Origin of the sequence: Corynebacterium sp. HMSC070E08 (assembly GCF_001808895.1) — a bacterium.
GTDB classification, from domain to species: Bacteria; Actinomycetota; Actinomycetes; order Mycobacteriales; family Mycobacteriaceae; genus Corynebacterium; species Corynebacterium hiratae.
In genome coordinates this window covers 521-54,341 of the sequence record NZ_KV794745.1, presented here as the reverse complement: position 1 = coordinate 54,341, position 53,821 = coordinate 521, and the positions used below count along the sequence as shown (strand labels likewise).

Genomic DNA, 53,821 nt, shown 5'->3' with positions numbered 1-53,821 from the left:
ACCTCATCGGAGAACATGTTGCCGCGCAGGCGTGCTAGGTAGAGGCCCAGCAGGTAGGTCGCGGTGATCTGTGCCAGGAAGGCCTTGGTGGAGGCCACGGCGATCTCCGGGCCGGCGTGGGTGTAGAGGGCGGCGTCGGACTCGCGCGGAATGGAGGAACCCTGGGTGTTGCAAATAGCAATCACCTTGGCGCCCTGCTGGCGGGCGTGGCGCACTGCCATGAGGGTATCCATGGTCTCGCCCGACTGTGACAGGGCCACGACCAGGGTCTTCTCGTTGACAATGGGATCGCGGTAGCGGAACTCGTGGGCCAGCTCCACCTCACACGGGATGCGGCACCAGTGCTCGATGGCGTAGCGCGCGACGTGGCCGGCATAAGCGGCGGTGCCGCAGGCGATGACGATGATCTTGTCGATGGACTTGAGCACCGACTCCTCAATGCGGATCTCATCGAGGACCAGGTTGCCGGTCTCGTCGAGGCGGCCGAGCAGCGTATCGCGCACTGCTGCTGGCTGGTCGTGGATTTCCTTCTCCATGAAGGAGTTGAAGCCGCCCTTTTCGGCAGCGGCGGCATCCCACTTGATCTCGAAAGGCTTGCCCTGGGCGGGGTTGCCGTCGTAGTCGGTGATCTCGATGTCATCCGCGGTGATGGTGACGACCTGGTCGTTGTCCATCTCCACGGCGGACTTGGTGTAGTCGATGAAGCCGGAGACATCCGAGCCGAGGAAGTTCTCCCCCTCACCCAAGCCGATGACCAGCGGCGAATCGCGGCGCGCAGCCACGATGCGATCGGCCTGCTCGGCATGAATAGCCAAGAGGGTGAACGCGCCTTCCAGGCGCTTGCCGGTCAGCTGCATAGCCTTGGTGAGGTCGCCGTGGGCCTCGTTGTGGAAAACATCTGCTAGAAGGGTGGCGGCAACCTCAGTATCGGTCTCGGACACAAAGTTGTGGCCCTTGCCCTCCAGCTCGCTCTTGAGCTCGGCGAAGTTCTCGATGATGCCGTTGTGTACGACGGCGAGCTTGCCGCCGTCCACGACGTGCGGGTGGGCGTTCAGATCGGTTGGACCACCGTGAGTAGCCCAGCGGGTGTGCCCGATGCCCAGGACGGAATCCTTGAGTGGGCGCGCAGCGATTTCGGCTTCCAGCGCAGCGACCTTTCCAGCCTTTTTGCGCCAGGAGATCTCCCCATCGGCGTACATTGCGACGCCTGCTGAGTCATAGCCGCGATACTCCAATCGGCGCAGGCCCTCCAGCACAACATCGAGGGCAAAGTACTCACGACCATCGGTGTTATGGCCAATGTATCCAACGATTCCACACATGGAACGGAATTTTACAGCATGATTTAACGTGCCGAATCGCAAGGATCGTGCTTAAAACCTTCCCCCACCTATCTGGTACATGTCCACCTCTTTGTCTACGCTTTCCTCTATTCTGTAAAGCGTGTCTGCGAATTTGAAGAAGCATCTCGGTACGTTGTCCAAGCGCGGCCCGCACCGCGTCCTCGTTGGGGACCTGTCTTATGCAGGGCTAGAAGGCAAGGTCTACACCCCTGCTGAAGGCAAGGGCCTGCCCGCCGTGGCGTTTGCTCACGACTGGACGAAGAGCATCAAGGACTACCACGCCACCCTCCGCCACCTGGCCAGCTGGGGCATCGTGGTGGTTGCTCCCGATACGGAGACTGGTGTCTTTGCCAAGCACCGCAACTTGGCTGCTGACCTCGAATCGGCCCTGCAGATTGCCGCTGGCGTTAGGCTGGGCGCTGGCAAGATTTCGGTGTCCGCTTCCAAGCTGGGCGTTTTCGGCCACGGCATGGGAGGCGGCGTAGCCACCTTGGCTGCCGTGGATAACCCGAAGGTCCGCGCCGTCGCAGCCCTCTACCCTGCTGATACCTCACCATCCGCCGTTCAAGCTGCCCGCTCCGTCAAGGCACGCGGCCTCGTTATCGGCGCGGGCCAGGATGACATCTTCCGCGCCGGCAACCCCGCAAAGCTGGCCAACGCGTGGGGCGGACCGGTGGCCTACCGGGAGATTGCCAAGGGCACGCAGTCCGGTTTCAGCGAGGATAAGTTCTTCAAGTTGGCGCTCGGTTCCGGCTTCTTCCAGGGCTCCGCAGTCGAGACCGCCCGCGGCCTTGTGACCGGCTTCTTCCTTTCCACCCTGGCTGGCGAATCCAAGTATGACGGCTTTGCGGATGCCGATGCCTCCGCGAAGGGCGTTGAGAGCTTCACCGGCGAGGACCTGGCTCAACGCGCCGGCTTTGAGCACAGCAAATAAAGCTCCAACGAAAGAGCGCTTCACAGCGCGGCTTTTCCTAACTACAGCAGGACGATCAGTTGTCGTCCTGCTTTAGTTGTTTTAGCTTAGGGACTTCAAGAAAATACCAGGCAATAAGTGCAATGCCCGGCAGAAGCAACTGAGCGGCCGTCCACAGCTTTATGTGGGACATTTCTCTGTCGAATTTAATCTCAATGCCAAGCACAACAAAAGCCACCAAGAGGTACAGCATGGGAAGAACGCCCCACAGGACGTCATGAAGCCAAGGCACTGTTGTCATGCGGCATTCTCCTCACCCTGGTTGATACGTGCAGTAGGCAGTCACCTCACGGTATCACCTGTGGCTGCGAGGAACCAGACTTGTTTCTCGCTGCTGCTTCAGCTGCGCCTGAGCACCGACTGCACCTGACCGCGCGGACGGCCCCGGCCCTGCCCCTGCGCTTGACTATGCGGCACGCCCCTGGACTCTGGGTTTCGCCCCGGCGTATGTGTGTGCGGCGCATTTGTGTGCGCTTGGGCTTGGGCCGCGCGCTGAGCGGACTTCTCAAGCTCGTCCTGTGCCTTGGCCATCGCTTTCTCAAACTCCAGCAGCCGTGCGGCTGTGCGCTCGCGGAATCCACGTGCGAACTCATCGAAATCATTGTGCGGCATTACCACTGCCCTGCCTTTCGCGCCTGTACGGATGGGGAATCTGGGCTTTCTTCCGGTGCCGTTTCCGGTGTCATTTCTGGTGCGGCTCCCGCGCCGGGAGCCGGCCCAGACGCTGGCTCAGGGGGCGGTTCAGGGGCTGGTACCGGTGCAGGTTCCGGCACTGGTGCCGGTGCCGGCGCTTCCGCTGCCTGCATATGCGCCAGCTTCTCCGGTGGAGCTTCTGGCTCCGGAACGTTATTTAGCTCTGGCGGTGGTGGCGTGACTCCGTTGTCCGGGGCTGGTTCTGGTGCCGGCGGTGGACCTGGCTCCGGTTCCGGCTGCGGCTCTGGTTCTGGTTCGTGCTCAGGCACAGGTTCCAGCTCAGGCTCCGGCAGATTCTCAATGAAATCCACGGCGGCTTCAGCCAGCAGCCCAAGCCCCAGAATGGCAACTCCTACGCCTAGGATGCCCAGACTTCCGCAGCAGGACTCCTCCGGCTTACACTCACAGGATTCCGCGTTAGGACTCTCGCTGCTTTCTTCCTCACAGTCTTCAGCTACTACAGGCTCGTCAGGCTCCTCGACCTCTTCGACTACCTGCACCGCCTCCTCCGGGCAATCAGTCACCTCCGCCTGCACGGGTGCGGTGGGCACGTCAACCTCGCTGGGTGCCTCTATCCCGGCGTCGGCCGGCGTGGTGGTTCCCACGTCGCGCGGCTGCTCAGTGCAGGTACAAGACTGCTGCGACTCCTTCTCCGCGTGGCACCCGCACGGCTTGTGCTCTTCTTCTGTTGCGGTGGAATCGGGTGTGGGCTGCGCTTGCGCTGCGGGCTCAGTCGGCACGGTATGCGGCGTGTTCGGTTTCGCTGGCAGAGGCTTATCTTCAGCCGGCGGGCACTCTTCTTCCGTCACCGCCGCGGGCTGCGTTGGCGCAGGTTTTTCTGGCGGTGCCACCGGTTTGTCTGGTTCCGGCTCGACTGGTTGCTGCGGTGCAGGGGGCTGCCCTGCCGACGCCGGTGGCGTTGGCTGGGCTTGCGCCGGTGGCGGTGGTTCTGCGGGGCTTGCAGGTTTCGTCGGTTCACAGGGCTCAGGATCCGGTTGTGGGCACTCCTTCGGCTTCTCCTCGCAACCGCATTCAGGCTCAGGCGGGGTTTCCGGCAGCTCCCGCTCGCATACCTCGGTGCAGCGCTTTTCAAACTCGCCGTAGCAATTTTCAATGGCAGTGTCGCGGTCCCGACAGGTTTGCGAAATGGTGTCATTCGTCTGGTCGATTAGGTCACCGCCAATGCGCGAAATAACTGGGACGATGGCCTTGCCCAACGGGTGCCGCTGCAGCAACATGGTCAAGATATTCAGCAGCGGAATTACTGCAGAAATCAACTCCGCTACGGCAGATTCGGAAACACTGACCACGTCTTCGATGGCCTCGGAGCACTGCTGCGCGGACTCCACCAGATCATCGGCTTCGTCCCTTTCCTTCTCAAAGTCATCCTGCACGCCGCGCAGGTGATCCATGATCGCTCCCCCAGCCAGCGACAGCACCGTGCCAAGGAGGAAATCCCGCAGACCATTGCCGCCGCGCAGTGGACGTCGCGCGCCCATCGCCGACGCGGTATGCGTCACGAGCTCTCCTGGGTTGATCCCGTCGACGGAACCCACCATGTCCCCCAACAAATCAATCGGTGTGCTGGGACCGGAGTAGCCGCCAAGGCTCGCAGCCTGAAACTGGGAGACTACCTGTGAATAATCGCCCAAGAGCGACTTGATCATCGTGGACATCAGTTCGCCCCCGTTTCCTGGCTGCCGAATTGGCCAGCGAGGCCACGGTCGACGTCGCCAAACGCCCGCACCTGCTCACGCGCGGCGCCCGCGGTGGCCGATATGTTCTCCAAGCGCCACGCACCACGCTCGTGTAGCCGACTCAACAACGCCTGAATCTGCGCCCCATGCCCGCTAAAATCCCGCCCCGCAGAAGACGGGGCAAAGCTCGGTCTGTCCCCGCGGTGTGCGTCACTTTGGGCGCGGGCTTGGTCCATGACGTCGTCGAGAAGCCGCGTGGCTTCCTCCTCATCAAAAAATACGTCGGGCATGTGCGCCCTCCTTCTTGTCCACAACAAACAGTGATTCCTGCTCTTATTGGACTGAGAAAGCCACCCGCCGGTTCCCCCACCGCGCAGAAAAAGAAGAAACCCCAGGCCAAAGGCCCAGGGTTGCGATTATGCGGGTAGAACTAGACAGCGGCAACGACGGCAGCAAGCTTGCCCGCTACCTTGCGTGCCTGCTCCTTTTCAGCTGCTTCCACCATGACGCGGAAGAGCTCCTCCGTGCCGGAGGGGCGCAGCAGGACGCGGCCCGTATCACCAAGCTCTGCCTCGGCGGCGGCAATAGCTTCCTTGACTTCGGGGGCGTTGAGGATGACCGCCTTATCGGACACCGGCACGTTGATGAGCACCTGCGGCAATACCGTCATCACGGAGGCCAGCTCCTTGAGAGTCTTGCCGGACTTAGCCATGCGCGCCATGATAGACAGTCCCGTCAGTGTGCCATCGCCAGTGGTGCAATCATCCGGCAGCACGACGTGACCGGACTGCTCGCCGCCCAGGGAGAAATCACCGCGGTTGAGCTCCTCCAGCACGTAGCGATCCCCCACGGCGGTTTCCTTGACCTCAATGCCCTGCTCCTGCATCGCCAGCTTCAGACCCAGGTTCGACATCACGGTGGCCACCAGGGTGTTGAAGCGGAGGTCGTTCTCTTCCTTCATGCCCACCGCGAGGATCGCCATGATCTGGTCACCGTCAACGACGTTGCCCTCAGCATCGACGGCTAGGCAACGGTCAGCGTCACCGTCGTGGGCCAGGCCCAGATCAGCGCCGTGCTCGACGACGGCCTCCTGAGTCTTCTCAATGTGGGTCGAACCGCAGTCCTCGTTGATGTTGAAGGCATTGGGCTTGTTGTGGATAGCAATGACCTCAGCGCCCGCTGCCTCATAGGCCTGCGGAGCAACCTTGGAGGCAGCACCGTTTGCGGTGTCGACGACAACCTTGATACCGCTCAGATCCGTGGTGACGACCTCTGCTAGATGCTTGAGGTAGCGCTCCCGGCCGTCGGGGGCCTCCGAAATAATGCGGCCAATCTTGGTCCCCGTGGGCCCACCGTCGGTGAGGTTGTCCATGGCAGCCTGGATGCGGTCTTCCACCTCATCCGGCAGCTTCTTGCCGCCCGCGGAAAAGAACTTGATGCCATTGTCCGGCATCGGGTTGTGGGAGGCGGAAATCATCACGCCGAGGTCCGCCCCAAAATCATCGGTGAGGAATGCGATGGCCGGGGTCGGCAGCACGCCGACGCGCACGACGTCGACGCCGCGTGAGGCCAAGCCCGAGGCAATCGCCGCATCCAACATCTCGCCCGACACACGCGGGTCGCGCCCAATAATCGCCAGCGGGCGGCGCTCGTAGGACTCCCGGTCCGAGGTCAGCACCTCCGCCGCTGCCTGCCCTAGGCGCAAAGCCAGAATGGGAGTGAGCTTCTTGTTCGCGAGGCCGCGAACTCCATCGGTTCCAAAAAGTCGAGTCATAGTTGTTTATTATGCCCGCTCCCCCTTGCCTGGCGCAGGTCGGCTCGTTCTTGTTGTGTAGACTTCTTCCCACCTTCTGCCCTGTGAGCAGGGCCGGTGGGGAGTTTCCCCAGTTAACGCGCGCGCTGGGCCGTCCTCTGCTTGAATAATCACCATGTCCTATGCGAAAGGCTTGACTCGCGTGAGGGAGTCGAAGGGAGTGAAACTCTTCAAAGCCCTCACCGATGGTGTGCTCACCAAGTTCAACATGGCGGTACTCGTTGTCGCAGCGCTATTTCTGGTGCTCGGAAATACCGAGCCCGCGGAAACGGAAGAACCTGCAGTCATCGCTCCGGGCGAAACGGTGGAGTTGCAGCAGGCCCAGGTGGTCGTCGATAAGCCCCGCGTCGAGGCCGGCCAAGTCCACGTCACCGCCACGTTCCTCAACACCCAAGACATCGCCTTCACGGACTACCAACAGATGTTTAGCCTTACCCGCAATGGTGAGACTATCCCCTTTGAGCAGTTCTCCATCGCGCCCTCACTGGAGAACGGGGCGGTGACCAGGCCCAACCCCGGGGTTCCCTTCGCCGTCGACATCACCGTCGACGATGCCCCCGGAACAGCGCTTGTTCTCAACGATCTGACGGTGCGCAAATCCAGCCTGGACATGTCCTACCGATGGTTTGACCCCACCCCCGTAGCAGAGATGGAGTTGGCATGACCCACCGCAAATCTTCCTCCCTGCCCCTGCTCAACCGCAAGAAGGTCCCCATGATCGCCGTGGCCGCAGCGATCACCTCCCTGGGCATCTTCATTAGTGACCAGATGCCCGATCCGCGCGAGGTGGAATTCTCCCACTTTGAGTACACCGACGAAATACCCGGGCACACCCGCATTAGCCAGGTAGACGTCCACACTCGCCCACTGGCGTCCGGCGACTACGCGGAATTCACCGGTACTCTGCCCGAGGGCGAGGAGCTCAGTGAGCTGTATGAAGTAGCCGTCGATTTCACGCTGGAGCGCACTCACTCCTACCCCCTGAGCCTGAAACTGGAAGACTCCGAGGGCCGTGTTTTCCGAACGACCACACCGCAATGCGACGCCGAGGTCGTCTCCCTCCCCATGACCTGTACCAGTCTCTTTGTACTCCCAGAGCATTCGCTGGGCCCCGCCACGCTGGCGCTAGAGGTGGAGAATCTCCTCGGCGACTTCCACCAACAACCGGTCCCCATGGGCAAGGAACTTCACACAGCCGTGGAGGTTAAAGCATGACGTCCCAAGACACAGCATCGAAGAAGGCCTCGAAGGCGTGGTGGTGGGCAGCAACTCTTCCGGCGCTCGCGATCATGGTGGCGGCCTCCTCCTCCGTCATGGTGCACGGATACCGACCGCTGTCGGTCCATTCGACCGTCGAGGCCACCAAGCAAGAGCCCGCCGAGTTCAGCTTTGATTATCAGCTAGACCAGGACACCGCCCAGCGCTCGGCGACGGTCACCCTGGCCGCCATCGACAAGGCAGACCCCTCCGAATTCGGCTCCCTTTATGCCGACAAGAACCTCATGGATCCCCCTGCGCTCCCCGGGGACACCGCACTCTACAAGGCCACCGTGGACTGGCATGCGGATCCGGAAAGCCCACTTGAAGGATGCGAGGTCGGGCTCCGTGACGGCCAAGGGATCGAGCAACCTGTCCGCCTCGTGTTGTCCCCGCAGGACGTGCCGACCGATATGCCCGCCGCCTTCCCCAACCTCTGTGAACCCGAAGGGGCTGCGGGGCCGATGGCCATCAATCCTTTCGAACTAGATGCCAATATCCTCCCCGAGCCCAGCGCGCGGCCGGCTGAATGGGAGATGACGTACTACTTCGTCACCAACGCCGATTTCGAGCCTTCCGAATTATTCGTCACCTGGGGCGCCCCTTATGAGGTGCGCCTGCGCACAGGCGCTTAGAAGCCTTCTGCGCGGACAACCGCCTCAACGTCCTCCGCGCCCGGATCGGTCTTGTTCCACGGCCACGACACCATTACCTTCTCTTCTGGGTAGTAGACGAAAATGTCGCCACCGCCGAATCCATCCTTGCCCCATTCGTTGACGAGGACTTCCGGGGCGGAACCATTCGCCTCGCGAACAGTACGGGTCGACGTCTGGAAGGCATCATCGTGATAATCGGGCAAGGCTCTGTACATCTCTTCGGCCTCCTCCCCAATGACAATGTCCCGCGGACTATGGAATGTCATGAGCCCCTCAGCGTCCTGCTCCTTGGTAAGCCACGGCTTGCAGGAATAGCCGTGGGCTCCTTCTAGCAGAGCATTCTCGGATTGCAGCGGTGCTTCGGTACACAGGGCGATCTTCTCAATGAAGGCCTCCGGCAAGACGTCCGCGGTCTCAGGGCGCAGGTTCACGATGTGGTCCTCCCGCAGGTCCGGACGCGCCAGCTCCTCGCTGGACCCGCGCCTGTTGATCTGCTCAACCGTAATCCCGCCAGCAATCAACACCACCGCGACAACCAGGGTGAGAATGTTCAGCTTGCGCGCGCTGATGTGGGTATCAGGATCGGTCGTGGCTTCTGCGCGATCCACGTCACCGGCTTGAGTGTGCTCAGTAGTCTGTGTCACCGATTCCACCTACTTCTCTCCCGCCTGGCTCGCTGGGACGGCAGATTCAGCGTCCGGCTCTTCGCCTTGGTTTTCGTCGGTGCTCTCATCTGCGTCCTCCGCCTCGGCGTACTCAGCGTTGAGGAAGCGGTCCAGCGCGGCTACCACCAGCGGGAGCGCAACGAGGAAGTACACGGCTCGGGCAAGGACCAGCACATAAGGCTCAAGCCCAATGGTGATGGTCCCCAGCGCCAGCGGTTTGATGATGGCACGCAGGGCATAGATTACGCCCAGCTCAGCGCCCGAAGCCAAGACGAAGACGAGGCAGAAGGTCAGCATGGGGACCGCACCGGCGACTGCCAGCGTCTTGAAATTGCGCCACGCATTACGGAAGGGGCCGACGAGTGGCTGCGCGGCGTTGTCCAGCATGTCTCGCGTCGTTCGGAAGGCTGCTTCCGAATAGCGACGCCCATAATCGGCCCACATCTTCTGCTCGGCATGCGGGGAGAGCTTTCCTCGTTCGGCGGGACCTTCGATGGGGGCATCGGCTACCGTCTGCAGGGGCGGTACCGCGTCCTCCTCGCCTGACGTGTCCGGCTCAGAACTGTCCTTCTCTCTGGTCAGGCTCGTGTTGTAGACCACCGCGCCGAGGGTCAGCCATGCGAAGGGCACGACGATAAAGTTGCCGATTTGCGCCGCGTTATTCCACAGCCACCCAATCACCGCACCAATGACCCAGGTGTGGGCGACGATCCAATCCTTCGCCGTGACAATAGAGTCCCACACGGGGCCAATGCCTTGCCGGCTAAGAATCCACACACGGACCTTCTCAAAATTGCTGGTGATACTTAGCGACGCCGTGGCCATCCACAGCACCTCCAGGTACGCCGCCGCAGTGGCCACGCCAAAGGCGCGCTCCCCCAACTGCAGCGCACCAATGAGTTTGCGCAGCACCACGATAGAAATGAGAAACCCTGCAAATAGCCATCCGGAGTTTATGAACGAGCGCCCGAAATCATAATCGAGAAAGCTAGTGGCCACCTCGATGGTCACGGAGTCGTAGACAAAGGTCCGCGCGTCATCCCGCAACAGGCCGTGGGAGGAATACACGGTAAGGAACGGGATGAGGAGGCCACCGACGGTCAGCAGCGTGGTCTTATCCAGTTTGCTAAAGCGGGTCTCGCCGCCAAAGAACTCCATGGACGGCTGCATGATCCAAAAGCACACGATGACGCCGGTCATCACAGAAAGCGGCGCAAAGGGGAAGATGAGCGTGGCGGCCAACGGCGAATACTCAGAAATAACCACCGCCAACCACAGCACCGCCGCGCGCACGGCCAGCGACAGGCAAATCACCGTGATCAGCTGCGGCAGGTACCGCCACAGCAGCTTTGCTGCGTCCAAGGGGACTGATAGTGCGTCCCGCGCGCTCTCAAGAATGACTTTCACGCCGCTTAGTATAAGGAGAATCACACCAGTGCGCTGGCCGAACGGGGAAAGCCGCCACCTCCCACGAAAGGGAAGCAGCGGCTTTCGAAAATGCAGTATGCGCGAAGATTAACGCTTGGAGTACTGCGGGGCACGACGTGCCTTGTGCAGACCAGCCTTCTTACGCTCCACGGCACGAGCATCACGGGTGAGCAGGCCAGCCTTCTTCAGGGCCTGGCGGTCAGCCGGGTTGTAGATGTTCAGTGCGCGGGCGATAGCCAGACGCAGGGCGCCGGCCTGGCCGGTCGGGCCACCACCGGTGACGGTGACCTTGAGGTCAAACTGGCCCTCGCGCTCGAGGATGGTCAGCGGCTGCAGGATGTCCTGCTGGTGCAGCTTGTTCGGGAAGTACTCGTCAAAGGCACGGCCGTTGACAGAGATGTTGCCGGAACCAGCGACGAGGCGGACACGAGCGATGGCGCGCTTACGGCGGCCAACGGTCTGAATCGGGCCCTCGTGGATAGCCGGGGCAGCGGTCTCAACCTCAGCCTCGGTGTCGGTTGCCAGGGAATCACCGATGGTGTTGGTGAACTCCTCGGTAGCGGCGGTTGCTGCAGCGATGTCGGCAGCGTCGGCTACATTGTTGTCGATGTTCTGCTCGGTCATTACTGTGCCACCTGCTTAAACTCAAAGGTTTCCGGCTTCTGGCCGGCGTACGGGTGCTCCTCGCCCACGAAAACGTGCAGCTTCTTGATGGAGGCGTTGGAAAGCTTGTTGTGCGGCATCATGCCCTTCACAGCTTCCTCGATAACGCGGACCGGGTTGGCGTCCAGGGACTGACCAAGGGTCATGGACTTCAGGCCGCCCGGGTAACCGGAGTGGCGGTAGCGCATCTCGCGCTCGCGCTTGTTGGAGGAAATGTGGATCTTGTCCGCATTCAGGATGATGATGTGGTCGCCGCAATCAACGTTCGGTGCGTACTGGGGCTTGTGCTTGCCGCGCAGCATGTCAGCCACGGTGGAAGCAAGCTTGCCCAGAACCACGTCGGTAGCGTCGATGACGTACCACTTGCGGGTGATGTCACCGCTCTTCGGGTGGAAAGTAGACAAAATGACTCCTTGAAAGTCTGTCTCGGAACTGCCGGCCAACGCTATGTAAGCCCCTACGCGGTACATACAGCGGCCGGTGGAGACCTGCAGCACGCGCGCACCCACGTAGACGCGGGTGCGGACACATAGGTGTTTCACTTTAGTATGAGGCTGTTTGAAAACCCAAAACGCCGATATCGCCCCTCACCAACGCCTCCATCCCCAGATACTTCGGGGTGGGGGTAGAGACAGAAACGTTGATGAGAAGCGATACCGGCGCCTTTCACTAGGTGGGCGGAAAGTGCTGACTGTGAGGCGGTGCGTCCAGCCCTTCCATTCACTACACCCCTCTCCTAGCCCTTCACGCCTTCCTCCACGCCACCCACCGCTCATGGTTGTGAATGGTGATGGAAGACTGCGCCCATACTCCTAGCGAAAGACCCGCAGTCGAGACGGTTTAGCCCCAGCTAGCGGCGGCGCGGCGGTTGACGTCACTCATATTGTCATTGCCCTGGGACACCGTGGTGGAGATGGTCGCTAGCACCGTGTTGAGCTCGGCGGCAGCTTTATCCCACTTGGCCTGCGCCGCGTTATATGCGGCGGCGCTTTCTCCCTCCCATGTCGATACCATCGGCTGCAGGGTGGCCTTAAGGTCACCGAGGAGCCCGTTGATGCGGCCGGAGGTGGAGTTGATGTCGGCGGCGGCACCAGCGATGGCGCCAAACTGATACTTAATTCCAGACATTGCGTGTTCCTTATCTTCTGTGTGCTCGTGTGTGGTTCAGTGCGTACGGCTATAGGAGGCTGCGGCTCTGTTTAAAGGGCCAGGCCCGCGCCGCCGACGTTGTCGAAGGACTGGGCGTTATCTGCCTCAACCGAATCAAAGTTTCGGGCATTGTCCCTGATGTTGTCGCTGATGGCGGTCAGTGCCTCACGCAGCTGCTGTGCGGAGGAGTTGTAGCGCTGCATCAGGTTGTCAAAGGAAACCTGCGCGCGGCCTGCCCAGCTGGCGCGGACGGAGTCCACAACTCCCTGCAGACGGGTGAGCTCACCCTGTACCTCGTCATTGGTGGAGTCGACGCGGCCGGCGGTGGCCACCATTACGTCGGCTTCTGTGCGGAACGTTTGAGTCATTGTTCTCTCCCTTTCTTTGTTCCCTACCTGGGGCATGCCCTTTTACTACGGGGCCTGATGTGTGTTTCTTTCCCCCCGAGAAGCACCCTGTGTCCTTCTCACCCTTATTGGACTGAGTTAGTGGCGCATCGGTTCCCACCGGTTTCAAAGTTTTTAATTTTTCTGGCTTGCCGCTGCTTAGTCCTTCTTAACCAGCGATTCCGCCGCCATTCGGCACGCTGCCTTCTGCACCACGTTGGGCTCGAACTTGGTGTGGCAGCCCACGGACATCTGGTGGCCTTTGTCCTCCCACATCATCCAGGTCACCCGCGAGCCATCGCCGGGGTCCTCGGTATAGGTCAGCCGCCCGGACTCCTCTACCGGATCACGGAGGGCGGGATCGGATTCGATCTGCTCCTTGATCTCCGCAAAAAGGACGTCAACGGGCACGTTGAAAAGCGGATCTGCAGCGACAAGGATCCGCAGGTTGGGATCCTCACCGGCCGCGGTAACGAGCCCATCTTCCACGCTGGTACGAAAACCCTGTGGCAAGACCAAGGACATCCCTTCCACGTCGATGGCTTGTTGGCCCGGACGCAGCTGCGCACTGCCGGTATCCCCGGGCGAGCCTTGCGTCCCGCCCTCCTCAGTCGGCGCGTCCGAGCTCTGGGTCGGGGCCGTACCCGGCGAATGGGCAGCACTGGAAGTACTTACCGCCGTCTGGTGTGGTGTCGCGGCTGCTAAGGCTGCGTCTTTGCGTCCCACGGCCCACCAGGACACCCCGGCCACGACGAGCACCATGACCGCAATGGCGATATAGAAGGGGTCGATGCCTCCCACGAGCGCAGAAAGGCGGTGTGGTGTCGCGCGGTGGGAGCGTCGCGCGCGCGTGGCTCGCGGCCGCTCAGCTGTCACGGTATCTGCATGGCCCTCGTCGTGCCCGTCCACAACCGCCCTTGTAAGAGTCGGTGTTTGTTCCACCACGGGCGGCGATGGTTCTGTTTCCACTACCGTCGCGCCCGCGCCGGTCAGTTGGCGGCGCAGGATGCTCACTGCCTCGTCAGTGATGTCCGTACCGGATGGATCCGCTACCACCTCGGCGCTTACCTCCGGCCACTCCGCCCCACAGACCTTTTCTGCCTGGTCAAGAACGGCGTCGAGCGCCCAGCCTTCGGCGATACCAGTGCCGGGTAAGTCGTAGCGGTAGATCGTCTCCGGCCCCTCATAGATCGTGGCGGCGTCGAGCACCGTGATAACGAGTGTGGTCTCTGGCGTAGTCGACGGTGTGCGCAGTGCATGAGTCGCGGTCATTGGTTATCTCCCTTGCTGGATGTGGTGTGTGGTGGTTCTTCTGGTGTGTCGGTGTCCGGCACATACACCTGTGCCAGGCCTTGGGGTGCCCCACGCACGACCCATTGGCCGCGGCCGGGCGGCAGCGCTACTGGTTTGATGCCGAAGATGGCGCCTTCGTCGCGGTCGGCGTCGAGAAGCAGCAGTGCTGGCTGCAGGTCGCGCACTGCCGAGAGGAACTGCCCAAACAGCGCGCGCCCGATTCCTCCTGATTTGCGCGCGAGCACTAGGTGCAGGCCCACATCGCGGGCGTGCGGGAGAATCTCCACAAGTGGTGCCAGGGCAATGTCACTGACCAAGTCGAGATCATCGATGACAAGGTAAATATCCGGCCCCTCCCACCAGCTCCGCGCGGCCAACTGCGCGGGAGTGACCTCGGGGCCGGGGAGGCGCTGCTCTAAGGTGCGGACGGTATCGAGGATGGCCTGGGTGGCTGCGCTTGCCGACGCCCCGTAGACCGCCACCATCTCCTCATCCAGCGTCCCCAAATGTGCCCGGCGCTCATCGATAACCACGAGGCGGGCTTCCTCCCGGTTCAGTTGGCTGATACCGGCGAGAATCACGCTGAGGAACTGCGACTTACCGGAACCTTGAGAACCAATGCACACGAGGTGGGGCTGCGTGGTCGGATCCCACGTCAGAAGGTCCAGGTCCGGCCCGCCAATTCCCCAAGCCACCCCGGCCGGTGGGCTGCCGGCCGGTTGTGGAAGCTCGGTGAGCAGGGCGGGCAGCATCTTCAACGGCGGGACCGGCTGGGCGTCCGCATGCACTCCGCAGATATGAGCGATATCCTGCGGGGACGTCGCAGCGAAGAGCAGGTTCTCCCCCGCCAGCGTGATGCCCCGACCGGGCGCTGCCGGGAGTTTTTGTTGTGCTTTGCGGTCAATGAGGGAATCCATGGCTTCACCCAGACGCAGCTCGAGGCGCGCCGCGATAAGGTCCCGGATTGACGGCCGCAGGCTGGTCCACCGCGCCGCCGCGATCAGGACGTGAACGTGGGAAGACGCACCATCTGCGACCAGCTGGGTAATCGGCTCGGCGAGATCTTCAAAATCCGCCCCAGAGGTGCCAATGTGGTGCCAGCCATCCACAATCAGGAAGGTGTGGCGGGATTCCGGGCGACGCACGAGGCCAGCGACTTCGTCGACGATGCGCCGTACCTTCTCCGGTTCCTCGCGGCCGGCCACCCCGGCCACGTGGGGCAGCCGCTCCAGAACCTGCAGTTGTCCGCCACCCAAGTCGATGACATAAAAGCGCACCTGGTCCGGCGAGTGCCGCAGTGCCATTCCGGAGGCGATACTGCGCAGCGCCATTGACTTGCCCGACTGCGGCCCACCGCACAGGGCCAGGTGCCCGCCACCCGTCGTGAAGTCCACGGTGAGTAGGTCTTGGCGCTGGTGGTAGGGGCGGTCGATAAGCCCCACCTCGGCGCACAGCCCGCCGCCCGCGCCGGGCGATTCTACCTGCACAGCGGCGACACTGGACAGCTCCACCACGGCGGGCAAGGGCGGCAGCCAGATTCGCCGCGCTGATTGACCGCGCCCGGCGGCTTCGTCCCGGGCAGCCCCCACCACGGTGTCAAGGAGGGTGCTCGAGGAGTCCACGAGTACTGCGAAGTCTAGGTCCTCCTCCACCACGCGGTGCCCGGTGAAAAGCTCTAGGCGCGCCGTGTGCTGTGCGGAAGCATCATCTTCTAGCGCTACCCGGCGCGTCACCGGGCCGGACACATAGGAGGCCTGGAAACGTGTGGGGGCATCGGCATCCGTCTTGAGGTAGCCGGATCCCGGCTGGGCGGGGAGGTGGTAGGCGTCGGGCACACCGAGGACCTGGCGGGACTCCCCGGCGGAGAATGTCTTCAGGCCAATGCGGTAGGACAGGTGCGAATCCAATCCCCGTAGGCGCCCTTCTTCCAGGCGCTGGGATGCCAGCAGCAGGTGCACGTGCAGTGAGCGGCCGAGCCTTCCTACTGCGACGAAGAGCTCCGCGAAGTCCGGGTGCTGGCCCAACAGTTCCGAGAACTCGTCCACCACGATGACCAGCGCCGGCAGCGGCCCGTGCTCCGCCACCGCGGCAGCGGAAGCATTGAACTCGCCCACATTGGCAAAGTTGCCGGCCTTGCGCAGCAGCTCCTGGCGGCGGTTCATCTCCCCGGAGATGGCATCGTACATGCGCTCCACCAGGGTAGATTCCTCCTCCAGGTTGGTAATCACGGCGGAGGTGTGCGGCAGCTCCTCGCAGCCGAGAAAGGTCGCGCCACCTTTGAAGTCCACAAGCACGAGGTTGAGCTCCTCCGGGCTATGCGTGGCGGCTAGGGCCACGACGAGCGTCCTGAGCAGCTCCGATTTTCCGCTGCCCGTGGCACCGATGCACAGCCCATGCGGGCCCATGCCGCCCTGCGCCGACTCCTTCAGGTCGAGCACCACCGCTTGCCCGGACTCGTCCACACCGATAGGCACGCGCAGGCGTTCGGCCGGGCTGCGGCCATGCCACATGCCGGAGGCCTGCAGCGCATCCACGTCCCGGTAGCCCAGCAGCACAGGGAGGTCTGCATCGCGACCGTGCCGTGGCGTTGCCGGAGCATCGCCGCCGAAGGGGCGATGATAGGGCGCAAGCGTGCGGGCGTGGAGGAGGGCCGTGGAAACGTCGATAAGCGCGCAGCTGCCCAGCTCCTCCTCCCCCGCGGCGGTAACCACGGACAGCGCGCCTTCCGCCCGCAGGTAAATGCCTTCGTCCTCCGCACGGCGGCCCAGCAGCGAATGAGGTGTGACACCCACGGCGATGGTGGTCGTCGGGGCGTCCCCCGGCGCTCCCTCTTTGTCCAGTACACCGCGATGCCGGTGGTCCTCCTCCACGACGCGGATACGAAACTGAGCGCTCTCCGGATCCCTCGAGTGCGGCAGCCACTTCAGCCACTCCCAGCTCTCCCCGTGGTACTCAATGCCCACGGTTTCCGGGCCATGCAGTACCGCCAGGTGCAACAGCAGCGCGCGGGCCATACCGTGCGCATCCGCACCGGCCAGCCCCACGATAGGGAAGGCTTGGAGCTGGATGACCACCGGCATATCCGCCAGCGTTCCCACCGCGCGCACGGTCTGGCGCAGGCTCACCGCACACACTGGGTCGAGGTCTTCCGCGGCACCCGAATCTGGAACATTGATCGGCGTGCACAGTGCCATCGGCCCGGTGCCCACCCGCACCTCCAGCGCATCCGGGGCATCCGCATCCCGCTCCCAGAGGCGCGACGTCGGAATCAACGCGCCGAGCTGCCCAGGCGCCGGATTGCGGTGTTCCTCATGCGCGCGCTGCGCCGCCGCGCGCTCCAGCGCTTCCTCGCGCAGCGCCTTGAGGTGACGCAGGTACGTCCGGCGAGTTTCGTCCGGATCCTGCCCGCCTCCCTGCGGGTTGAACATCATCGCCATGCTGGCCAGCATCATGAGCGGGAACATGAGACTCATGGGGCTTATCCGGCGCGCATCACCCGCGCCGAGAACCATGAGCGCCACCATGCCCACCATGGCCGCGATCATGACCAGCGGCATAAGCAGGCGAACCAACGGAACGGGCTGGGCACGGGCCGCCTCCGGCACGGCCTCGGCATCAATGCTGCCTTGCGGCAGTGGTGGCGCTGGTTCCCGATATGACGACAGCCCGGTGTCAACGACGCGTGTAGGTACGCGCATGTCAAAGTCCTTCCCCCCGAAGTACTCCACCGCCTCCTTAAGCGGTGGACAGCGTGCCACCAGTAAGCCACAATGTGAGGCAATGGGCAAGGGGTTGCCCAGAAATTTTTCTCGGGGGAGGTATTTTCCATGACTCGCGCACTCGCGCATTCTGTCCGCGTCACCGTCCGTATCCACGCAGGCCAGACCCGCAAAGAAGCGGATATCTCACTGCCGCTTTCTTCCAGTCTCGGGGAGGTGCTGGGGGAGCTGCTCGTGCTTGTCGACGTTCCCCCAGCCCCCATCCTGTGGCGCGCCACTACCGCGGCGGGCAAGACCATATCGATGACCACGCCACTGGATCGCACCAGCGTAGAAGAAGGCTCCGTGCTGGTGCTTAGCCCGGATGCACCGGCGCCGGCACCCATCGTGCGCGACGCCGCGGAAGCATTAGCCGCCGATGTCTCCGCCACGCAGCTTTCTGGCCTGGCTGGGCTGTGGGGTGTGGCGGGCCTTATCGCCGGCGGTGGGCTCCTTGCCGCAACACTGTCCCCCACGGTCGGCTGCGCCGCCACTGCACTCCTCGCCCTCGTTCTTGCGGTATGGACGCGGCGAGGATCTCTGCTCGCCACCGCGCACGTCGCCGCGGGGCTGGCGGGCGGGTTAGCCACTGGCGCAGCATTTGTCGCTGGACCTGCAGGTACCGCGGTGCCGGCGGCACCCGTCGTGGGGGCCGCGACCGCCGTCGGTGCGACGGCGGTGCTCTCCCACCTGGTACGCATCGGCGGGCTGCGGGACCGGGCTACTGCCGCGACGTGGTGCCTGCTCGTGCTCGTCGGTCTCCTCGGCCCCGCCCCGCTCCTCGCAGCCACCGTGGGCCTGTTGGCGGGCGCTCCCCTGCTGACCACGCGGCTGGCGGGTTTGCGCGTGCCGCAGCTTCCCACCGCCGGGCAAGACTTAAGCATCTCGGACGAGGTACCCACCGATAACGCGCTCGCTGCCCGGCGCGCCGGGCAGGCCTACGAGGGCATCGCGGTGGGCTGCGCGGTGGCGGGCATCCCTGCCCTGCTCCTCATCGCATTAAACGCCAACGCGGCGGCAACCCAGGGGGCCTCCCAAGCGCTGTGTGTAAGTATCGCTGGCGGGGTCATCGTGCATGCAGCACGCCATGCCCGGCCCATTGCTGCGTGGGCACTGGGAATCTATGGCCTCGCCGCTGCGTGTTCCGCGGTGGCTGTGCCGCTGCGCGAGTGGCAGCGGCTTTCTGCGCCAACCACGGAAACATGGGTGCTCAGCGTCATCGCGGGGCTCATCGTTGTGGCCATGCTGTCAGTACCGGTGTGGGCAGGCAAACTACGGCAGATTGAGCCGACCACCATCGTGTGGTTCGAGCGCGCCGAAGCCCTCGCACTGGCTGCGTGTTTGCCGCTCGCCGCACACCTGGCTGGGCTCTTCGAGTTCATTAGGGGGCTGGGCTCATGATAGCTCTAATTAGAATCGGCGCCGCCAGCGCTGCTCTTGGCGCTGGTCTGGCGTGGGGGTCCTGTGTGTTGCCCGGGCCGGTAGCTGCTGCCCGCGAGCCAGACACCGCGTGCGCGGAGGCTACCCTCGCCGCGGCAGGGCCGCAGCCTTCCGCGCAATACTCGGACTATCGCGCGCGGCTGCATTCTTTTGCCACGGGTGCCGGGGTGAAGGTCGCGGTCATCGACACCGGAGTGGCCGCGCACCCCCAGCTGCGCGTGACACCGGGAGCGGACTTCGTAACCCCAGACGAGCCCGACCCGCTGCGAGACTGTGACCTGCACGGCACGGTGGTGGCCGGGGTCATCGCAGGAAGAGAGCTCGGCGTGGCCCCGGATGCGGAAATCTACGCCATCCGGCAAACCAGTTCGCATTTCAGGCAACCGGCGCCGGATAACTCGGCAGGGGCCGATGGTTCAGCGGAGGAAGACCACGGTTCCGGAACGCTGGCCAGCCTGGCTGCTGCCATCGAGGATGCCGTGAACGCGGGAGCTCAGGTCATCAACGTCTCCGTCGTGTCCTGCGTCCCGCCGGATGCCGCCTCACGGGTGGATCGATCGGGCTTGGACGCAGCGCTGCAGCGCGCGGAGGACGCTGGGGCGGTGGTGGTGGCGGCGTCGGGAAACGCGACATCCGGTGGCTGTGAACAAGGTGATGTGGTCTTCCCCGCCGTGGCGGATACTGTCCTCGCGGTTGGCGCCCTAGCCACCCCGTACGACCTTGCGGATTACTCCATCGCTGCACCTCTCAGCGCAGAGGGCAACGTACCACTCGCCTTGGAACCCGGCGGCGGCTGGGCCAGTGCCAAGGGGGATACCCTCTTTCAAGGCACGTCTTTCGCCGCGCCCCTGGTCAGCGGAACGCTCGCTCTGCTGGTGCAGCGCTACCCCGACGAGTCCCCGGCGCAGCTGCGCCAACGCGTCATCGATTCCGCCGAGCCCGGCCACGGGGTGGTCGATCCCCTCACCGCGGTGACCTTTCGTCCTGCGGCCGAAACCCGCGAGGAGCGTTCCTTTGCGGTGACACCACTGACAGCACCGGCCGCCCAAGGCTGGCCTATGGTGCGCCTACTCCTCGGGGCCCTGGGGTTCCTCGTCCTCGTGGCTGTTATCAGTGCTCATTCTTTAAGGCCTCCGCGCGGCTCAAGGCAGAACCTTCCGGCAGCAGACGCAGAATCTCCCACGGCACCTGCTCCGGTTCCCCCAGGCCCAGCGCGTTTAGCTCCCCGGCGCTAGCCAGCTCGTGGCGCCTGCCGGTGGCAGAGACCACGTGATAACCATGCCCGCTGTCTACGCCCACGCCCGCCCGCAGACCGGCGAAACGCTGCGCCGCCGAATCACCCGGCAAGTCCACGGTGGCTGACACCGGGCGCGTCATACCGGCTCCATGCTGGTGCGTCGCGCACAACCAGCCCTGCTCAGGAGACAGGAAGTCCATGCGGGTAGCCGGGAGGTTGAAGGTCGGTGGGACGTCGCCAAGCGCGGCTACCTCCTGCGACTGTGCCGGCAAACGCTGCGCGCCCATGCCGACGAGCATCTCCGCCTGGGTGGGAGTGATGGCGAAAACGCCCTGCTCCGTTCGCGCCCACAGCTGTTCGCCGGTATCCAGAATCTCTGGTGGCGCGGCTGGGAAACTCAGCGGCTCCAGTTCGGCGAAGGCATTGAGTAACTCCGCGGGCACGCTCCACACCGCCGTCTCCGCGGTCATCCCCAAGGCGCGGCGCAGTACCCTGCCTTGCGTGCTCGTGGCCTCGGGCAACACGACGCGCCCTTGGCCGGTGAGCAACCACTGCGTGCCCTCGGATTCCGCCACGGCGGCATGCTCTTCGTCGAACCCGGGAACGGCGTGGTGCGCCACCACGGTCACGGTGCCGACGCGACTGCTGGACTGCCAGTTCTCCCCTTGGGTGGATTCCTCCAGGCAGGCTGACCAGCTTGGCTCCTCCCCTGTCGCAGCGGCAAGGAGGTCCGGGGCATCGGCAATCCCCAGCGGTGTGCCTAAGCTTATCTGGTCTAGAAAGCTATCCCCGGCCGCATGTGGCTCCACCGCTTCGTTGGCAATGAGCCGGGCCGACGCCAGGTTAGCCACCGGGTGGTAGGTGCCATTGACCAGTGCTAAAAGCTGTCCCTCCGCAGAGCGGACCACGGGCGCATCCCCGGGTTGCGGATCCGGTTGCATCCACGCAATGAGCCCCGAACCGAGGCTAAGGAATGCGACTGCGGCTACTCCACCGAGCAGTGCGCGCCGGCGCCGTTTCAGCGGATCATGGATCATCCTGATATCGCCGAAAACTAGGCCGTGCTCGAGCCGGCGCAACAAGAACTTGTGGCCCGATACCTGGGCCTTGGTAGTAGGCAACGCGCGTGCCATGAGAATCCTCCCCGAATCAGTGCACCACCCTCCCTGGTGCAGTGGGGTCTAGATTAACCCAACTCCGTGTCCTCCGCAGCACGACGGCTGCGGGTCATCTTCGCGCGCGCAGCCAATTGGTCTGCGTCGGGATAGTCCACGCCAACCAGGCTCAGCCCCGCGGCCGGGGCGAGGGGAATCTGGGAGGATCTGCTGGTTTCCTGAAGCATCTGGGCCGCGAACTCCACCTCTCGGGAACCTTCGCCTACCCGCAGACAGCATCCCACGAGGCAGCGCACCATGGACCAACAGAAGGCATCGGCGCTAACGTGTGCCTCATAGAGCTGCGGTTCTGCGGGCGTCGACACGTCCTGCCACTCGAAGGCGAGCAACTCGCGGATGGTAGTGGCGTGCGGCTTGGCCTTGCAGAAGGCCACGAAATCGTTGAGACCCACCAACTGGTCGGCGGCGGCCTGCATCAGCTCTAGGTCCACCGGCTTGAGCCACGTGGCGGTGTCCCGAGCTCGGGTCGGCAGCGCTCCGCGCGGATGAGTAGTGATCCGATAAACATAATGCCGACGCAGGGCGGAAAAACGCGCATCGAAATCATGCGACACCTCGGTGCAGGCGTGCACGCGGACGTCGACGGGCAGCAGCTTGGCCAAGCGCCGGACCAGTTTGGCGGGATCGCCATCAATGCTGCGCTGACTTAGTGCGGCGTGGGTGGTGTCAAAGTGCGCCACCTGACCGCTGGCATGCACGCCCGCGTCGGTGCGCCCAGCCACCGTGAGCTCCACCGGGTGGCGCAAAACCATGGCCAGCTTCTCCTCGATGGTCTGCTGTACCGTGCGAAGGCCGTCCTTTTGACGGGCCCACCCGTGGAAGTCGGTGCCGTCATAGGCCAAGTCCAGTCGCAGGCGAACGCTTTCACTCATGGGGGTTGATGATACCGTGCGCTCGATCTGCCGTGGGGACTACGTCGATGGTCCGTTTTAACAAATAGTGGCCTGAAAAGTGCAATTCTTGGACCCTTATTTGTTAAAACGGTACTTCATCCAGAGCACGGCTCCCCTCTCTGCGCCGTGGCGCGGAGAAAACGACAAAGGCCCGCGCCCCACCGCAGTGGTGAGCGCGGGCCTTGCCTAGACCTCAGAAGAATTACTTCTCCTCGGTGGTCTCCTCAGCCTCAGCCTCAGCCTCGGTAGCCTCAGCGGACTCAGCCTCAGCCTCTTCAGCCTTAGCTTCCTCAGCCTGCTTGGAAGCAGCAGCGCGAGTAGCGCGGTTTGCCTCGGAGGTCACGGTCTCCTCGAGAACGAGGGAGATCTGGGACATCGGGGCGTTGTCGCCGGAGCGGTTGTCCAGCTTGATGATGCGGGTGTAGCCACCCTCACGGTTCTCAAACTTCGGTGCCAGCTCGTCGAAGAGGTAGGCAACAACATCCTTGTGCGGGATGAGCTTGAGAACTGCGCGACGGTCAGCAACGGTGCCGGCCTTCGCCTTGGTGATGATCTTCTCGGCGTAAGGACGAAGCAGCTTCGCCTTAGCGTCGGTGGTCTTGATTGCGCCGTGCTCGAACAGGCTCGCTGCCATGTTGCTCAGCAGGTGCTTCTGCTGGCTGGCGGAGCCGCCGAGACGCGGACCCCTCTTGGGGGTAGGCATTATGTACTCCTCGTGTGCGGATTAATTGAGCGCGCGACGGGGCGCAAAAAGCCGCGCCGTCACGATTCAGTGGAATTCTTTACTCGGAATCGTCGGAAGCCGGGTCCTTGAAGTCGCCGGTCTCTGCGTCGTAGCCTTCGAGCTGGGTCGGGTCGAAGTCCTCAGGGGTGTCCTTGAGGGCCAAGCCCAGGTTAGCCAGCTTGATCTTTACCTCGTTGATCGACTTCTGACCGAAGTTGCGGATATCCAGCAGGTCCGATTCGGTGCACTCAGCGAGCTCACCGACGGTGTGGATCTCCTGGCGCTTCAGGCAGTTGTAGGAGCGGACGGAGAAGTTCAGATCCTCGATCGGCATGCTGTAGGCGGCGATGTACTCCGTCTCCTGCGGGGACGGGCCAATCTCAATGCCCTCAGCAGCGGTGTTCAGCTCGCGAGCCAGGCCGAAGAGCTCGACCAGGGTGCCGCCGGCGGAAGCCAGGGCGTCGCGTGCGGAAATCGAGTTCTTAGTCTCGACGTCGATGATCAGCTTGTCAAAGTCAGTGCGCTGCTCAACACGAGTAGCTTCGACCTTGTAAGAGACCTTCAGCACCGGGGAGTAAATCTGGTCGACCGGAATGCGGCCGATTTCTCCCGAGGTGGCGGCAGCCGGGACGTAGCCACGGCCGCGCTCGACGACGAGTTCCATCTCCAGCTTGGCGGACTCATTCAGCGATGCGATGTGCAGATCCGAGTTGTGGATCTCCACGCCGGCCGGCGGCTGGATATCGCCTGCAGTGACCTCACCCGGGCCTTCCTTGCTCAGGTACATGACCACCGGCTCGTCGGAGTCGGAAGACAGAACCAGACCCTTGACGTTAAGGATGATTTCGGAAACGTCTTCCTTCACACCATTGATGGTGGTGAACTCGTGGAGCACACCGTCAATCTTGATGGAGGTTACTGCCGCGCCCGGGATGGACGAAAGCAGCGTGCGACGAAGCGAGTTACCGAGGGTGTAACCGAAGCCCGGCTCGAGCGGCTCGATAACGAACTTAGAGCGAGACGAGTCGATGAATTCCTCGGTGAGCTGAGGACGCTGGGAAATAAGCATGGAGTTTCTCCTTGTCGGCGCCCGCTATTTGACGCCGGTAGAAGGGGTAAAGATGAAAGTGTCGAAGGATTACTTCGAGTAAAGCTCGACGATGAGCTGCTCCTGCAGCGGAACGTCGACCTGAGCGCGCTCGGGCAGCTGGTGCACGAGGATGCGCAGGGTGTCCGGAACGACCTGCAGCCACGCCGGAACGTTGGCGTCAACCAGGCGGTCCTGAGCCTCTTCGAACCATTCCATCTTCTGGGAACGCTCACGAACATCGATGATGTCATACTGCGTAACGCGGAAGGACGGAACGTTGATCTTCTTGCCGTTCACGGTGAAGTGACCGTGGGAGACAAGCTGGCGAGCCTGGCGGCGGGTGTTGGCCAGACCTGCGCGGTAGATCACGTTGTCGAGACGGGACTCGAGCAGAACGACGAGGTTGTCACCGGTCTTGCCCGGAAGGCGGTTAGCCTCGGCGTAGTAGCGGCGGAACTGACGCTCCAGCACACCGTAGGTGTACTTGGCCTTCTGCTTCTCCTGGAGCTGCAGCAGGTACTCAGATTCCTTGATGCGGTTGCGGCCAGCCTGTCCCGGAGGGTACGGGCGACGCTCAAATGCCATGTCGCCGCCGACCAGGTCGACGCGCAGACGGCGGGATACGCGGGTAGCGGGGCCAGTATAACGAGCCATTTTCTTACCTCTTCCTTTCCCTTAAACCTTGCGGCGCTTGGTCGGACGGCAGCCGTTGTGCGGCTGTGGGGTGGCATCCGTGATCGAGGAAACCTCGAGGCCTGCAGCCTGCAGGGAACGGATGGCGGTCTCGCGGCCGGAGCCCGGACCCTTGACGAAAACGTCAACCTTCTTCATACCGTGGTCCATGGCCTTGCGGGCCGCGTTCTCAGCAGCCATCTGCGCTGCGAACGGGGTGGACTTACGGGAACCCTTGAAGCCGACGTGGCCGGAGGATGCCCAGGAGATGACAGCACCGTGCGGGTCCGTGATGGACACGATGGTGTTGTTGAAGGTGGACTTGATGTATGCGTGGCCAGCGGCCACGTTCTTCTTTACGACGCGACGACCACCACGGCGCGCGCCGGAACGAGTCTTGGGTGGCATGTTTTACTTCTTCTTTCCTGCGATCGTCTTCTTCGGACCCTTGCGCGTACGAGCGTTGGTCTTGGTGCGCTGACCACGAACGGGCAGACCACGGCGGTGGCGGATGCCCTGGTAGCAACCGATTTCAATCTTGCGACGAATGTCAGCCTGAACCTGGCGGCGGAGGTCACCCTCGACCTTCCAGGTAGCTTCAATGACGTCACGCAGCGCCGACAGCTGATCGTCGTCGAGGTTGTCGGTGCGCAGGTCGGGAGAAATGCCGGTCTTTTCCAGCAGTTCCTTGGCACGGGAAGGCCCGATGCCGTAGATGTAGGTGAGAGCAACCTCCATGCGCTTGTTGCGCGGGAGGTCAACACCAGCTAGACGTGCCATATGGCTAGTCCTTTCGGGTTGTTACGATGGTTTTCTCCTCATCCGTCCCCCGCCACGCATACGCTTCGACCCGGGCCGTGCCGGGGAAACTGTGGGCATGCTTAGCAGCGTGGGCTCAGGCCATCGCAGCCTGAGGTAAAAAAGGACGCACGAAGGGCGCGTCCCGTGGGTGAGGAGGCTTACAGTCTTTACTTGTAGCGGTAGACGATGCGTCCGCGGGTCAGGTCATAAGGAGACAGCTCCACAACAACGCGATCCTCTGGGAGGATGCGGATGTAGTGCTGACGCATCTTGCCCGAGATGTGGGCAAGAACCTTGTGCCCGTTGTCGAGCTCGACGCGGAACATTGCGTTGGGCAGGGGTTCGACGATGCGACCCTCAACCTCGATTGCGCCTTCCTTAGCCATAACCTCTACTTTTCTGATGGAGTTCTTTTCGCCACGCTTGGCGACGCCTCCACCTGCATGTTTGGTGTCTACTGCCTGGTGTCCTCAGCAGCCAATCCGGCTGCGTACAGACACCAGCACTAAAGCATACGCTGCGAGAACGGGTTTTCCAAATACAGAAACCTCCCGTCGCACTAAAGCGCGGGAGGTAAATGGTGTCTAGCGGTGGCTTGCCCACCGCTACGTCCTAGTAGATGAAGACCTTGGAACCAACCGGAACATCGTTCCAGTAGCGCACCGCATCCTGGTGGGTCAGGCGCACGCAGCCATTAGACTGGTAGGCCGGGGAGCCCTCATGGAAGGCGTGGCCGTTGTTCGTGAAGTACATTGCGTAAGGCATCGGTGCGTTACCGAATTCCCACGAGATCTCGTCCTTCACCTTGCGGTTGATGTAGTACGTGCCGGCCGGGGTTTCCTCCCCCGGCTTACCGGTGGACATGCCCTGAGCAACGTAGGTGACGTTGCCGTTGCCGTCCTGCAGCCAGGTACGGCGGCCATCGCGGTCCACGCAGATACGCGCATCTGCCGGGCACGGGCCAACATCGAAGCGCTGCGCCTGACGCTCAGCCTCAGCCTTGCGCGCGGCTTCCTCAGCGGCGGCCTTCTCGCGAGCAATCTGCTCAGCGTGGGCGCGCTCTTCAGCTTCGCGGGCGGCGCGAATCTCGGCGTTCTTCTGATCAATCAGCCCCGGGAAGACGAGCTCAATAGCGCCATCGATTACTGGGCGAAGAGCATCGGCTGCCTGCGGGTTAACATTCTGCAGCGCTTCCAGCATTTGGTTGCGGCTAGCCCACGCGTTCTCACGGGTCTGGCCAGCGAACTCATCAAGCTGGGACTGGACGTTGGAGGACAGGGAATCAATAGAGGGGACCGTCTGTGCATGTGCGGCCGGGGCGACCGAGAGAGTAGCGGTCAGAAGGCCGATTGCGGTGGCTCGGCGTAGGGAGCGAGCACCAGCGCGGGAGCGAATTTTAGACATGGCAAGAAGTATAAACCTTCCGACCATGATTTCCTACCCGAAAGACGTGTTTTAGTAGCGCGGGGTCAGGATTCGGGGACCATTCTCCGTCGCCGCGACGGTGTGCTCCCAGTGCGCCGACCACGAGCCATCGAGGGTTACCACGGTCCAGTCATCCTCTAAGACCTCGCTGTCCTCAGTACCCAGGGTCAGCATCGGCTCGATGGCCAACACGGAACCTTCCTGGATGAGGGGACCGCGCCCTGCCTTGCCTTCGTTGGCCAGGTAGGGCTCCTCGTGCATCTCTCGGCCGATGCCGTGGCCGCCGTAGCCATCGACGATAAAGAGCTCGACGCCGAATTTATCCTCGGCGCGGTAAGTCGCCTGCTCGAGGGCAGCGGAGACGTCGGTCAGCCGGTTGCCCGGAACCATCGCCTTGAGGCCCTCGTGGAGGACCCATTCGGTGGCGTCGCTCAGCGCCTGCGCTTCGGCGCTGGGCTTACCGACGCCAAACGTCCACGCACTATCCCCCACCCAGCCGTCGAGAGTGGCACCGCAGTCGATGGAAACAAGGTCCCCCTCAGCCAGCAGCATTTCCTTGCTGGGGATGCCGTGGACGATGACGTCGTTGACGGAAGCGCAGATGGAACCCGGGAACCCGCCGTAGCCTTTGAAGGTTGGCACGGCACCGGCATCGCGGATGGTCTGCTCGGCCACCTCATCGAGTTCCAGAGTGCTCACGCCCACCGCTGCGGCAGCGCGTACCGCCTGCAGGGCGCGGCCGACGATCTCGCCGGCCGCCTGCATGGCATCGAGCTCGCCTGGGGTGCGGGCGGGGATGGTTTTAGTGCGTCGTCGAAAAGCCATGGCTTAAAAGGCAGATTACTTGCCCATGGCCTTCAGGGTGCGCTCGTTGATCTCCTCAACGGAACCCTCAGCCTTCACGGAGATGATGGCATCGCCGTAGTGCTCAATAAGCGGGAAGGTCTCCTCGCGGTACACGCCCAGGCGGGTGCGGATGGTCTCCTCGGTGTCGTCTGCACGACCGCGGGCGAGCATGCGCTCGACGACGACGTCCTCGGACACCTCAAAGTTCAACACGCCATCCAGCTTGAGGCCCTTGTCGTCAAGGAGCTTCGCCAGGATGTCGGCCTGCTCCACGGTGCGCGGGAAGCCGTCAAGGAGGAAACCTTCCTTGGCGTCATCCTGGTTAAGGCGGTCCTCTACCATGCGGGCGGTGACGTCAGTCGGCACCAGCTTGCCGGCATCGATGTAGGACTTGGCTTCTACACCAAGCGCGGTGCCCTCACCAATGTTGGCGCGGAAGAGGTCACCGGTGGAGATGTGCGGAACGCCGAGCTTCTCGCTGAGGAGGGCGGCTTGGGTGCCCTTGCCGGCACCGGGAGGGCCAAGGAGTACGTAACGCATTACTTAAGCAGTCCTTCGTAGTTGGATTGTAGAAGCTGGGACTCGATTTGCTTGACCGTAGTCAAGGCAACCGAGACCATAATGAGGATGGCGGTACCACCGAAGGCGGAGGTGCCGCTGGCACCTGCAGTGCCCACGCCGAGGTCCAAGAGGATATTCGGCAGAACAGCGATGAGCGCCAGGTAGATCGAACCGACGAACAGCAGGCGGTTCATCACGAAGCCTAGGTACTCGGCGGTCGGTCGGCCCGGGCGGATACCCGGGATGAATCCACCATACTTCTTCATGTTGTCGGCTTGTTCCGCAGGGTCGTACTGAACCGATACGTAGAAGTAGGAGAAGAAGATGGTGAGCACAAAGTAGAGGACGATGTACTGCCAGGAGCTCGGTGCTTGCAGGTGAGCAATGACGTTGCGCTGCCACCAGTTATCGGAGACACCCGGGGAGCCGGAGTTGACGATCTGGGTGATGAGCACCGGCATGTAGATCAGCGAGGAGGCGAAGATGACCGGGATAACGCCGGCCTGGTTGACCTTGAGCGGCAGGTAGGTGGAAGAGCCACCGTACTGGCGGCGGCCCACCATGCGCTTTGCGTACTGCACCGGGATACGGCGCTGACCCTGCTCGATGAAGGTAATGCCCGCGACGAGAACGATGAGGCCCGTGAGAACCATGGCGAAGACCAGACCACCATTGTTCTGGAAGATGTTGACGCCGTCGGTAGGAAGGCGGGTAGCAATACCGGCGAAAATCAGCAGCGACATGCCGTTGCCGATTCCCTTCTCCGTAATCAGCTCACCCATCCACATCACCAGGATTGCACCAGAAGTCATGGTGATAACGAGCACGACGAGGGTGAAGAAGTTGCGGTCCTCCGCCAAGACGCGCACGCCCTGGCCCAGGAGCTGCTCGCGGTCCGCCAAGGCCACGATGCCCGCGGACTGCAGCAGGGCCAGCGCAAGGGTGAGGTAACGCGTGTATTGCGTCATCTTCGCCTGACCGGACTGACCCTCCTTCTTCAACTGCTCGAAGTGCGGAATAACCACGGTGAGCAGCTGCACGATAATGGACGCCGTAATGTACGGCATGATGCCGATGGCGAAGATCGACAGCTGCAGCAGCGCACCACCGGAGAACAGGTTGATCACCGAGTACAGGTTTCCGGACTCCTCCGTAAGGTCACGAAGGCGACCGGCGATGGTGGCGTAATCAACGCCCGGCGACGGGATCTGCGCGCCAACGCGGTAGAGAATAATCATCACGAGCGTGAAGATGATTTTCTTCCGCAGGTCGGCATCTTTGAAAGCCTGCAAAATGGCGGACACTACTCAATCCTCCTGGCCTACCGCGCTTGCTGTGCGGTTCGAATTCGCCGCGCACGGGGGTGGATCTCATCTGTTCCCAAAAGTTAAGAACCTTCTTAAGGTCCTTCATAGGAACGCTTGGACAGTTTTGACCCCATTACCCTACCAGCCCCGCCCCCTTTCGCCACATTGGCCCCGCGAAAACCAGGCTTATCCTTCTCGGATTAGTTTCCCCCCTTAGCGCCATCGACGCATGAGGCCTACCATGGACCGCGTTGCCCTAAGGCAATGTCCTTACAACATTTCTACGTCTTTTCGACCTCTCAAGCGGCGCCCCGGGGCGCCACAGAGTATGGCCGTCTTCTATCTGCCTAACCTTAATCCGAAAGTAGTATGTAGTTTTATGAGTAAGCGATTCTCCCCAATGACCGTGGCTGAGATCATCGATACCTTCGTTCCCAGCCCCAACCCCTTCCGCTGGCAAGCTTTCGACGGTTCCGCAACCGGCCCAGCCGACGCGCAGTTCACCGTCAAAATTAATAACCTGCAGGGTCTGGCCTACATCGCCACACACCCGGGCGATGTAGGCTTCGCCCGCGCCTACGTCACCGACGGAATCACCGTCGAGGGGGAACACCCGGCACACCCCTACGGCATCTTCGACGCCTTGCACGCAATGTATGACAAGTTCTCCCGCCCGGACGCGAAAACCCTTGCCCGCGTCGCGCGTTCCTTGGCTTCGATGGGCGCTTTTCAAATCCAGCCGGTCCCGGATGTCGAGCGTGCCTCGTGGCTGCGCCGCAAGCTCCATGAGGGGCTGTCCAAACACTCCAAGGAGCGCGACGCAGAAGTCATCTCCGATCACTATGACGTGGGCAACGACTTCTACGAGCTCTTCCTCGGCGACTCGATGACGTACACCTGCGCCTACTACCCCTCCCCTGACGCCACGCTCGACGAGGCCCAGGAAAACAAGTACCGCCTCATCTTCGACAAGCTGCGGCTCAAGGAAGGCGACCGCCACTTGGACGTCGGCTGCGGCTGGGGCGGCATGGTGCGCTACGCGGCCAAGCGCGGCGTGAAGTCCTTGGGAGTCACCCTCTCCAAGGAACAGGCAGAGTGGGGCCAGGCCAAGATCAAGGAGGAGGGCCTAGAAGATCTCGCGGAGATCCGCTTCCTGGATTACCGCGACGTCACCGAGGAAGGCTTCGACGCCATCTCCGCCATCGGGTTGCTCGAGCACATCGGAGTCAAGAACTACCCGGACTTCTTCAGCTTCCTCCACGGCAAGCTCAAGCCGGGCGGCCTCATGCTCAACCACTGCATCACCTACCCGGATAACCACAAGACGCCGAAGGGCGGGTTCATCGACCGCTACATCTTCCCCGATGGCGAGCTCTCCGGCTCCGGCACCATTACCAAGTGCATGCAGGATGCCGGTTTCGAAGTCGTCCACACGGAATCCCTCCGCTTCGACTACATGCGCACGCTGCATGATTGGTGCGAAAACCTCAAGGAGAACTGGGAGGAGGCCTGCTCGCTAGTGGGCCTTCCCACTGCCCGCCTGTGGGCCATCTACATGGCCGGCTCCGAGTGGGGCTTCGAGCACAACATCATCAACCTGTACCACTTCTTGGGCGTCAAACTGGGCGATGCTGGCTCCCGCGCCGGCGTGCCCGAGCGCCGCTGGTGGGAAGATTCGCGCTTCTAAATCTTGAAGGAGTTCTATGTTGATCGATCTCATCCGCAATCATCGCAGCGTCGACGCAATCGAAGTCCCGCCGGTGGGCTGGAAGGCGCATGAGGAGGGCGTCGACAAGCTCCTGCGTAGCTTCCACGCGGTGCCGAAGGATAAGCGCGTACGTTTGGCGAAGAAGACCTCGAACCTCTTCCGCGGGCGCAGCGAGCAGCAGGCGGGCCTCGATGTGTCCGGCCTGGGTGGGGTCATTGAGGTCGATCCGATTGTGCAGACCGCCGAGGTCCAGGGCATGTGCACCTACGAGGACCTTGTCGACGCCACCTTGCCGCACGGGCTCATGCCCTTCGTGGTGCCGCAGCTCAAGACCATTACGCTCGGCGGTGCGGTGACGGGCATGGGAGTCGAGTCCACGAGCTTCCGCGACGGCCTTCCCCACGAATCCGTCCTGGAGATGGATATCCTGACCGGCACCGGGAATATTGTGACGTGCTCGCGCGAGGAGAACGTCGATCTCTTCCGCCTCTTCCCCAACTCCTACGGCTCTCTAGGCTATGCGGTGCGCCTCAAGATTGAGCTGCGCGCGGTCAAGCCCTACGTGGAGCTGCGTCAGGTGCGCTTCAACGACTTCAACTCACTCACGCACGCGCTTGACGACGTCTCCCTCACCCGCACCTACGACGACGTCGAGGTCCACGGTCTCGATGGCGTGGTCTTCTCACCGGAGGAGTCATACCTCGTCATGGCCCGTTTTACGGATGAGGAAGGGCCAACCTCGGATTACACGCGGGAGAAAACCTTTTATCGCAGCCTCCAGCACCAGAGCGGGATCCGCCGCGACCGCCTCACGGTGCGCGACTATATCTGGCGCTGGGATACGGATTGGTTCTGGTGCTCCCGCGCGTTCGGCGCGCAGAATCCGCGCGTGCGCAAGGTGTGGCCGCGACAGCTGCGCCGCAGTTCCTTCTACTGGAAGCTCGTGCGCCTAGACCGCAAGTACGAGCTGGAGTACAACTTCATCAAGAAGCCGAAGGGCCTGCCCCGCGGCGAGCGCGTGGTCCAGGACATCGAGGTCACACCGGACAATCTGCCGGAATTCTTGGATTGGTTCTTCCAAGCCTCCGACATCCAACCGGTGTGGCTGTGCCCGATTCGGCTGCGGGAGGGCGTGGAGGACCTCATCGGTACCGGCTCGCTTGCCGCCGATTCCCCGGCCCCGTGGCCGCTCTACCCCCTGCGCCCAGGACAGACCTGGATCAACGTCGGTTTTTGGTCCGGCGTGGAGGGCAATCACGTCGATCCCTCTGCCCCTGGCAATGGCGCCTTTAACCGCCTCATCGAGGCCAAGGTCAGCGAACTCGGCGGACATAAATCCCTGTACTCAGAGGCCTTCTACTCCCCTGAGCAGTTCGCGGAGCTCTACGGCGGCGACCTTCCGGAGCGCATCAAGGCCGTGACCGACCCCGATGACCGCTTCCCGGGCCTCTACGAGAAGACGGTCAACGACGCCTAACGGCCCCACCGCACGCTGCGCCTCAGCATCACCACGGCATACTGTGCCTCAGCATCACCGCCGCGCCTTATGCAACCAACTAGGCCCGCATAAATTTCTCACCATAAGGTTCCTCTCAAAAGGCATTAATACCTTTTGAGAGATGCCTTTTGCGGGCCTCCCGCAGCCAAAGCCCTGGTCATCGCATAACATCTGGACCATAAGGTTCCCCTCAAAAGGTACTAATGCCTTTTGCGGGGCTCGCTGGGTAAATCCCCAGGTCATCGCATAACACTGAAGCCATAAGGTGCCTTTCAAATGGTACTAATACCCTTTGTGTCCTAGGCCAGGACCAAAAACGCCAGAAGCCCTCCCGAAGGCCACCGAAAGGTGGCGCCGCGGGAGGGCGGTGGCTCTCGCAGAGCCTGTAAGAGAATTACTTGGTTGCGGTGGCGGTGCCGCCAGCAGCCTCGATCTTCTCGACAGCAGACTTGGAGAACTTGTCAGCGGTGACGTTCAACTTAACGTTGATGTCGCCGTTGCCCAGAACCTTGACCGGCTGGTTCTTGCGAACCAGGCCAGCAGCGACGATGTCCGCAACGGTGACGTCGCCACCGTTAGCGAAAGCCTCTGCGAGGTCAGCAACGTTGACTACCTGGTACTCAACGTGGTTCGGGTTCTTGAAGCCCTTGAGCTTCGGCAGACGCATATGGATCGGCATCTGGCCACCCTCGAAAGCAGCGGAAACCTGCTTACGAGCACCGGTGCCCTTGGTACCGCGACCAGCGGTCTTACCCTTGGATGCCTCACCGCGGCCGACGCGGGTCTTGGGCTTATTGGAGCCTGCGGCCGGGCGCAGGTCGTGGAGCTTGATGATATCAGCCATGGTTTACTCCCCTGCCACTTCTTCGACGGTGACCAGGTGACGCACCTTGTGAACCATACCGCGGATGATCGGGGTGTCCTGCTTAACTACAGAGTGACCGATGCGCTTGAGACCAAGCGACTCCATGTTTGCGCGGTGGTTCGGCTTGGTGCCCACAAGGCCCTTTACCTGAGTAATCTTCAGAGCCATTGCTTATGCCTCCTGACCTGCGCGCTTGCGCAGCATCTGGGCCGGTGCGACGTCCTCGAGGGACTTGCCACGACGTGCGGCAACTTCCTCCGGACGAACCAGCTGCTTGAGGCCGTCCACGGTAGCGCGGACGACGTTGAGAGCGTTGTCGGAGCCCAGGGACTTCGACAGAATGTCCTGCACGCCAGCGCACTCAAGCACCGGACGAGCAGCACCGCCGGCGATGACACCGGTACCCGGAGCGGCCGGCTTCATCATGACGATGCCAGCTGCGTCGCGACCCTCAACCGGGTGGGTAATGGTGCCAGCAATCATCGGAACGCGGAAGAAGTTCTTGCGAGCCTCTTCTGCACCCTTCTGGATTGCGGCCGGGACTTCCTTGGCCTTGCCGTAGCCGACGCCCACCATGCCCTGGCCGTCGCCAACGACGACGAGAGCGGTGAAGGACATGTTGCGGCCACCCTTAACGGTCTTAGCGACGCGGTTGATGGTCACAACGCGCTCGATGTACTTATCGCGCTCGTTGTCCTGCTGGTTGCGGCGGTCGTTACGACGGCCGTTGTTGCGACCCTTGCGGTCGTTGTTGTTCTCGGCGGAGCGTCCGCCGTCACGCTGTTCACGGTCCGACATTAGGCGTTCCTTCCGTTGATGTTTCCGTATGCCTTAATCATTAGAACTGCAGACCACCTTCGCGAGCGGCGTCGGCCAGCGCAGCAACGCGGCCGTGGTACTTGTAGCCTGCACGGTCGAAGACGACCTGCTCGATGCCAGCAGCCTTGGCGCGCTCAGCGATGAGCTGGCCTACCTTGGCAGCCTTGGCCTTCTTATCGCCCTCGAGTGCACGCACGTCGGCTTCCATGGAGGAAGCTGCAGCCAGGGTGTGGCCGGCCAGGTCGTCGATGACCTGGACGTGCATGTGGCGGGAGGAGCGGTGAACGACCAGACGCGGTGCCTCAGGGGTGCCGCGGAGGGTCTTACGGATGCGGAAGTGGCGGCGCGCGCGTGCTTCACGACGACGCGAGGAAATGTCCTTGCCAACCGGGGTGCGCTTTGCGTTTTCAGTGTTAGCCATTGCTTACTTACCCGTCTTTCCGACCTTGCGGCGGACCTGCTCGCCGTCGTAGCGAATACCCTTGCCCTTGTAAGGATCGTCCTTACGCAGGCGGCGGATGTACGCGGCGACCTGTCCAACCAGTTGCTTGTCAATACCAGATACGGAGAGCTTGGTTGCGCCATCCACAGCGAAGGTGATGCCCTCCGGAGCCTCGATGAGGATCGGGTGGGAGTAGCCCAGAGAAAACTCCAGGTCCTTGCCCTTCTGCTGGACACGGTAACCGACACCGAAGATTTCCATCTTCTTGGTGTAGCCCTCGGTCACGCCAACAACGGCGTTGTTGACCAGGGAGCGGGATAGACCGTGCAGGGCGCGGTTCTTGCGGTCGTCATCCGGACGGGAGACCTTGATCTCATCGTCCTCGACGGCTGCGGTGATCGGCTCCGGCAGCTCAACCTCGAGGGTGCCCTTGGAACCCTTAACGTTGACAACCTGGCCGTTGATGGTGATCTCGACGCCCTTCGGGACGGCGATAGGTGCTAGACCGATACGAGACATGTGTCAATCCTCCCTTACCAGACGTAGGCGAGAACTTCTCCGCCTACACCCTTCTCCTGAGCCTGACGGTCGGTAAGCAGACCCTGAGACGTGGAAATAATGGCCACGCCCAGGCCGCCCAGAACCTGCGGCAGTTCGGTGGACTTTGCGTACACACGCAGACCCGGCTTAGACACGCGACGCAGACCCGAGAGGGAACGCTCACGGTTGTTGTACTTAAGCTCGAGGGTCAGCTCGTGGCCCTCGACGGAGTAGTCAGCGATGTAGCCTTCCTGCTTCAAGATCTCAGCGATGTTCGCCTTGATCTTGGAGGTCGGCATCGACACGACGTCGTGGTGCGCATTAGATGCGTTGCGCACGCGCGACAGCATGTCGGCAATAGGATCAGTCATAGTCATATGAGTGACCTGTAACCTTTCTCGTTGCGGTTCCCGTAATGCTCACCAAAGCGTTTTCCGTGTGATTTCGGGCTACTCACGCTCCCCGCGGTCAATACCGCGAGGCGCTCGCCACCCTTTGATACAGACAACGGTCCGCTATCTACGGCGAGGGGCCTACAACAAAGTAGATGTGTTCAATTCTTCCGGCTTGGCACGTTTCCGCACCTCCTGCGCTGTTTTCGTGGCGCAGGAGTGGAAAAATGCAAGTCCGTCGGCTTACTCTACCCGTTGACATGCTGTTTTCCAAAACGCGTTAGCATGAGAAGTCATGAGTGAAACACCCGACCCCATCCGCACCGCCCACCAATGGCTCCAGGAGGCCGCCGAGCTTCTCGACGTCTCCCCGACCGACGCCACCGCCCTCGTCACTGAGTTGCTGGATTTGACCAAGGATGTTGCCCACACCCAGTCCCGCCCTGCCGCTCCCCTAACGGCTTACCTGGTGGGGCTCGCGTCCAAGGACACCGCTGAGGCCCGCGCCCACATCGCCACGTTGCAGAAGGCCCTTAAGCGATGAGCGGGCGCATTAACGCCACCTTTGCCGTAACCAAGGTGCGCCTCGATGAGAACGGGCAGGTCACCCAGGTAGATACCCGCGGCGATACCGTCGCCGGCGAAGAGCCGCTGGAGATCCGCGTGGGCGGGCAGACGCTGACGACGACGATGCGCACGCCGGGACACGACGTCGAGCTAGCGCATGGTTTTCTTCATTCCGAAGGACACATCGAGAAGGTCAGCGATGTCCGGGAGGCCCGCTATTGCGCTGGCGCCTCGGTGGACGGGCGCAACCCCTATAATCTGCTCGATGTGGAGCTGGCTAACCCGCACGCCATCACGCTGGCTGATCTGCGCCTGACCACCACCACATCCGCCTGCGGGGTGTGCGGCACCTCCTCCATCGAGGCGCTGATGAAGCAGAGCCGCTACGAGATTCCGCGGGTGCCGGTGGATCCGGGGATCGTCGCCAAGCTGCCCGAGGCCCTCAAGCGGGAGCAGAAACAGTTCCGCAAGACCGGCGGCATTCACGCCGCTGGGGCCTTTACTCTCGACGGCGAGCCCGTCGTCGTCCGCGAGGACGTGGGCCGCCACAACGCGGCCGACAAGGTCATTGGCCACCTGCTCATGGAAGGCATGCTCCCCGCCTCCGACCTCATCCTGGTGATGAGCTCGCGTGCGAGCTTCGAGCTGGTCAACAAAGCTGCCATGGCCGGCTTCGGCATGCTCGTTGCGGTCTCCGCCGCTTCCTCCCTAGCCGTGGAAACCGCCCGGGAGACCGGCATGGCGCTGGTTGGCTTCGCGCGCGGCGACCGCTTCAACCTCTACTCGGGCGAACTTAATCGCGGTACGCTTCCGGGCCAGAGTTAAGCCAGGCGTACACGCCGCCAATAAGGAAGCCGCCGCCGATGAGGTTTCCCACCCACACGATGGACCAGTTGGCCAGGACCGCACCGAGAGTAAACCCCTCAGGCAGCGGGCTCGCACAGAAGAAGGTCAAGGTCATCAGGCAGAAGTTGGCGATAACGTGCTCCAGGCCCAGGCCCACAAAGCAGGCGATGATCGGCACGATGACGAAGAACTTGGACACCACATCCTTGGCAAAGACCGCGCCGACGATAGCCATGTTGACCACGAAGTTGGCCAGCATGGCCTCCACCAGCAGTCCGCCGGGGCCCTTGATGAGCTTGCCCATCGCGAGGTTGGCAATGAGATGGTTCGGATCGATTCCGCCCAGCTTGGCGGACATTCCCATGGCCGCAGCGAACAAGGCGGCACCAACCAGGTTGAACAGCGTCGTCACCACGAGCAGCCACAGGCCCTTGCCCCAACCCACCTGCTTAGTCACGGCACCATAGACCATGTACATCATGTTGCCGGTAGCCAGCTCCGCGCCAAGAAGGACGATGGCAAAAAGGCCCAAGCCGAACAGGCAGGCAAAGACCAGCGAGCCCAGGCCTTCCACATGCTTCTCGACGCCCATCCCCATCACCGCAGCAAACGCCGTACCGATGGCGAGGTACACACCCGCCAGGGTGGAGCGCACAGCGAACCGGCCAAAGGACTCGTCGAGCAACGCAACCTTTTTCTTTACCGCGGCTGCCGAAGCATCATTCAGGGACATCATTCACCTCAGGGGAATCGTTAGTTCGCAGACGCCAGTAGTTTACTCCCCGCTTGTTCGAACCTCATAGGAAGCGATGACTCTGCCTTGCCCCTAGAACGCAATATCTCCGTCCTGACCCAAAAGGCATGCAAGCGCAAAAATCCCCGGCCTCCTTACGGAGTACCGGGGATGCTCTTCACCTATGTATTAGGCGGAAGAATTCGCTACGTTACTTGAACGGGAAGCCGAGCTCGCGCAGGAGCTTGCGGCCCTCCTCGTCGTTGGTAGCGGAGGTCACGACGGTGATGTCCATACCACGCGGGCGGTCCACCTTGTCGATGTCGATCTCGTAGAACATGGTCTGCTCGGTGAGGCCGAAGGTGTAGTTGCCGTGGCCGTCGAACTGCTGGTCGGAAAGACCGCGGAAGTCGCGAATACGCGGCAGCGCGATGGTCAGCAGGCGGTCCAGGAACTCCCACATACGGTCGCCGCGCAGGGTAACGCGTGCACCGATGGGCATGCCCTCACGGAGCTTGAAGTTAGCGATGGACTTCTTAGCGCGGCGCACCTGCGGCTTCTGGCCGGTGATAGCGGTAAGGTCCTCGAGAGCACCGTTGATCATCTTGGAGTCGCGGGCAGCGTCGCCCACACCCATGTTGACAACGACCTTGGTGACGCCCGGAATCTGCATCACATTGTCGTACTTGAACTCTTCGTTCAGAGCCTTCTTGATTTCCTCGCGGTAGCGGGTCTTCAGACGCGGAGTGTAGTTCTCGCTCATGTTAGATGTCCTTCCCGTTGCTACGTGCGATGCGGACCTTCTTGCCGTTTTCGTCGAAACGGTAGCCCACGCGGGTCGGGTTACCCTCGGAGTCAACGATCGCAACGTTGGACACGTGGATCGGAGCTTCCTGGGTAACGATTCCGCCGGACTCGGCGCCACGCTCGGTAGCGGAGTTAGCAACGTGCTTCTTGACGCGGTTGACGCCCTCAACGAGGACCTTGTCGCGCTTCGGGTATGCCTCGATGACCTTGCCCTTCGCGCCCTTGTCCGGGCCCGAAATAACGATCACCATATCGCCCTTATGAATCTTCATAAGATTAGATCACCTCCGGTGCGAGAGAAACGATCTTCATGAAGCGCTTGTCACGAAGTTCGCGAGCAACCGGGCCGAAGATGCGGGTACCGCGCGGCTCGTTGTCACCCTTGAGAATAACTGCGGCGTTTTCATCGAATGCGATGTAGGAGCCGTCCGGACGACGGGTCTCCTTCTTGGCACGGACGATGACGGCCTTGACGACATCGCCTTCCTTTACGTTGCCACCCGGGATGGCTTCCTTGACAGTGGCGACGACAATGTCACCAATGCCAGCGAAACGTCGAACGGAGCCGCCGAGAACGCGGATGACGAGGATCTCTCGTGCACCGGAGTTGTCGGCGACGCGCAGACGCGATTCTTGCTGAATCACTATGGGTCTCCTGACCTGGATTAACGTGCGTCAAGATTTCCGTCCTTGACACACCTGGTCTACTTGCTTACGTGGCACAGGCTGTGCGACGAACTCGCTGTTCACAGCGGTCGAAGGGTCTCGGTGCGGCGATTCGGAAACGCATCGCGCTGCACCGACCGGCCATATGCAACCCATACATTCAAGCATGCTCGCCGCTGTTTCCCCAAATCGCGCGCTGCACCACTTCCCCACCTGTTCTCACCCCACAGTGCAGGTTCACGCACTCCTAGGCCTTCGAGGTTGATGCAGCAGTTGCAGCATCAGCCGGTTCCGGCTTCGGGTCCACCGTCAAAAGCGCATCGCCGACGGAGATGCCCTCTCCGGGGTGGTAGGCCGGGAGGACCGGACCCGTCTTCTTCGAGTTAGACACGACGACCGGCGTGGTCACCGGGTAGTCGGCGGCCTTGATCGCATCAATGTCGAACTCGCAGAGGAGGTCGCCGGCTTTCACCTCATCGCCCTTGGAGACGTGCGAGGTGAAGTGTTCGCCCTTCAGGTTCACGGTATCGAAGCCGATGTGCATGAGGATGTCCACGTTGTTGCCGTCGGCGTCCTTGCCGCGCACGGCATACGCGTGTTTGGAGGGGAAGGTGACGGTGACCTTGCCGTCGATCGGGGAGACCAGACGCCCCTCGGAGGGCTCGACGGCCGCGCCAGCGCCCAGCTTGCCCGCCGCGAACATCGGATCCGAGACCGACTCCAAAGCGATAGCAGTACCAGCCAGCGGGGAGGCCACGCGATAGGCGTTCGGGTCAGCGGTAGCGGCCGGAACCGCACCGCCTACGCCGGCACCGGTAGCAGCACCGGTCTCATCAGGATCGATGGAACCGTTCTTGGCAATCAGGTAGCGGCCATAAGCAAAGGCCACGCCGAAGGAAAGGAGCAAAGAGGTAAAGGCGCAGATGAAGAACTGCGTGTAGTCCTCGGGGCGCATGGACACGAAGCCGATGAAGCCGGCGGCGCCGAGGGCGGTGGCTTTGACGTCGAAAAGCGCAATGAGCGTCGCAGCAATCGCGGACGCGCCCATACCGATGTAGAACGGCCAGCGCAGTCGCAGGTTCACACCGAAGATGGCGGGCTCGGTAATGCCGAAGAGTGCGGATACGCCCGAGGCACCAGACAGGCCCTTGAGCTTCTCAGAGCGGGTCAGGAAGTAGACCGCCAGGGCCACGCCACCCTGGGCAATGTTGGCCACGGAAGCCACCGCAAAGATGAAGGAGCCGCCCTCGTTCCACAGCATGGTCTCGATCGGCGGGAAGGACTGGTGCAGACCCGTGATGACAATCGGCGAGTAGAACAGACCAAAGATGAAGCCGCCCACCGGGCCGGCGAACGTGTAGAGGTCATTCAGGCCAGCACCGAGCATGTCGCCAGCGGTGCGCAGCACCGGACCCACCGCAATAAAGGTGATGAAGCCCGTCACCAGCAACGTCAGCAGCGGGGTAAGCAGGAAGTCCACCGTGCCCTTGAGGTGCTTGTGCAGGAACTTCTCAATCGTGGCAAGAATCCAGGCGATGACCAGAATGGGCAGGATGGAACCTTGGTAGCCGGCTTGGGCCACGTCGAGGCCGAAGATGTTCCAATAGGGCATCTCCCCTGCTTCGATGGTCGCGGCTACCTGGTAACCGTTGACCAAGTCCGGCATCACCATCGCCATAGCCATGCCGGCGCCGAGGAACTCGTTGCCGCCAAAACGCTTGGTGGCGGTAAAGCCCACCAAAATAGGCAAGAACGCAAACGGCGCGGAGGCCAAGAGGTTGATAAGCCCGGCAACATCGGCCATAGCCGGGAACATCTCAATAACGGACTGCTCACCGAAGAGGCCGTTGACGGTGAGCACGTTATTGAGCGCCATGAGCAGACCGCCACCGACCAGAATCGGGATGAGCGGCACGAAGATATCCGCGAGGACCTTCACCGCGCGGGAGAACCAGTTGCCGGAATCGGCGGCAATGTCCTTGAGCTTGTCCGTGGAGACCGCGATGTCCTGGGTGGTTATCTTGTTGAGCTGGTCGAAGACGATGTTGACATCGCCCGGGCCAACGATGACCTGGAACATACCGCCGGCCTCAAAGATGCCCTTGAGGTCCGGATCGTTTTCCAGCGCAGCCTTGTCGACCTTCTTGCTGTCTTTGAGCACCATGCGCAGGCGGGTGGCGCAGTGCGCGAGCGCCACGATGTTGTCTTCGCCGCCGATGGCTTTCAGGATTCGCTCCGCGACTTGTGAGTGATCCATGCCGCCGTGCCTCCTAGAGTGAGATGAATTATGTAGTGTCACCTTCCATTAGACACGCCACCCCACAGAAAGCCAAGCATTCGGGCACAAATATAGGAAGATTCACACCCTATCGGGCTTCCCAGCCCTTCCAGCGAGCGCCGCTGGCACCAAAAACCGCCGACGCCCCCGCAATCCGCCCATCGCCCGCAAAGACCTCCACCGCGCAGCCATCCGCGATGAGTTCCAGGGAACCAGCCGGACACGGCACGACGCGCTCATCACCGCCGCAAGCCAAGCAGAGTTCTCCCCCGCCGTAGGTGACGCGGAAGGCTTCGGCCCCGGAGTCGTCGACAAGCGCGTACGTGCCCTCGCCTGCCTGAAGCGTTGCAACCGAGTCGCTTTCCGGCAGCTCCCAGACCGGAGCCTGGCGCAGCCAGCCATCCTCCAACCACACGCGCCGCGGCAGAGTGAGCGTGTGGACCCACCCTTCTTTCACAGTCGGGGTGTCATCCTGCGCCGGCAAGCCCATCCACCCCAGCATGATGGCTTCGCCGTCCTTCTCCACCACCTGTGGCGCGTAGAACTGGTGGCCATAGTCCAGCTCACTGAAACCACGCTCCACGTGGAAGACCGTGCCATCGAGTCGGCCCACGAGGTAGCCGCACTGGTCGGAGGAAGCGTAGTGCGTGGAGCCGTCGGCAAGCACCGGCTCGAGACCTTGCGGGCAGATGACCAGGACGTCCTTGTCCTCGCCCGTAGCGCGGTCACGCAGCGTCAGAAGGTTGGGGCATTCCCACATGTAGCCGCCCGGCACGAGGTCAGGGCTCAGGCCCGGCTCGGCCTGGCTGGTATCGAACGTGAGCGCGCCTTCAAAGGACCAGTGCGCCAAGTCCGTGGAGCGGTAGAGCACCACGTGCCCCGTTTCATCCTCCGCTTGCGCGCCGAGCACCATGCGCCAGCCCGCATCATCACGGGTGATCTGGGGATCCCGGTAGTGTCCCGTGAACCCCTCCGCGGGCCCATTGATGAGTGGGTTGGCCGGGTCGTGTTCGTAGAAACCACCTGCCGGGCCGGAGGGGTCCACCACGCGCACGCGGTTCTGCGAGGGAATCCGTACGCCATCGCGCTTAAGGTTGCCGGTATAGAACAGCCAGACGTCCTCGCCGTCGACCACTGCGCCGCCCGAGTAGCAGCCGTGGGCGTCATGCTCACGGATGGGAAACAGCGCGTCCGGGTAGTGCCGCCACGGTTGCGCGGCGCTCAGCGATGCTACTGCGTGCGCCCACCCCGTTTGCTTCTTAGCGTGTGGGAAGCACGGGTCGTGCTGGTAGTAGACGTGCAGCGTATCGCCATCAAGGAAGATTCCGTTCGGGTCATTCAAGCGGCCGGAGGGCGGGGAGAGATGAAAAAGCGGACGGTAGTTCATGCCCTCGATAGTATGGGCTCTATGGACATTATGGTGTGTGGCGAAGGCCTCGTTGATCTTGTGCCGCGTGGCCGCGGGCAGCTGGCTGACCTCCAACCGGCGTTGGGTGGCGGCCCCTTCAACGTGGCGGTGGCAGCCGGGCGATTGGGCGCTGACGTGGGCTTTCAGTCCCGTCTATCGAAGGACGCATTCGGCTGTGCGCTGGAGGAGCGTCTCACCGAGGAGGGCGTGGACACCTCCCTCGTGCAGCGCGGCGAGGAACCCACCACGCTGGCGGTGTGCAACATCGCCGACGACGGCTCGGCCACCTATTCCTTTTACACGGAGGGTACTGCCGACCGCTTCGTAGAGCCCGCGCTTGCCGACGTCCCCTGGGCCTGCTTCGGCACCGTCTCCCTAGCGCTGGAGCCGGGCGCCTCGCGCTATGCCGCGCTTCTCAAGGACTTGGCTGCGCGCGGGACGAAGGTGGCGCTGGACCCGAATATCCGGCCCTTCTTCGCCACTGCGGAGCACCGCGAGTTCCTGCTGAGTCTGCTTCCCCACGTCACGCTGCTGAAGCTCAGTGAAGAAGAGGTTGATTTCCTTGGGGCTGGGGCACTGGAGCAGGTACCGGTGGTGGTCACCACGCGCGGGGCGGACGGGCTGAGCGTACGCACGGCGTCGGTGTCATTGGAGGTCCCGCCGGTGAACGTCGAGGTGGCGGACACCATCGGCGCGGGCGACACGGTGATGGCTGCACTCCTGACGCTTCTGGCTGAACGGGACGGGACTGCAGCCGAGCTCAGCGCCGAAGACTGGCGCGAGATCCTGCAGTTTGCGGCGGCTGCCGCTGCGATCACGGTCTCACGCACCGGCGCCCAGCCGCCCACACGCACCGAAGTAGAGGCGCGGCTGTGAACTATCCCCTGCGCGCGGCGGTGTTGAACGCGGTTCTCCTCGTTCTCGTCGCGATATGTTTCCTCCTGCCGGTATTCTTCGGCACCTCGGCCCTGCTCCCGGTGCCCGTCGCGGCCTGGACATCGGTCATCCTTGCCGTGCTAGCGCTTATCGACGCCTCCTACCACGCCTTCTCCCCCACCCAACGCCCCACCCGCGGCCTGCGCGCGCTCACCGCCCTCGGGGCGGGCACGCTCATCGCAGGCTGGTTGGTCTGGGTTCAGATCTTTAACACCATCGACGTGACCAGCACTACGCCCTACCGCATCGGCACGTTCCTTCTCGCGGTCGGCGCGGTGCTCAGTGCGTTTTGCCTTGCCATTGCGCTCACACACCGCGGCGCGCGCTAGAGGATCTGGTCTCGGAGAAGAGCGCCGTGCAGGATCAAAAATAGCCCCCACGATAACCGTGGGGGCTATTCACGTAGAAGAGGGCTAGATTTTACTTAGCCTTCTCCACGATCTCGACGAGACGGAAGTGCTTGTCCTTGGACAGCGGGCGAGTCTCGGCGATGAGAACGCGGTCGCCGATGCCGGCGGTCTCGTTCTCGTCGTGCGCCTTAACCTTCTTGTTAGTGCGCATGATCTTGCCGTAGAGGGCGTGCTGCTTGCGGTCCTCGAGCTCGACAACGATGGTCTTATTCATCTTGTCGGAGACAACGATGCCGGTGCGGGTCTTGCGAGCGCCCTTTTCCTTCTTAGTGTTCACGTTTGCCTCACTCATGATTAAGCCTCAGCTCCCGGAGCAACGGACAGGCCCAGCTCGCGCTCGCGCAGAACGGTGTAGATGCGGGCAATGTCGCGCTTAACCGTGCCGATGCGGCGGTTGTTGGTCAGCTGGCCGGTGGCCTTCTGGAAACGAAGGTTGAAGAGCTCTTCCTTCGCGTCCTTCAGGCGGTTCTCCAGCTCAGCGTTGTCGAGCTCGCGGAACTCGTGGGCGGGGGTACCGTTAGCCATTAGAACTGGTCCTCCTTCTTGATGATGCGGACCTTGCACGGAAGCTTCTGACCAGCGCGGCGCAGGGCCTCGATGGCGGTAGCCTCGTTCGGGTAGGTCATCTCGAAGAGGATGCGGCCCGGCTTAACGTTGGCAACCCACTTCTCGACGGGACCCTTACCGGAACCCATACGCACGCCGAGCGGCTTCTGGGTCAGCGGACGGTCCGGGAAGATGTTGATCCACACCTTGCCACCACGCTTGACGTGGCGGTTGATGGCAATACGTGCGGCCTCAATCTGGCGGTTGGTGATGTACGCCGGCTCGAGAGCCTGGATGGCGTAGTCACCGAAGTTGATGCGGTTACCGCCCTTGGACACACCCGAGCGGGTCGGGCGGTGCTGACGACGGTACTTGACGCGCTTAGGAATCAGCATGGATTAGCCCTCCTGCTTCTGCTGTGCGCGCTGGCGACGCTGGCCACCACGACGCGGACGACCGTTGCGGTCACCGCGGCCACGGCCCTGCGCCGGAGCGTTCAGTTCGGACTCGCGGACGCCACCGACAACGTCACCCTTGTAGATCCACACCTTGATGCCAATGCGGCCGAAGGTGGTGTGGGCCTCTGCGGTGCCGTAGTCGATCTCGGCGCGAAGGGTGTGCAGCGGAACGCGACCCTCGTGGTAGCGCTCGGTGCGGGACATCTCAGCGCCGCCCAGACGACCAGCCAGGAGGATCTTAATACCCTTAACCTGCGGCTGGCGCATAGCGGACTGGATGGCCTTGCGCATTGCGCGGCGGAAAGCAACGCGGTTAACCAGCTGCTCAGCGATGGACTGTGCAACCAGGTTTGCGTTGGCGTCGACCTGCTTGACCTCGAGGATGTTGAGGGCGACCATCTTGCCAGTGAGCTTCTCCAGCTCACGGCGGATGCGGTCAGCCTCAGCACCGCGGCGGCCAATCACGATGCCCGGGCGGGCGGTGTGAATGTCCACGCGGACGCGGTCGCGGGTGCGCTCGATGACGACGTCGGCGATGCCGGCGCGGTCGAGGCCCTTCTCCAGGTACTCGCGGATCTTGATGTCTTCGGCTACGTAGTTTGCGTAGTCCTTATCGGCGTACCAGTGGGTCTTCCAGTCGGAAGTGATGCCCAAACGTAGGCCGTGAGGATGGATCTTCTGGCCCATTACTTGGCCCCTTCCTTCTGGCTCTCGACAACCACGGTGATGTGGCTGGTGCGCTTACGAATCATGAATGCGCGGCCCTGTGCGCGCGGCTGGAAACGACGCATGGTCGGACCCTCGTTGGCGTATGCCTCGGAGATGACCAGGGTGCGTGGATCCAGACCGAAGTTGTTCTCAGCGTTGGCAGCTGCGGATGCAACAACCTTGGCAACCGGCTCAGCGGCGCCCTGCGGAGCGTACTTCAGGATTGCAAGTGCCTCGGCTACGGACTTACCGCGGACCAGGTCGATGACGCGGCGTGCCTTCATCGGGGTAACGCGGACGTAGCGAGCCGTTGCGGATGCGGAGGTGATGGTGTCACTCATCGCTTATCGACGTCCCTTCTTGTCGTCCTTAACGTGACCCTTAAAGGTCTTGGTGGGTGCGAACTCACCGAGCTTGTGACCAACCATGGAGTCCTCGACGAACACCGGGACATGCTTACGACCGTCGTGGACGGCGAAGGTGTGACCGATGAAGTCGGGCAGGATGGTGGAGCGGCGAGACCAGGTCTTGATGACCTGCTTGGTGCCGGCCTCGTTCTGAGCATCAACCTTGTTGAGGAGGTGCTCATCGACGAACGGGCCCTTCTTAAGGCTGCGTGGCATTGTTTACCTCCTCTTAGCGCTTCTTGTTCGGGCGACGACGGCGCACGATCATGTTGTTCGAGTAACGGTTCGGGTTGCGGGTGCGGCCTTCCTTGTGGCCCCACGGCGACACCGGGTGGCGACCACCCGAGGTCTTACCCTCACCACCACCGTGCGGGTGGTCGACCGGGTTCATAACGACACCGCGGACGGTCGGGCGGACGCCCTTCCAACGCATACGGCCGGCCTTGCCCCAACGGATGTTCATCTGGTCGGCGTTGCCAACCTCACCGACGGTGGCGCGGCAACGGATGTCGACGCGACGGATCTCGGAGGACGGCATACGCAGGATGGCGTACTTGCCTTCCTTACCCAGCAGCTGGATGGAGGCACCAGCGGAGCGAGCCAGCTTAGCGCCAGCGCCCGGCTTGAGCTCCACAGCGTGGATGGTGGTACCGGTCGGGATGTTGCGCAGCGGCAGGTTGTTGCCAACCTTGATATCTGCGTTCGGACCAGCCTCAACGATGGTGCCCTGCTTCAGGCCCTTCGGGGCGATGATGTAGCGCTTCTCGCCGTCTGCGTAGTGCAGGAGGGCGATGTTAGCGGTACGGTTCGGGTCGTACTCGATGTGAGCGACCTTTGCAGGGATGCCGTCCTTGTCGGTACGACGGAAGTCGATGAGACGGTAACGGCGCTTGTGGCCACCGCCGATGTGGCGGGTGGTGATGCGGCCGTAGTTGTTACGACCACCAGTCTTGCTCAGCGGGCGCAGCAGGGACTTCTCCGGGGTCGAGCGAGTGATTTCCTCGAACTCGGACACGGAGGATGCGCGGCGACCCGGAGTTGTCGGCTTGTACTTACGAATAGCCATAATTCTTCCTTTTCCTTTCGGCTCTTCGGAGGGGCTTAAGCGCCTGCGCCGAAGACGTCGATGGAGTCGCTGCCTTCACGGAGCGTCACGTAGGCGCGCTTGGTGGACTTACGCTGACCGAAGCCGGTGCGGGTGCGCTTACGCTTGCCTGCACGGTTCACGGTGTTCACGGAAGCAACCTTCACGCCGAAGATCTGCTCGACGGCATCTTTAATCTGGGTCTTGTTGGAGTCCGTGGAGACGTAGAACGTGTAGACGTTCTGCTCCATCAGGCCGTAGGACTTCTCGGACACAACCGGTGCGATGATGACGTCGCGCGGGTTAGCGAGCTTAGCCATTACTTCTCCTCCTTAGCTTCCTCGGCGGCGCCGGTAGCGCGCTCGACGAAGGTGTGCAGAGCCTCAACGGAGAACACAACGTCGTCCGAGTAGAGGACGTCGTAGGTGTTCAGCTGGCCGGCATCCAGGATCTGGACGTTCGGCAGGTTGTTGGCGCTGCGGCGAGCATTGATGTCCTCGCGGCCGATGACCAGAAGAACATTCTTGCGGTCGGTGAGGCGCTCGATGAAAGCCTTGGCCTGCTTGGTGGACGGGGTCTGGCCCGGGACGAGCTCCTCGATGACGTGGATGCGCTCGTTGCGTGCACGGTCAGACAGTGCGCCGTAGAGAGCAGCCTTGATCATGCGCTTCGGGGTGCGCTGGGAGTAGTCACGCGGGACCGGGCCGTGCACGGTGCCACCGCCGGTGTAGTGCGGAGCACGGATGGAGCCCTGGCGGGCGCGGCCGGTGCCCTTCTGGCGGAACGGCTTGCGACCACCGCCGCGGACCTCGCCGCGAGTCTTGGTCTTGTGGGTACCCTGACGAGCGGCAGCGAGCTGTGCGTTGACAACCTGGTGCATCAGAGCAATGGATGCCTCGGTGTCAAAGAGCTCGGCCGGCAACTCAACGGTGCCGTTGGTCTTACCGTCAGCGGTCTGGACGTCTAGCTTGAGGTTGCTCATGCGTGTGCACCGCCCTTCACTGCGGTCTTAACGGTGACGAGGCCACCGCGCGCACCCGGGATAGCACCCTTGATGAGCAGCAGGTTGGACTCGGCATCAATCTTCTGAATCTTCAGGTTCTGGGTGGTCACGCGGTCCTGGCCCATGCGGCCAGCCATGCGCTTACCCTTGAAGACGCGGCCCGGGAACGAAGCGCCACCAATGCCACCAACGCGGCGGTGAGCAGCCTGGTTACCGTGGGCAGCGCCCTGGCCTGCGAAGCCGTGGCGCTTCATGGCGCCAGCGTAGCCGTGACCCTTGGTGGTGCCGGTGACGTCGACGAAGGACACGCCCTCGAAGATATCCACCTTGACCTCCTGGCCGACCTCGTATGCGGAGGTATCGTCCATGCGGATCTCAGCGACGTAACGGCGCGGGGTCACGCCAGCCTTCTTGAAGTGACCGGTTGCAGGCTTGTTGACCTTGCGCGGGTCCTTCTCGCCGAAGGCAATCTGGATGGCGTTGTAGCCATCGGTTTCTTTCGTACGGATCTGGGTAACCACGCACGGGCCAGCCTCGACGACGGTCACCGGCACAACGCGGTTCTCCTCGTCGAAGACCTGGGTCATGCCGAGCTTGGTGCCCAGAATTCCCTTGATCTCGTTTTCACTCATTGTTTGTTCTCCACCAAATACGTTGTGTCGATCGCTTACTGGATATTCACGTCGACGCTTGCCGGAAGGTCGATGCGCATAAGGGCGTCAACGGTCTTCGGGGTCGGGTCGAGAATGTCGATGAGGCGCTTGTGAGTGCGCATCTCGAAGTGCTCGCGAGAGTCCTTGTACTTGTGCGGAGAACGAATAACGGCGTATACGTTCTTCTCGGTTGGGAGCGGCACCGGGCCGACAACACGAGCACCCGTACGGGTAACGGTCTCGACGATCTTCTTAGCAGAAGCGTCGATGGCCTCGTGGTCGTAGGCCTTCAGCCGAATGCGGATTTTTTGTCCCGCCACGCTTATCCTCTTCCTCGCTTCCCCACTTTCACATTCCCGGCCTATCCGGGGCGTGAAGCGGTGGGAAATTGCTTCTCGATTTCTCTATAACGTTGTCCGGGCTGGAAGCCATGGCTCAACGCCAGTTGTCTGACTGTCATGACGACCACGAGAGTGACTTAAGGCAAAAGCCCAGAGTGCAGTGCTCGTGACGGGGTACAAGACCCGTAGTCAAAGTAAATAGGAAGAAGACTGGGGCGTTAGATCTCAATGATCCGCAACCAAAGTCTTATTCATATACTGCCGCTGTTTATTTGCCATGCCCCTTCTCCGGTCCATCTTCTCGGGATTGTCTCTGCTCAAGCGCGGACCTAGCCCGATCGGATGACCTTCGCGTGTAGTTCCAGAAGAACTCCACAACAAAGGTGTCATGTTCGCCTTACCAGCAACGACGCCCTACAGGCTGAAGCCTGCGGCTACGCCGCTGTGTTAAAGCAACCCCTGTATTTAAGCACGTAACCTCGCGTTTTCCAAACTCCTGCGGAAACAGTGGGTAACATCACGTTTTGGCCAAGGATTGACTCTCCGCCGCCCCGCGGACCGCGTTCGAGGTTAAGCTCGTGACGTAGATACAGACCTTAATCAACTACACAGTGAGAGGGATCCATCATGGCTGAGAACACCACCCCCAAGGACGTCGCCGAGCAGACTGCCCCGGCTAACGACGCCACCCCGGCCCCTGCCCCGGAGCGCAACAAGAACCTGGAGACCGATTTTGGCACCACCCGCATCGATGATGTCGTTGTGTCCAAGATCGCCGGCATCGCCGCCCGCGAGGTTTCCGGCGTCGCCGCCCTCGGCGGCGGTGGCGCCCGCATGATGGGTTCCATCCGCGAATCCTTCGGTGCTTCCGAGGACGTCCGCCAGGGTGTTTCCGTCGAGGTGAACAACGGCACCGCCTCCATTGATATCGCCATCATCGCCGAGTACGGCGTGGCCATCCACGAGCTTGCCGAGGCTATTCGCCGCAACATCATGAACGCGGTCGAGCGCATGACCGGCCTGTCCGTGGACCGTGTCGATGTCGTCGTCCACGACGTCAAGCTGCCGCGCGAAGAAGACGAGTCTGCCGAAACGGCCCCGGCAGTTACCCAGGGCCAGGCATAACGTGACCTCTGCCGAGCTCACCCTCCCCATTGCCACGTCCATAGCGGAGGCGGTGACGGATCTGAGGGGCGTCGCCAAGCTTTCGCCCGGCCGGTTCGGGGAGGTCGCGCTGCTCTTCCCCGGTGAGCGCGTGCACGGCATCCGCCGCCCCAGCCCACAGGATGACACGCACCTGGAGCTGCACATCGTCGTTGATGTCAGCGCTGGCGTTCCCCTCGCCGAGCTTGGCGACGCCACCCGCACCACCGTCCGCGTCACCTGGCCCGCGGTGCGCCGCGTGGACGTTGTCTTCGACGACGCGGTCTAAAAGGAACCGACCCACAGAACTAAAGGAAAACCATGAAGAATTACACCTCCCTCGGCGTGATCGCCGGCTTGGTTCTGGCCTTTTTCATCTACCTCGGCGTGTGGTACGTCGCGCTCGCGGTGCTGCTCGCCGCAGTCGGTGGCGTGATTGGCGCGCATTTCGACGGCCGCATCGACCTCACTGCGGTATGGAAGGGCGTGGTCGGCCAGGATAGAGGCCGAGGCTAGTGAGCACCGCCAAACACGGCCGCACCCGCTTTTCTCTGCGCGCGATGGAGAAGGTGATTAGCTCCGCCATCGCGAGTGTGCCGGGAACCGCGGCTGTCGACGCCAAACTTGCCGGCCTGGCCGGCCGCGCCTTTCCGCGCGTGATGGCGCAGATGGATCCGGATACGCAGATGGTCGCTGTCGACGTCGATATCGCCGTCTACTGGCCCTCCCCCGTCACCGACGTTGCAGCGGCCGTTCGCACGGCGATACGAGAGGCCGTGCGTGATTTCACCGGTTTCCGGACCACCCGCGTCAACGTCACCGTGGGTGGCGCCGTGGCAGGCGAACGCACGACTGCCTTGGCGGTCGAGACACGGGCGCCGCTGCCGGCGCAGATCCCGGCGATTGTTCCGGAGCGTGTCCTCAAGCCCATCACCACCGCGCACGGCGCGCCCGTGCGCCACATCGCGGCCCCACGCGAGGCTCCGGTACGTGCCGTGGCGGCACCGGAGGGACCGCGGGTGCGGGGTGTTGCCACGCCATCCGAGGTTGCGGTTCGCACGGAAGGTTTCGGCCCTTCAGAGCAGCGCTACGACGAGCTGCGGCCAATCGTTACGGCAGCGCCGCGGCCGCTGCGCGTTATTGCTGACCCCGCGCCCGTCAACGTTCGTTCGGTGGCGTCGCCCCAGGAATTCGCGTTGCGCCGCATCACTACTCCCCGCCCGGTCCAGCCGCGGCACGTGGACGTTCCACAGGCACCAGCGCTGCGCTCCCCGCACGCCGAGCCGCTCCAGCTGCGCCCGATTGAGATTCGGCCCTCGGCCCAGTTCACACGCCGGGTAGACGTCCCGCGCCCGGCGCCGCTGCGCGCCATCACGATCAACGATAGGAGGCCATTATGAGTGAGAGCTCCCTGCCCGTTGGCTTTGGTCAACGCCCGAAGGCCTCCCCGCCGGCGCGCGGCTGGACCATCATTCTGGGCATCGTCCTCCTCGTCGCCGCCGTGGTCGTGGGGCGTGAGGCCTGGGTCGTGGGTGCCGATGAGGGCGCTGCGTCGTGGTTGCAGCCGTTCATCGATGTGATGTCCTCCCCGGAGATCCACGGGTGGATGCTGGTGGCCGGCGGTGCGGCCATCCTCATCGGGCTGATTTTGTTGTGGGCGGCGTGTGCGCCGCGGAAGACGACGCACGTGCGGATTGGCTCCGAGGATGCGTCGATGTGGTTGCGCGCGGTGGACATTGCGCGGGTGGCGTCGGCAACGGCGCGTCGGGTGCCAGGAACTACGGCAGCGCGCAGTAGGGCGCGGATCTCTAAGGACCAAGCGCGCATTACGGTGACTGCGACGGGCGATGCCGACGACGCGCAGCTTAAAGAGCGCGTGACTGAGGCGGTAACCGCGGCACTCGCGGCTATTACCCCGGCTCCGGACATCACCGTGGTGCTTGAGGATGAACAGGAGGAGATCGCTAATGTCTAAGGCGCTCGCCGGCGTGGACCGTACGATCCTTGCCATCGTGGGAGTCCTTCTCATTGCTCTGGGCGCGTGGCCGATTCTCATTCACTTCGACGTGTCCTTTGCCACCTACCTGGCAACGTGGGTTGACCACGACACATGGGCAGGCTTACCGGAGCAGGGCTGGTGGCCCTATGCGCTGGGCTTGGCGACGATTGTCTGCGCCCTAGCCGGTCTGTGGCTTGTGATCAGCAACCTGCGGCACCATCGGTTTAGCTCGGTATCTTCGGAACAATCGAATGAGGAGGGCGCGATTAAAACTGGGATGTCCGCGATTGCGGGCGCGGTGGCGGATACCCTCGCTGAGGTTGAGGGCGTGGAGAAGGTCTCGCGGCTCGTCGCCTACGACCGCTCGCGGCCGACTCTGCAGTACGAGGTCCTGGCAGATCCCGATACCCCGTTGCTGCGAATCAAGGACGCCATCGAAGTCAACGACCGGGACTTCCGTGCCGCGTTCCCTGACGTGGATGTGGATACGCGATACAAGGTCCACTTCACGAAGGTGCGCAACGCGGTCCTCTAGATACCACCTACCCTGCTCACAAAACTACTCGTGAGCAGGGTTTTTCTTCTTCCGGTTGCGGGGTTGCGGGTGCTGGTTTAATCT

66 protein-coding genes and 1 pseudogene (1 of these 67 only partly in view) are annotated in these 53,821 nt (G+C 62.5%); 18 read left to right on the top strand and 49 right to left on the bottom strand.

Annotation, left to right across the window (positions count from 1 at the left end):
- Positions 1-1,322 carry the 5' portion of a glutamine--fructose-6-phosphate transaminase (isomerizing) gene (glmS, locus tag HMPREF2526_RS03785; RefSeq protein ID WP_070545929.1) on the bottom strand. 550 nt of this gene lie to the left of the window's left edge, so 1,322 of the gene's 1,872 nt are visible here — the first part of the coding sequence; its start codon is at positions 1,320-1,322; its stop codon lies off the left edge, out of view.
- A 121-nt stretch (positions 1,323-1,443) separates the two neighbouring features.
- Here glmS and HMPREF2526_RS03780 point away from each other — a divergent pair, with 121 nt between their 5' ends.
- Positions 1,444-2,277, top strand: coding sequence for a dienelactone hydrolase family protein (locus HMPREF2526_RS03780; RefSeq protein WP_070545927.1), 834 nt, complete (start codon positions 1,444-1,446; stop codon positions 2,275-2,277).
- A gap of 55 nt (positions 2,278-2,332) precedes the next feature.
- On the opposite strand, the gene HMPREF2526_RS03775 is transcribed toward HMPREF2526_RS03780, so the two are convergent.
- From HMPREF2526_RS03775 to glmM, 5 genes are all read right to left on the bottom strand, one after another.
- Positions 2,333-2,557: a hypothetical protein gene (locus tag HMPREF2526_RS03775; protein WP_049157023.1), complete on the bottom strand. Its 225-nt coding sequence runs from the start codon at positions 2,555-2,557 to the stop codon at positions 2,333-2,335.
- 98 nt (positions 2,558-2,655) lie between these two features.
- Positions 2,656-2,928: a hypothetical protein gene (locus HMPREF2526_RS03770; protein WP_049157021.1), complete on the bottom strand. Its 273-nt coding sequence runs from the start codon at positions 2,926-2,928 to the stop codon at positions 2,656-2,658.
- Entirely contained in the window at positions 2,928-4,685 is a 1,758-nt protein-coding gene (locus HMPREF2526_RS03765) for a zinc metalloprotease (RefSeq protein ID WP_070545925.1), read from the bottom strand. The genes HMPREF2526_RS03770 and HMPREF2526_RS03765 overlap by 1 nt, the downstream gene beginning before the upstream one ends.
- Positions 4,685-4,996 (bottom strand): hypothetical protein, encoded by a 312-nt coding sequence (locus HMPREF2526_RS03760; RefSeq protein ID WP_053089098.1) that lies wholly within the window; start codon positions 4,994-4,996, stop codon positions 4,685-4,687. Before HMPREF2526_RS03760 ends, HMPREF2526_RS03765 begins: the two co-directional genes overlap by 1 nt.
- Before the next feature lie 140 nt (positions 4,997-5,136).
- Positions 5,137-6,480, bottom strand: a complete 1,344-nt coding sequence (gene glmM, locus HMPREF2526_RS03755) for a phosphoglucosamine mutase (protein ID WP_049157018.1) — start codon at positions 6,478-6,480, stop codon at positions 5,137-5,139.
- A 154-nt stretch (positions 6,481-6,634) separates the two neighbouring features.
- Between glmM and HMPREF2526_RS03750 the strand changes: the two genes are divergently transcribed.
- The 3 genes from HMPREF2526_RS03750 to HMPREF2526_RS03740 are packed head-to-tail and all read left to right on the top strand — an operon-like array spanning position 6,635 to position 8,411.
- Entirely contained in the window at positions 6,635-7,183 is a 549-nt protein-coding gene (locus HMPREF2526_RS03750) for a hypothetical protein (RefSeq protein ID WP_141761684.1), read from the top strand.
- On the top strand, positions 7,180-7,734 hold the full coding sequence (locus HMPREF2526_RS03745) for a hypothetical protein (protein ID WP_070545923.1): 555 nt from the start codon (positions 7,180-7,182) through the stop codon (positions 7,732-7,734). The genes HMPREF2526_RS03750 and HMPREF2526_RS03745 overlap by 4 nt, the downstream gene beginning before the upstream one ends.
- Positions 7,731-8,411, top strand: a complete 681-nt coding sequence (locus HMPREF2526_RS03740; protein ID WP_046648435.1) for a hypothetical protein — start codon at positions 7,731-7,733, stop codon at positions 8,409-8,411. Before HMPREF2526_RS03745 ends, HMPREF2526_RS03740 begins: the two co-directional genes overlap by 4 nt.
- Here HMPREF2526_RS03740 and HMPREF2526_RS03735 read toward each other — a convergent pair.
- The 8 genes from HMPREF2526_RS03735 to eccCa form a co-directional block, all read right to left on the bottom strand.
- Positions 8,408-9,076 (bottom strand): hypothetical protein, encoded by a 669-nt coding sequence (locus HMPREF2526_RS03735; RefSeq protein WP_141745913.1) that lies wholly within the window; start codon positions 9,074-9,076, stop codon positions 8,408-8,410. The two genes, HMPREF2526_RS03740 and HMPREF2526_RS03735, sit on opposite strands and share 4 nt — an antisense overlap.
- A 9-nt stretch (positions 9,077-9,085) precedes the next feature.
- Complete coding sequence (locus tag HMPREF2526_RS03730) at positions 9,086-10,504, bottom strand: hypothetical protein (RefSeq protein ID WP_070545921.1); 1,419 nt, start codon at positions 10,502-10,504, stop codon at positions 9,086-9,088.
- A 108-nt stretch (positions 10,505-10,612) separates the two neighbouring features.
- Positions 10,613-11,149, bottom strand: a complete 537-nt coding sequence (rpsI, locus tag HMPREF2526_RS03725) for a 30S ribosomal protein S9 (RefSeq protein ID WP_046648438.1) — start codon at positions 11,147-11,149, stop codon at positions 10,613-10,615.
- The gene (gene rplM, locus HMPREF2526_RS03720) at positions 11,149-11,592 is read right to left on the bottom strand and encodes a 50S ribosomal protein L13 (protein ID WP_010189505.1); all 444 of its coding nucleotides are present in this window, start codon (positions 11,590-11,592) and stop codon (positions 11,149-11,151) included. Before rplM ends, rpsI begins: the two co-directional genes overlap by 1 nt.
- 436 nt (positions 11,593-12,028) lie before the next feature.
- The gene (locus HMPREF2526_RS03715; protein WP_046648439.1) at positions 12,029-12,316 is read right to left on the bottom strand and encodes a WXG100 family type VII secretion target; all 288 of its coding nucleotides are present in this window, start codon (positions 12,314-12,316) and stop codon (positions 12,029-12,031) included.
- A 71-nt stretch (positions 12,317-12,387) separates the two neighbouring features.
- Positions 12,388-12,705: a WXG100 family type VII secretion target gene (locus tag HMPREF2526_RS03710; RefSeq protein ID WP_046648440.1), complete on the bottom strand. Its 318-nt coding sequence runs from the start codon at positions 12,703-12,705 to the stop codon at positions 12,388-12,390.
- A gap of 177 nt (positions 12,706-12,882) precedes the next feature.
- The gene (locus tag HMPREF2526_RS03705) at positions 12,883-13,995 is read right to left on the bottom strand and encodes a type VII secretion-associated protein (RefSeq protein ID WP_046648441.1); all 1,113 of its coding nucleotides are present in this window, start codon (positions 13,993-13,995) and stop codon (positions 12,883-12,885) included.
- Positions 13,992-17,714 carry a type VII secretion protein EccCa gene (eccCa, locus tag HMPREF2526_RS03700; RefSeq protein ID WP_180963896.1) on the bottom strand — a complete coding sequence of 1,241 codons (3,723 nt, stop codon included), beginning with the start codon at positions 17,712-17,714 and terminating at the stop codon, positions 13,992-13,994. The genes HMPREF2526_RS03705 and eccCa overlap by 4 nt, the downstream gene beginning before the upstream one ends.
- Before the next feature lie 129 nt (positions 17,715-17,843).
- On the opposite strand from eccCa, the gene eccD reads away from it, so the two are divergent.
- Positions 17,844-19,175 (top strand): type VII secretion integral membrane protein EccD, encoded by a 1,332-nt coding sequence (eccD, locus tag HMPREF2526_RS03695; protein WP_046648454.1) that lies wholly within the window; start codon positions 17,844-17,846, stop codon positions 19,173-19,175.
- Positions 19,172-20,140, top strand: a pseudogene (locus HMPREF2526_RS12845) (S8 family serine peptidase); the annotation flags it as partial. The gene eccD and the pseudogene HMPREF2526_RS12845, both read left to right, overlap by 4 nt.
- A 184-nt stretch (positions 20,141-20,324) precedes the next feature.
- Here the strand turns inward: HMPREF2526_RS12845 and eccB are convergent.
- The 12 genes from eccB to secY form a co-directional block, all read right to left on the bottom strand.
- Positions 20,325-21,584 carry a type VII secretion protein EccB gene (gene eccB, locus HMPREF2526_RS03685; protein WP_070545917.1) on the bottom strand — a complete coding sequence of 420 codons (1,260 nt, stop codon included), beginning with the start codon at positions 21,582-21,584 and terminating at the stop codon, positions 20,325-20,327.
- Positions 21,585-21,637: 53 nt separating this feature from the next.
- On the bottom strand, positions 21,638-22,498 hold the full coding sequence (gene truA, locus HMPREF2526_RS03680) for a tRNA pseudouridine(38-40) synthase TruA (protein WP_070545915.1): 861 nt from the start codon (positions 22,496-22,498) through the stop codon (positions 21,638-21,640).
- Positions 22,499-22,721: 223 nt separating this feature from the next.
- A complete protein-coding gene (gene rplQ / locus HMPREF2526_RS03675) occupies positions 22,722-23,222 on the bottom strand; it encodes a 50S ribosomal protein L17 (protein ID WP_070545913.1) in 501 nt (166 codons plus the stop codon).
- Between the two features lie 79 nt (positions 23,223-23,301).
- Positions 23,302-24,312, bottom strand: a complete 1,011-nt coding sequence (locus tag HMPREF2526_RS03670; RefSeq protein ID WP_010189530.1) for a DNA-directed RNA polymerase subunit alpha — start codon at positions 24,310-24,312, stop codon at positions 23,302-23,304.
- A 69-nt stretch (positions 24,313-24,381) separates the two neighbouring features.
- A complete protein-coding gene (rpsD, locus tag HMPREF2526_RS03665; RefSeq protein WP_070545911.1) occupies positions 24,382-24,987 on the bottom strand; it encodes a 30S ribosomal protein S4 in 606 nt (201 codons plus the stop codon).
- Between the two features lie 21 nt (positions 24,988-25,008).
- Positions 25,009-25,413, bottom strand: coding sequence for a 30S ribosomal protein S11 (rpsK, locus tag HMPREF2526_RS03660; RefSeq protein WP_010189540.1), 405 nt, complete (start codon positions 25,411-25,413; stop codon positions 25,009-25,011).
- A 3-nt stretch (positions 25,414-25,416) separates the two neighbouring features.
- Positions 25,417-25,785: a 30S ribosomal protein S13 gene (gene rpsM, locus HMPREF2526_RS03655; protein ID WP_039673764.1), complete on the bottom strand. Its 369-nt coding sequence runs from the start codon at positions 25,783-25,785 to the stop codon at positions 25,417-25,419.
- 188 nt (positions 25,786-25,973) lie between these two features.
- On the bottom strand, positions 25,974-26,192 hold the full coding sequence (gene infA / locus HMPREF2526_RS03650) for a translation initiation factor IF-1 (protein WP_003854422.1): 219 nt from the start codon (positions 26,190-26,192) through the stop codon (positions 25,974-25,976).
- A 226-nt stretch (positions 26,193-26,418) separates the two neighbouring features.
- Positions 26,419-27,210: a L,D-transpeptidase gene (locus HMPREF2526_RS03645; protein ID WP_070545909.1), complete on the bottom strand. Its 792-nt coding sequence runs from the start codon at positions 27,208-27,210 to the stop codon at positions 26,419-26,421.
- Between the two features lie 51 nt (positions 27,211-27,261).
- Entirely contained in the window at positions 27,262-28,056 is a 795-nt protein-coding gene (gene map, locus HMPREF2526_RS03640; RefSeq protein ID WP_049156995.1) for a type I methionyl aminopeptidase, read from the bottom strand.
- Positions 28,057-28,071: 15 nt separating this feature from the next.
- Positions 28,072-28,617 carry an adenylate kinase gene (locus HMPREF2526_RS03635; RefSeq protein ID WP_049156993.1) on the bottom strand — a complete coding sequence of 182 codons (546 nt, stop codon included), beginning with the start codon at positions 28,615-28,617 and terminating at the stop codon, positions 28,072-28,074.
- Positions 28,617-29,942: a preprotein translocase subunit SecY gene (secY, locus tag HMPREF2526_RS03630; protein ID WP_046648460.1), complete on the bottom strand. Its 1,326-nt coding sequence runs from the start codon at positions 29,940-29,942 to the stop codon at positions 28,617-28,619. Before secY ends, HMPREF2526_RS03635 begins: the two co-directional genes overlap by 1 nt.
- Positions 29,943-30,324: 382 nt before the next feature.
- On the opposite strand from secY, the gene HMPREF2526_RS03625 reads away from it, so the two are divergent.
- The gene (locus HMPREF2526_RS03625) at positions 30,325-31,632 is read left to right on the top strand and encodes a class I SAM-dependent methyltransferase (protein WP_070517416.1); all 1,308 of its coding nucleotides are present in this window, start codon (positions 30,325-30,327) and stop codon (positions 31,630-31,632) included.
- A gap of 16 nt (positions 31,633-31,648) precedes the next feature.
- Complete coding sequence (locus HMPREF2526_RS03620) at positions 31,649-33,130, top strand: FAD-binding oxidoreductase (RefSeq protein ID WP_070545907.1); 1,482 nt, start codon at positions 31,649-31,651, stop codon at positions 33,128-33,130.
- Between the two features lie 415 nt (positions 33,131-33,545).
- Here HMPREF2526_RS03620 and rplO read toward each other — a convergent pair whose 3' ends face one another.
- From rplO to rpsH, 6 genes are read right to left on the bottom strand one after another with little or no spacing between them, the layout of a single operon-like run.
- A complete protein-coding gene (gene rplO / locus HMPREF2526_RS03615) occupies positions 33,546-33,995 on the bottom strand; it encodes a 50S ribosomal protein L15 (protein WP_070511323.1) in 450 nt (149 codons plus the stop codon).
- A 3-nt stretch (positions 33,996-33,998) separates the two neighbouring features.
- Positions 33,999-34,184 (bottom strand): 50S ribosomal protein L30, encoded by a 186-nt coding sequence (rpmD, locus tag HMPREF2526_RS03610; protein WP_010189565.1) that lies wholly within the window; start codon positions 34,182-34,184, stop codon positions 33,999-34,001.
- Between the two features lie 3 nt (positions 34,185-34,187).
- On the bottom strand, positions 34,188-34,814 hold the full coding sequence (gene rpsE / locus HMPREF2526_RS03605; RefSeq protein WP_046648464.1) for a 30S ribosomal protein S5: 627 nt from the start codon (positions 34,812-34,814) through the stop codon (positions 34,188-34,190).
- Positions 34,815-34,854: 40 nt separating this feature from the next.
- Entirely contained in the window at positions 34,855-35,256 is a 402-nt protein-coding gene (rplR, locus tag HMPREF2526_RS03600; RefSeq protein WP_046648465.1) for a 50S ribosomal protein L18, read from the bottom strand.
- 3 nt (positions 35,257-35,259) lie between these two features.
- Positions 35,260-35,796, bottom strand: coding sequence for a 50S ribosomal protein L6 (rplF, locus tag HMPREF2526_RS03595; RefSeq protein ID WP_049157327.1), 537 nt, complete (start codon positions 35,794-35,796; stop codon positions 35,260-35,262).
- A 14-nt stretch (positions 35,797-35,810) separates the two neighbouring features.
- The gene (gene rpsH / locus HMPREF2526_RS03590) at positions 35,811-36,194 is read right to left on the bottom strand and encodes a 30S ribosomal protein S8 (RefSeq protein ID WP_049157329.1); all 384 of its coding nucleotides are present in this window, start codon (positions 36,192-36,194) and stop codon (positions 35,811-35,813) included.
- A 310-nt stretch (positions 36,195-36,504) separates the two neighbouring features.
- Between rpsH and HMPREF2526_RS03585 the strand changes: the two genes are divergently transcribed.
- Positions 36,505-36,753, top strand: coding sequence for a DUF6457 domain-containing protein (locus HMPREF2526_RS03585; RefSeq protein WP_070545905.1), 249 nt, complete (start codon positions 36,505-36,507; stop codon positions 36,751-36,753).
- Complete coding sequence (gene fdhD / locus HMPREF2526_RS03580; protein ID WP_070511319.1) at positions 36,750-37,601, top strand: formate dehydrogenase accessory sulfurtransferase FdhD; 852 nt, start codon at positions 36,750-36,752, stop codon at positions 37,599-37,601. Before HMPREF2526_RS03585 ends, fdhD begins: the two co-directional genes overlap by 4 nt.
- On the opposite strand, the gene HMPREF2526_RS03575 is transcribed toward fdhD, so the two are convergent.
- The 6 genes from HMPREF2526_RS03575 to HMPREF2526_RS03550 form a co-directional block, all read right to left on the bottom strand.
- Positions 37,570-38,355, bottom strand: a complete 786-nt coding sequence (locus HMPREF2526_RS03575) for a formate/nitrite transporter family protein (protein WP_070511317.1) — start codon at positions 38,353-38,355, stop codon at positions 37,570-37,572. The two genes, fdhD and HMPREF2526_RS03575, sit on opposite strands and share 32 nt — an antisense overlap.
- Before the next feature lie 211 nt (positions 38,356-38,566).
- A complete protein-coding gene (gene rplE / locus HMPREF2526_RS03570) occupies positions 38,567-39,118 on the bottom strand; it encodes a 50S ribosomal protein L5 (protein WP_046648471.1) in 552 nt (183 codons plus the stop codon).
- Between the two features lies 1 nt (position 39,119).
- Positions 39,120-39,434: a 50S ribosomal protein L24 gene (gene rplX / locus HMPREF2526_RS03565; RefSeq protein WP_005527724.1), complete on the bottom strand. Its 315-nt coding sequence runs from the start codon at positions 39,432-39,434 to the stop codon at positions 39,120-39,122.
- Positions 39,435-39,438: 4 nt separating this feature from the next.
- Positions 39,439-39,807, bottom strand: a complete 369-nt coding sequence (rplN, locus tag HMPREF2526_RS03560) for a 50S ribosomal protein L14 (RefSeq protein ID WP_046648472.1) — start codon at positions 39,805-39,807, stop codon at positions 39,439-39,441.
- A 268-nt stretch (positions 39,808-40,075) separates the two neighbouring features.
- Entirely contained in the window at positions 40,076-42,085 is a 2,010-nt protein-coding gene (locus tag HMPREF2526_RS03555) for a sucrose-specific PTS transporter subunit IIBC (protein WP_070545903.1), read from the bottom strand.
- Between the two features lie 109 nt (positions 42,086-42,194).
- Complete coding sequence (locus tag HMPREF2526_RS03550; protein ID WP_070545901.1) at positions 42,195-43,493, bottom strand: glycoside hydrolase family 32 protein; 1,299 nt, start codon at positions 43,491-43,493, stop codon at positions 42,195-42,197.
- Positions 43,494-43,514: 21 nt separating this feature from the next.
- Between HMPREF2526_RS03550 and HMPREF2526_RS03545 the strand changes: the two genes are divergently transcribed.
- Both HMPREF2526_RS03545 and HMPREF2526_RS03540 read left to right on the top strand, forming a co-directional pair.
- The gene (locus tag HMPREF2526_RS03545) at positions 43,515-44,390 is read left to right on the top strand and encodes a carbohydrate kinase family protein (protein WP_070546022.1); all 876 of its coding nucleotides are present in this window, start codon (positions 43,515-43,517) and stop codon (positions 44,388-44,390) included.
- Complete coding sequence (locus HMPREF2526_RS03540; protein WP_070511311.1) at positions 44,387-44,779, top strand: hypothetical protein; 393 nt, start codon at positions 44,387-44,389, stop codon at positions 44,777-44,779. The genes HMPREF2526_RS03545 and HMPREF2526_RS03540 overlap by 4 nt, the downstream gene beginning before the upstream one ends.
- A 91-nt stretch (positions 44,780-44,870) precedes the next feature.
- Here HMPREF2526_RS03540 and rpsQ read toward each other — a convergent pair whose 3' ends face one another.
- From rpsQ to rpsJ, 11 genes are read right to left on the bottom strand one after another with little or no spacing between them, the layout of a single operon-like run.
- Positions 44,871-45,152 carry a 30S ribosomal protein S17 gene (rpsQ, locus tag HMPREF2526_RS03535; RefSeq protein WP_010189641.1) on the bottom strand — a complete coding sequence of 94 codons (282 nt, stop codon included), beginning with the start codon at positions 45,150-45,152 and terminating at the stop codon, positions 44,871-44,873.
- A 2-nt stretch (positions 45,153-45,154) separates the two neighbouring features.
- Entirely contained in the window at positions 45,155-45,385 is a 231-nt protein-coding gene (gene rpmC / locus HMPREF2526_RS03530; protein WP_046648476.1) for a 50S ribosomal protein L29, read from the bottom strand.
- A complete protein-coding gene (gene rplP, locus HMPREF2526_RS03525; RefSeq protein ID WP_010189643.1) occupies positions 45,385-45,801 on the bottom strand; it encodes a 50S ribosomal protein L16 in 417 nt (138 codons plus the stop codon). The genes rpmC and rplP overlap by 1 nt, the downstream gene beginning before the upstream one ends.
- 3 nt (positions 45,802-45,804) lie before the next feature.
- Entirely contained in the window at positions 45,805-46,551 is a 747-nt protein-coding gene (gene rpsC, locus HMPREF2526_RS03520) for a 30S ribosomal protein S3 (protein ID WP_049157353.1), read from the bottom strand.
- Entirely contained in the window at positions 46,551-46,913 is a 363-nt protein-coding gene (rplV, locus tag HMPREF2526_RS03515) for a 50S ribosomal protein L22 (RefSeq protein WP_010189645.1), read from the bottom strand. The genes rpsC and rplV overlap by 1 nt, the downstream gene beginning before the upstream one ends.
- A gap of 3 nt (positions 46,914-46,916) precedes the next feature.
- Positions 46,917-47,195, bottom strand: coding sequence for a 30S ribosomal protein S19 (gene rpsS / locus HMPREF2526_RS03510; RefSeq protein ID WP_010189646.1), 279 nt, complete (start codon positions 47,193-47,195; stop codon positions 46,917-46,919).
- Between the two features lie 13 nt (positions 47,196-47,208).
- Entirely contained in the window at positions 47,209-48,045 is an 837-nt protein-coding gene (gene rplB, locus HMPREF2526_RS03505; protein ID WP_010189648.1) for a 50S ribosomal protein L2, read from the bottom strand.
- Positions 48,046-48,080: 35 nt separating this feature from the next.
- Complete coding sequence (rplW, locus tag HMPREF2526_RS03500; RefSeq protein ID WP_046648478.1) at positions 48,081-48,383, bottom strand: 50S ribosomal protein L23; 303 nt, start codon at positions 48,381-48,383, stop codon at positions 48,081-48,083.
- Positions 48,383-49,045 (bottom strand): 50S ribosomal protein L4, encoded by a 663-nt coding sequence (rplD, locus tag HMPREF2526_RS03495; protein WP_010189650.1) that lies wholly within the window; start codon positions 49,043-49,045, stop codon positions 48,383-48,385. Before rplD ends, rplW begins: the two co-directional genes overlap by 1 nt.
- Positions 49,042-49,698, bottom strand: coding sequence for a 50S ribosomal protein L3 (rplC, locus tag HMPREF2526_RS03490; protein ID WP_010189651.1), 657 nt, complete (start codon positions 49,696-49,698; stop codon positions 49,042-49,044). Before rplC ends, rplD begins: the two co-directional genes overlap by 4 nt.
- A 35-nt stretch (positions 49,699-49,733) precedes the next feature.
- A complete protein-coding gene (rpsJ, locus tag HMPREF2526_RS03485; RefSeq protein ID WP_003848085.1) occupies positions 49,734-50,039 on the bottom strand; it encodes a 30S ribosomal protein S10 in 306 nt (101 codons plus the stop codon).
- Positions 50,040-50,687: 648 nt separating this feature from the next.
- Here rpsJ and HMPREF2526_RS03480 point away from each other — a divergent pair.
- The 6 genes from HMPREF2526_RS03480 to HMPREF2526_RS03455 are packed head-to-tail and all read left to right on the top strand — an operon-like array spanning position 50,688 to position 53,737.
- A complete protein-coding gene (locus HMPREF2526_RS03480; protein WP_046648480.1) occupies positions 50,688-51,185 on the top strand; it encodes an Asp23/Gls24 family envelope stress response protein in 498 nt (165 codons plus the stop codon).
- Position 51,186: 1 nt separating this feature from the next.
- Positions 51,187-51,492, top strand: coding sequence for a hypothetical protein (locus tag HMPREF2526_RS03475; RefSeq protein ID WP_046648481.1), 306 nt, complete (start codon positions 51,187-51,189; stop codon positions 51,490-51,492).
- Positions 51,493-51,524: 32 nt separating this feature from the next.
- A complete protein-coding gene (locus HMPREF2526_RS03470) occupies positions 51,525-51,719 on the top strand; it encodes a hypothetical protein (protein ID WP_010189668.1) in 195 nt (64 codons plus the stop codon).
- Positions 51,719-52,603 carry an Asp23/Gls24 family envelope stress response protein gene (locus HMPREF2526_RS03465; protein ID WP_246819152.1) on the top strand — a complete coding sequence of 295 codons (885 nt, stop codon included), beginning with the start codon at positions 51,719-51,721 and terminating at the stop codon, positions 52,601-52,603. Before HMPREF2526_RS03470 ends, HMPREF2526_RS03465 begins: the two co-directional genes overlap by 1 nt.
- A complete protein-coding gene (locus tag HMPREF2526_RS03460) occupies positions 52,600-53,178 on the top strand; it encodes a DUF6286 domain-containing protein (protein WP_070545899.1) in 579 nt (192 codons plus the stop codon). Before HMPREF2526_RS03465 ends, HMPREF2526_RS03460 begins: the two co-directional genes overlap by 4 nt.
- Positions 53,171-53,737 (top strand): Asp23/Gls24 family envelope stress response protein, encoded by a 567-nt coding sequence (locus HMPREF2526_RS03455; protein WP_070545897.1) that lies wholly within the window; start codon positions 53,171-53,173, stop codon positions 53,735-53,737. The genes HMPREF2526_RS03460 and HMPREF2526_RS03455 overlap by 8 nt, the downstream gene beginning before the upstream one ends.
- Positions 53,738-53,821 lie beyond the last annotated feature (84 nt).

Coding starts and splice junctions, on each gene's coding strand:
- HMPREF2526_RS03775 (WP_049157023.1), bottom strand. CDS start 2,557: ATGACAACAGTGCCTTGGCTTCATGACGTCCTGTGGGGCGTTCTTCCC.
- HMPREF2526_RS03770 (WP_049157021.1), bottom strand. CDS start 2,928: ATGCCGCACAATGATTTCGATGAGTTCGCACGTGGATTCCGCGAGCGC.
- HMPREF2526_RS03765 (WP_070545925.1), bottom strand. CDS start 4,685: ATGTCCACGATGATCAAGTCGCTCTTGGGCGATTATTCACAGGTAGTC.
- HMPREF2526_RS03760 (WP_053089098.1), bottom strand. CDS start 4,996: ATGCCCGACGTATTTTTTGATGAGGAGGAAGCCACGCGGCTTCTCGAC.
- glmM (WP_049157018.1), bottom strand. CDS start 6,480: ATGACTCGACTTTTTGGAACCGATGGAGTTCGCGGCCTCGCGAACAAG.
- HMPREF2526_RS03750 (WP_141761684.1), top strand. CDS start 6,635: ATGTCCTATGCGAAAGGCTTGACTCGCGTGAGGGAGTCGAAGGGAGTG.
- HMPREF2526_RS03745 (WP_070545923.1), top strand. CDS start 7,180: ATGACCCACCGCAAATCTTCCTCCCTGCCCCTGCTCAACCGCAAGAAG.
- HMPREF2526_RS03740 (WP_046648435.1), top strand. CDS start 7,731: ATGACGTCCCAAGACACAGCATCGAAGAAGGCCTCGAAGGCGTGGTGG.
- rpsI (WP_046648438.1), bottom strand. CDS start 11,149: ATGACCGAGCAGAACATCGACAACAATGTAGCCGACGCTGCCGACATC.
- HMPREF2526_RS03715 (WP_046648439.1), bottom strand. CDS start 12,316: ATGTCTGGAATTAAGTATCAGTTTGGCGCCATCGCTGGTGCCGCCGCC.
- HMPREF2526_RS03710 (WP_046648440.1), bottom strand. CDS start 12,705: ATGACTCAAACGTTCCGCACAGAAGCCGACGTAATGGTGGCCACCGCC.
- HMPREF2526_RS03705 (WP_046648441.1), bottom strand. CDS start 13,995: ATGACCGCGACTCATGCACTGCGCACACCGTCGACTACGCCAGAGACC.
- eccCa (WP_180963896.1), bottom strand. CDS start 17,714: ATGCGCGTACCTACACGCGTCGTTGACACCGGGCTGTCGTCATATCGG.
- eccD (WP_046648454.1), top strand. CDS start 17,844: ATGACTCGCGCACTCGCGCATTCTGTCCGCGTCACCGTCCGTATCCAC.
- eccB (WP_070545917.1), bottom strand. CDS start 21,584: ATGGCACGCGCGTTGCCTACTACCAAGGCCCAGGTATCGGGCCACAAG.
- truA (WP_070545915.1), bottom strand. CDS start 22,498: ATGAGTGAAAGCGTTCGCCTGCGACTGGACTTGGCCTATGACGGCACC.
- rplQ (WP_070545913.1), bottom strand. CDS start 23,222: ATGCCTACCCCCAAGAGGGGTCCGCGTCTCGGCGGCTCCGCCAGCCAG.
- HMPREF2526_RS03670 (WP_010189530.1), bottom strand. CDS start 24,312: ATGCTTATTTCCCAGCGTCCTCAGCTCACCGAGGAATTCATCGACTCG.
- rpsD (WP_070545911.1), bottom strand. CDS start 24,987: ATGGCTCGTTATACTGGCCCCGCTACCCGCGTATCCCGCCGTCTGCGC.
- rpsK (WP_010189540.1), bottom strand. CDS start 25,413: ATGCCACCCAAGACTCGTTCCGGCGCGCGCCGTGGTGGTCGTCGCGTC.
- rpsM (WP_039673764.1), bottom strand. CDS start 25,785: ATGGCACGTCTAGCTGGTGTTGACCTCCCGCGCAACAAGCGCATGGAG.
- infA (WP_003854422.1), bottom strand. CDS start 26,192: ATGGCTAAGGAAGGCGCAATCGAGGTTGAGGGTCGCATCGTCGAACCC.
- HMPREF2526_RS03645 (WP_070545909.1), bottom strand. CDS start 27,210: ATGTCTAAAATTCGCTCCCGCGCTGGTGCTCGCTCCCTACGCCGAGCC.
- map (WP_049156995.1), bottom strand. CDS start 28,056: ATGGCTTTTCGACGACGCACTAAAACCATCCCCGCCCGCACCCCAGGC.
- HMPREF2526_RS03635 (WP_049156993.1), bottom strand. CDS start 28,617: ATGCGTTACGTACTCCTTGGCCCTCCCGGTGCCGGCAAGGGCACCCAA.
- HMPREF2526_RS03625 (WP_070517416.1), top strand. CDS start 30,325: ATGAGTAAGCGATTCTCCCCAATGACCGTGGCTGAGATCATCGATACC.
- HMPREF2526_RS03620 (WP_070545907.1), top strand. CDS start 31,649: ATGTTGATCGATCTCATCCGCAATCATCGCAGCGTCGACGCAATCGAA.
- rplO (WP_070511323.1), bottom strand. CDS start 33,995: ATGGCTGATATCATCAAGCTCCACGACCTGCGCCCGGCCGCAGGCTCC.
- rpmD (WP_010189565.1), bottom strand. CDS start 34,184: ATGGCTCTGAAGATTACTCAGGTAAAGGGCCTTGTGGGCACCAAGCCG.
- rpsE (WP_046648464.1), bottom strand. CDS start 34,814: ATGTCGGACCGTGAACAGCGTGACGGCGGACGCTCCGCCGAGAACAAC.
- rplR (WP_046648465.1), bottom strand. CDS start 35,256: ATGGCTAACACTGAAAACGCAAAGCGCACCCCGGTTGGCAAGGACATT.
- rplF (WP_049157327.1), bottom strand. CDS start 35,796: ATGTCTCGTATCGGTCTAGCACCTATCGCCGTCCCGAAGGGCGTCGAG.
- rpsH (WP_049157329.1), bottom strand. CDS start 36,194: ATGACTATGACTGATCCTATTGCCGACATGCTGTCGCGCGTGCGCAAC.
- HMPREF2526_RS03585 (WP_070545905.1), top strand. CDS start 36,505: ATGAGTGAAACACCCGACCCCATCCGCACCGCCCACCAATGGCTCCAG.
- fdhD (WP_070511319.1), top strand. CDS start 36,750: ATGAGCGGGCGCATTAACGCCACCTTTGCCGTAACCAAGGTGCGCCTC.
- HMPREF2526_RS03575 (WP_070511317.1), bottom strand. CDS start 38,355: ATGTCCCTGAATGATGCTTCGGCAGCCGCGGTAAAGAAAAAGGTTGCG.
- rplE (WP_046648471.1), bottom strand. CDS start 39,118: ATGAGCGAGAACTACACTCCGCGTCTGAAGACCCGCTACCGCGAGGAA.
- rplX (WP_005527724.1), bottom strand. CDS start 39,434: ATGAAGATTCATAAGGGCGATATGGTGATCGTTATTTCGGGCCCGGAC.
- HMPREF2526_RS03555 (WP_070545903.1), bottom strand. CDS start 42,085: ATGGATCACTCACAAGTCGCGGAGCGAATCCTGAAAGCCATCGGCGGC.
- HMPREF2526_RS03550 (WP_070545901.1), bottom strand. CDS start 43,493: ATGAACTACCGTCCGCTTTTTCATCTCTCCCCGCCCTCCGGCCGCTTG.
- HMPREF2526_RS03545 (WP_070546022.1), top strand. CDS start 43,515: ATGGACATTATGGTGTGTGGCGAAGGCCTCGTTGATCTTGTGCCGCGT.
- rpsQ (WP_010189641.1), bottom strand. CDS start 45,152: ATGAGTGAGGCAAACGTGAACACTAAGAAGGAAAAGGGCGCTCGCAAG.
- rpmC (WP_046648476.1), bottom strand. CDS start 45,385: ATGGCTAACGGTACCCCCGCCCACGAGTTCCGCGAGCTCGACAACGCT.
- rplP (WP_010189643.1), bottom strand. CDS start 45,801: ATGCTGATTCCTAAGCGCGTCAAGTACCGTCGTCAGCACCGCCCGACC.
- rpsC (WP_049157353.1), bottom strand. CDS start 46,551: ATGGGCCAGAAGATCCATCCTCACGGCCTACGTTTGGGCATCACTTCC.
- rplV (WP_010189645.1), bottom strand. CDS start 46,913: ATGAGTGACACCATCACCTCCGCATCCGCAACGGCTCGCTACGTCCGC.
- rpsS (WP_010189646.1), bottom strand. CDS start 47,195: ATGCCACGCAGCCTTAAGAAGGGCCCGTTCGTCGATGAGCACCTCCTC.
- rplB (WP_010189648.1), bottom strand. CDS start 48,045: ATGGCTATTCGTAAGTACAAGCCGACAACTCCGGGTCGCCGCGCATCC.
- rplW (WP_046648478.1), bottom strand. CDS start 48,383: ATGGCTAAGCTCGCTAACCCGCGCGACGTCATCATCGCACCGGTTGTG.
- rplD (WP_010189650.1), bottom strand. CDS start 49,045: ATGAGCAACCTCAAGCTAGACGTCCAGACCGCTGACGGTAAGACCAAC.
- rplC (WP_010189651.1), bottom strand. CDS start 49,698: ATGAGTGAAAACGAGATCAAGGGAATTCTGGGCACCAAGCTCGGCATG.
- HMPREF2526_RS03480 (WP_046648480.1), top strand. CDS start 50,688: ATGGCTGAGAACACCACCCCCAAGGACGTCGCCGAGCAGACTGCCCCG.
- HMPREF2526_RS03470 (WP_010189668.1), top strand. CDS start 51,525: ATGAAGAATTACACCTCCCTCGGCGTGATCGCCGGCTTGGTTCTGGCC.
- HMPREF2526_RS03460 (WP_070545899.1), top strand. CDS start 52,600: ATGAGTGAGAGCTCCCTGCCCGTTGGCTTTGGTCAACGCCCGAAGGCC.
- HMPREF2526_RS03455 (WP_070545897.1), top strand. CDS start 53,171: ATGTCTAAGGCGCTCGCCGGCGTGGACCGTACGATCCTTGCCATCGTG.